The sequence below is a fragment of the Vibrio splendidus genome, assembly GCF_002873455.1.
Lineage (GTDB): Bacteria > Pseudomonadota > Gammaproteobacteria > Enterobacterales > Vibrionaceae > Vibrio > Vibrio splendidus_J.
Genome location: NZ_MCUN01000013.1, coordinates 115,344 through 173,014 on the forward strand (window position 1 = coordinate 115,344; position 57,671 = coordinate 173,014).

The 57,671-nt window shown below is 43.4% G+C and carries 45 protein-coding genes (2 of these 45 cut by a window edge); 22 read left to right on the forward strand and 23 right to left on the reverse strand.

Annotation, left to right across the window (positions count from 1 at the left end):
* Nucleotides 1-340: the end of an FdhF/YdeP family oxidoreductase gene (locus tag BCU75_RS13250; protein ID WP_102474138.1), read on the forward strand. The gene continues 1,985 nt to the left of window position 1, outside the view; the window shows 340 of its 2,325 coding nt (coding positions 1,986-2,325); its start codon lies off the left edge, out of view; the stop codon is at nt 338-340.
* Between the two features lie 327 nt (nt 341-667).
* Nucleotides 668-2,284 (forward strand): methyl-accepting chemotaxis protein, encoded by a 1,617-nt coding sequence (locus tag BCU75_RS13255; RefSeq protein ID WP_102474272.1) that lies wholly within the window; start codon nt 668-670, stop codon nt 2,282-2,284.
* Between the two features lie 187 nt (nt 2,285-2,471).
* On the opposite strand, the gene BCU75_RS13260 is transcribed toward BCU75_RS13255, so the two are convergent.
* The gene (locus tag BCU75_RS13260; protein WP_102474139.1) at nt 2,472-3,962 is read right to left on the reverse strand and encodes a SulP family inorganic anion transporter; all 1,491 of its coding nucleotides are present in this window, start codon (nt 3,960-3,962) and stop codon (nt 2,472-2,474) included.
* Nucleotides 3,963-4,695: 733 nt separating this feature from the next.
* Here BCU75_RS13260 and asnS point away from each other — a divergent pair.
* Nucleotides 4,696-6,096, forward strand: coding sequence for an asparagine--tRNA ligase (asnS, locus tag BCU75_RS13265; RefSeq protein ID WP_004734710.1), 1,401 nt, complete (start codon nt 4,696-4,698; stop codon nt 6,094-6,096).
* 130 nt (nt 6,097-6,226) lie between these two features.
* Here asnS and BCU75_RS13270 read toward each other — a convergent pair whose 3' ends face one another.
* The 4 genes from BCU75_RS13270 to BCU75_RS13285 form a co-directional block, all read right to left on the reverse strand.
* Nucleotides 6,227-7,387: a trypsin-like serine peptidase gene (locus BCU75_RS13270; protein WP_102474140.1), complete on the reverse strand. Its 1,161-nt coding sequence runs from the start codon at nt 7,385-7,387 to the stop codon at nt 6,227-6,229.
* Between the two features lies 1 nt (nt 7,388).
* Nucleotides 7,389-8,066 (reverse strand): hypothetical protein, encoded by a 678-nt coding sequence (locus tag BCU75_RS13275; RefSeq protein ID WP_102474141.1) that lies wholly within the window; start codon nt 8,064-8,066, stop codon nt 7,389-7,391.
* 408 nt (nt 8,067-8,474) lie between these two features.
* Nucleotides 8,475-8,681 carry a hypothetical protein gene (locus BCU75_RS13280; protein WP_016784568.1) on the reverse strand — a complete coding sequence of 69 codons (207 nt, stop codon included), beginning with the start codon at nt 8,679-8,681 and terminating at the stop codon, nt 8,475-8,477.
* Nucleotides 8,682-8,808: 127 nt separating this feature from the next.
* Nucleotides 8,809-10,212 carry a PLP-dependent aminotransferase family protein gene (locus BCU75_RS13285; protein ID WP_102474142.1) on the reverse strand — a complete coding sequence of 468 codons (1,404 nt, stop codon included), beginning with the start codon at nt 10,210-10,212 and terminating at the stop codon, nt 8,809-8,811.
* A gap of 220 nt (nt 10,213-10,432) precedes the next feature.
* Here BCU75_RS13285 and BCU75_RS13290 point away from each other — a divergent pair, with 220 nt between their 5' ends.
* The 3 genes from BCU75_RS13290 to BCU75_RS13300 all read left to right on the forward strand — a co-directional run bounded on the left by BCU75_RS13290 (nt 10,433) and on the right by BCU75_RS13300 (nt 13,947).
* Nucleotides 10,433-10,732 carry a hypothetical protein gene (locus BCU75_RS13290; RefSeq protein WP_076677651.1) on the forward strand — a complete coding sequence of 100 codons (300 nt, stop codon included), beginning with the start codon at nt 10,433-10,435 and terminating at the stop codon, nt 10,730-10,732.
* Between the two features lie 295 nt (nt 10,733-11,027).
* Complete coding sequence (locus tag BCU75_RS13295) at nt 11,028-12,554, forward strand: HD-GYP domain-containing protein (protein WP_102474143.1); 1,527 nt, start codon at nt 11,028-11,030, stop codon at nt 12,552-12,554.
* 202 nt (nt 12,555-12,756) lie between these two features.
* Nucleotides 12,757-13,947, forward strand: coding sequence for an amino acid aminotransferase (locus BCU75_RS13300; protein WP_102474144.1), 1,191 nt, complete (start codon nt 12,757-12,759; stop codon nt 13,945-13,947).
* A 123-nt stretch (nt 13,948-14,070) separates the two neighbouring features.
* Here BCU75_RS13300 and BCU75_RS13305 read toward each other — a convergent pair whose 3' ends face one another.
* On the reverse strand, nt 14,071-14,715 hold the full coding sequence (locus BCU75_RS13305) for an outer membrane beta-barrel protein (protein WP_102474145.1): 645 nt from the start codon (nt 14,713-14,715) through the stop codon (nt 14,071-14,073).
* Nucleotides 14,716-14,865: 150 nt separating this feature from the next.
* Between BCU75_RS13305 and BCU75_RS13310 the strand changes: the two genes are divergently transcribed.
* The gene (locus BCU75_RS13310; RefSeq protein ID WP_076677658.1) at nt 14,866-16,755 is read left to right on the forward strand and encodes a DUF294 nucleotidyltransferase-like domain-containing protein; all 1,890 of its coding nucleotides are present in this window, start codon (nt 14,866-14,868) and stop codon (nt 16,753-16,755) included.
* A gap of 5 nt (nt 16,756-16,760) precedes the next feature.
* Entirely contained in the window at nt 16,761-17,477 is a 717-nt protein-coding gene (locus tag BCU75_RS13315) for a 3'-5' exonuclease (RefSeq protein WP_102474146.1), read from the forward strand.
* Nucleotides 17,478-17,626: 149 nt separating this feature from the next.
* Here BCU75_RS13315 and BCU75_RS13320 read toward each other — a convergent pair whose 3' ends face one another.
* On the reverse strand, nt 17,627-18,319 hold the full coding sequence (locus tag BCU75_RS13320) for an MOSC domain-containing protein (RefSeq protein WP_102474147.1): 693 nt from the start codon (nt 18,317-18,319) through the stop codon (nt 17,627-17,629).
* A gap of 152 nt (nt 18,320-18,471) precedes the next feature.
* Here BCU75_RS13320 and BCU75_RS13325 point away from each other — a divergent pair, with 152 nt between their 5' ends.
* The gene (locus BCU75_RS13325) at nt 18,472-19,284 is read left to right on the forward strand and encodes an AraC family transcriptional regulator (RefSeq protein WP_198593424.1); all 813 of its coding nucleotides are present in this window, start codon (nt 18,472-18,474) and stop codon (nt 19,282-19,284) included.
* 28 nt (nt 19,285-19,312) lie between these two features.
* Here BCU75_RS13325 and BCU75_RS13330 read toward each other — a convergent pair whose 3' ends face one another.
* From BCU75_RS13330 to BCU75_RS13345, 4 genes are all read right to left on the reverse strand, one after another.
* Nucleotides 19,313-21,202, reverse strand: coding sequence for a GGDEF domain-containing protein (locus BCU75_RS13330; RefSeq protein ID WP_102474149.1), 1,890 nt, complete (start codon nt 21,200-21,202; stop codon nt 19,313-19,315).
* A 20-nt stretch (nt 21,203-21,222) separates the two neighbouring features.
* Entirely contained in the window at nt 21,223-22,371 is a 1,149-nt protein-coding gene (locus tag BCU75_RS13335; RefSeq protein WP_372201856.1) for a sugar ABC transporter substrate-binding protein, read from the reverse strand.
* 332 nt (nt 22,372-22,703) lie between these two features.
* Nucleotides 22,704-23,798 (reverse strand): 3-phosphoserine/phosphohydroxythreonine transaminase, encoded by a 1,095-nt coding sequence (gene serC, locus BCU75_RS13340; protein WP_102474151.1) that lies wholly within the window; start codon nt 23,796-23,798, stop codon nt 22,704-22,706.
* Between the two features lie 163 nt (nt 23,799-23,961).
* Nucleotides 23,962-25,224, reverse strand: a complete 1,263-nt coding sequence (locus tag BCU75_RS13345; RefSeq protein WP_102474152.1) for a DUF945 family protein — start codon at nt 25,222-25,224, stop codon at nt 23,962-23,964.
* A 183-nt stretch (nt 25,225-25,407) separates the two neighbouring features.
* Between BCU75_RS13345 and BCU75_RS13350 the strand changes: the two genes are divergently transcribed.
* The 3 genes from BCU75_RS13350 to BCU75_RS13360 all read left to right on the forward strand — a co-directional run bounded on the left by BCU75_RS13350 (nt 25,408) and on the right by BCU75_RS13360 (nt 28,644).
* Nucleotides 25,408-27,351 carry an ATP-binding protein gene (locus tag BCU75_RS13350; protein ID WP_102474153.1) on the forward strand — a complete coding sequence of 648 codons (1,944 nt, stop codon included), beginning with the start codon at nt 25,408-25,410 and terminating at the stop codon, nt 27,349-27,351.
* Nucleotides 27,344-27,841 (forward strand): response regulator, encoded by a 498-nt coding sequence (locus BCU75_RS13355; protein ID WP_076677672.1) that lies wholly within the window; start codon nt 27,344-27,346, stop codon nt 27,839-27,841. Before BCU75_RS13350 ends, BCU75_RS13355 begins: the two co-directional genes overlap by 8 nt.
* 260 nt (nt 27,842-28,101) lie before the next feature.
* Nucleotides 28,102-28,644, forward strand: coding sequence for a hypothetical protein (locus BCU75_RS13360; protein WP_004734692.1), 543 nt, complete (start codon nt 28,102-28,104; stop codon nt 28,642-28,644).
* A 160-nt stretch (nt 28,645-28,804) separates the two neighbouring features.
* On the opposite strand, the gene BCU75_RS13365 is transcribed toward BCU75_RS13360, so the two are convergent.
* The gene (locus BCU75_RS13365) at nt 28,805-29,386 is read right to left on the reverse strand and encodes a TfoX/Sxy family DNA transformation protein (protein ID WP_102474154.1); all 582 of its coding nucleotides are present in this window, start codon (nt 29,384-29,386) and stop codon (nt 28,805-28,807) included.
* Between the two features lie 357 nt (nt 29,387-29,743).
* On the opposite strand from BCU75_RS13365, the gene BCU75_RS13370 reads away from it, so the two are divergent.
* The 5 genes from BCU75_RS13370 to BCU75_RS13390 all read left to right on the forward strand — a co-directional run bounded on the left by BCU75_RS13370 (nt 29,744) and on the right by BCU75_RS13390 (nt 35,303).
* A complete protein-coding gene (locus BCU75_RS13370; protein WP_076677673.1) occupies nt 29,744-30,664 on the forward strand; it encodes an HDOD domain-containing protein in 921 nt (306 codons plus the stop codon).
* Nucleotides 30,665-30,718: 54 nt separating this feature from the next.
* On the forward strand, nt 30,719-31,624 hold the full coding sequence (locus tag BCU75_RS13375) for a lysine exporter LysO family protein (protein ID WP_076677675.1): 906 nt from the start codon (nt 30,719-30,721) through the stop codon (nt 31,622-31,624).
* Nucleotides 31,625-31,798: 174 nt separating this feature from the next.
* Nucleotides 31,799-32,326, forward strand: a complete 528-nt coding sequence (locus tag BCU75_RS13380) for a hypothetical protein (protein ID WP_004734688.1) — start codon at nt 31,799-31,801, stop codon at nt 32,324-32,326.
* A gap of 119 nt (nt 32,327-32,445) precedes the next feature.
* Nucleotides 32,446-34,089, forward strand: a complete 1,644-nt coding sequence (gene panP, locus BCU75_RS13385) for a pyridoxal-dependent aspartate 1-decarboxylase PanP (RefSeq protein ID WP_102474155.1) — start codon at nt 32,446-32,448, stop codon at nt 34,087-34,089.
* 359 nt (nt 34,090-34,448) lie between these two features.
* Nucleotides 34,449-35,303, forward strand: coding sequence for a MurR/RpiR family transcriptional regulator (locus BCU75_RS13390; protein WP_004734686.1), 855 nt, complete (start codon nt 34,449-34,451; stop codon nt 35,301-35,303).
* Between the two features lie 123 nt (nt 35,304-35,426).
* Here the strand turns inward: BCU75_RS13390 and BCU75_RS13395 are convergent, their stop codons facing one another.
* Nucleotides 35,427-36,734, reverse strand: coding sequence for an iron-containing alcohol dehydrogenase (locus BCU75_RS13395; RefSeq protein ID WP_102474156.1), 1,308 nt, complete (start codon nt 36,732-36,734; stop codon nt 35,427-35,429).
* A 510-nt stretch (nt 36,735-37,244) separates the two neighbouring features.
* Here BCU75_RS13395 and BCU75_RS13400 point away from each other — a divergent pair.
* Nucleotides 37,245-37,508 (forward strand): GrxA family glutaredoxin, encoded by a 264-nt coding sequence (locus tag BCU75_RS13400; RefSeq protein ID WP_009847069.1) that lies wholly within the window; start codon nt 37,245-37,247, stop codon nt 37,506-37,508.
* Between the two features lie 250 nt (nt 37,509-37,758).
* The gene (locus BCU75_RS13405; RefSeq protein WP_076677679.1) at nt 37,759-39,441 is read left to right on the forward strand and encodes an aspartate:alanine antiporter; all 1,683 of its coding nucleotides are present in this window, start codon (nt 37,759-37,761) and stop codon (nt 39,439-39,441) included.
* Between the two features lie 291 nt (nt 39,442-39,732).
* Here the strand turns inward: BCU75_RS13405 and fabV are convergent, their stop codons facing one another.
* From fabV to BCU75_RS13420, 3 genes are all read right to left on the reverse strand, one after another.
* Complete coding sequence (fabV, locus tag BCU75_RS13410) at nt 39,733-40,935, reverse strand: enoyl-ACP reductase FabV (RefSeq protein ID WP_102474157.1); 1,203 nt, start codon at nt 40,933-40,935, stop codon at nt 39,733-39,735.
* Between the two features lie 209 nt (nt 40,936-41,144).
* Nucleotides 41,145-43,427, reverse strand: coding sequence for an acyl-CoA dehydrogenase (locus tag BCU75_RS13415; protein ID WP_004734682.1), 2,283 nt, complete (start codon nt 43,425-43,427; stop codon nt 41,145-41,147).
* 55 nt (nt 43,428-43,482) lie between these two features.
* Nucleotides 43,483-44,112: a TetR/AcrR family transcriptional regulator gene (locus BCU75_RS13420; RefSeq protein WP_076677684.1), complete on the reverse strand. Its 630-nt coding sequence runs from the start codon at nt 44,110-44,112 to the stop codon at nt 43,483-43,485.
* Nucleotides 44,113-44,766: 654 nt separating this feature from the next.
* On the opposite strand from BCU75_RS13420, the gene BCU75_RS13425 reads away from it, so the two are divergent.
* Together BCU75_RS13425 and BCU75_RS13430 are read left to right on the forward strand one after the other, a co-directional pair.
* On the forward strand, nt 44,767-46,074 hold the full coding sequence (locus BCU75_RS13425; RefSeq protein WP_076677685.1) for a TolC family outer membrane protein: 1,308 nt from the start codon (nt 44,767-44,769) through the stop codon (nt 46,072-46,074).
* Nucleotides 46,074-46,685: an OmpA family protein gene (locus tag BCU75_RS13430; protein ID WP_076677687.1), complete on the forward strand. Its 612-nt coding sequence runs from the start codon at nt 46,074-46,076 to the stop codon at nt 46,683-46,685. The genes BCU75_RS13425 and BCU75_RS13430 overlap by 1 nt, the downstream gene beginning before the upstream one ends.
* A 301-nt stretch (nt 46,686-46,986) precedes the next feature.
* Here the strand turns inward: BCU75_RS13430 and nhaA are convergent, their stop codons facing one another.
* From nhaA to BCU75_RS13455, 5 genes are all read right to left on the reverse strand, one after another.
* On the reverse strand, nt 46,987-48,150 hold the full coding sequence (gene nhaA / locus BCU75_RS13435) for a Na+/H+ antiporter NhaA (protein ID WP_102474273.1): 1,164 nt from the start codon (nt 48,148-48,150) through the stop codon (nt 46,987-46,989).
* Nucleotides 48,151-48,434: 284 nt separating this feature from the next.
* On the reverse strand, nt 48,435-49,583 hold the full coding sequence (locus BCU75_RS13440; RefSeq protein WP_076677690.1) for a lipocalin-like domain-containing protein: 1,149 nt from the start codon (nt 49,581-49,583) through the stop codon (nt 48,435-48,437).
* Complete coding sequence (locus BCU75_RS13445) at nt 49,573-52,026, reverse strand: ABC transporter permease (protein WP_076677691.1); 2,454 nt, start codon at nt 52,024-52,026, stop codon at nt 49,573-49,575. The genes BCU75_RS13440 and BCU75_RS13445 overlap by 11 nt, the downstream gene beginning before the upstream one ends.
* A complete protein-coding gene (locus BCU75_RS13450) occupies nt 52,007-52,678 on the reverse strand; it encodes an ABC transporter ATP-binding protein (protein ID WP_102466164.1) in 672 nt (223 codons plus the stop codon). The genes BCU75_RS13445 and BCU75_RS13450 overlap by 20 nt, the downstream gene beginning before the upstream one ends.
* Before the next feature lie 122 nt (nt 52,679-52,800).
* Nucleotides 52,801-54,174 (reverse strand): MATE family efflux transporter, encoded by a 1,374-nt coding sequence (locus BCU75_RS13455; protein ID WP_076677694.1) that lies wholly within the window; start codon nt 54,172-54,174, stop codon nt 52,801-52,803.
* A gap of 96 nt (nt 54,175-54,270) precedes the next feature.
* Here BCU75_RS13455 and BCU75_RS13460 point away from each other — a divergent pair, with 96 nt between their 5' ends.
* Nucleotides 54,271-55,743, forward strand: a complete 1,473-nt coding sequence (locus BCU75_RS13460; protein WP_102474158.1) for a DUF2867 domain-containing protein — start codon at nt 54,271-54,273, stop codon at nt 55,741-55,743.
* Nucleotides 55,744-55,875: 132 nt separating this feature from the next.
* On the opposite strand, the gene BCU75_RS13465 is transcribed toward BCU75_RS13460, so the two are convergent.
* Both BCU75_RS13465 and BCU75_RS13470 read right to left on the reverse strand, forming a co-directional pair.
* Complete coding sequence (locus BCU75_RS13465; protein ID WP_102474159.1) at nt 55,876-56,535, reverse strand: DUF2913 family protein; 660 nt, start codon at nt 56,533-56,535, stop codon at nt 55,876-55,878.
* Nucleotides 56,535-57,671: the 3' portion of a Bcr/CflA family multidrug efflux MFS transporter gene (locus BCU75_RS13470; protein WP_102474160.1), read on the reverse strand. Its footprint extends 81 nt past the window's final position; only the last 1,137 of its 1,218 coding nucleotides appear in the window; the start codon falls outside the window, past its right edge — the gene reads right to left on this strand; it ends in the stop codon at nt 56,535-56,537. Before BCU75_RS13470 ends, BCU75_RS13465 begins: the two co-directional genes overlap by 1 nt.

The following is a 57,671-nucleotide window of genomic DNA, read 5'->3' on the forward strand; positions in this document are numbered from 1 at the left end:
GACGTTATATGGCTTGAATGATCGTTACCGCGGTGTCTTTGGTATGCGCGAAGTTTTGTTTATCAATGAAGCTGATATATTGAAGCTCGGTTTTAAACCAGGTGACAAGGTCGACATGGTGTCGCTTTGGGAAGATGGTGTAACGAGAAAAGTGAAAGGGTTTACCTTGGTGGCTTATGACGTTCCACAGGGTCAGGCGGCAGCTTACTATCCTGAAACCAACCCCTTAGTTCCTCTAGACAGTTATGGTGAACGAACCTTTACCCCTACCTCAAAATTTATCGCCGTCAGATTAGAAAAATCAATCTCTGACGCCATTCCACTTTCAACAGTCAGTTAACTCTCTAACGGCAATTGAAAGTAAACGTAAAAGTAAAAATCCACCTGTTTTGGCAGGTGGATTTTAATAATGACGCTTGGCCAGTATAAATACAGTCCGCTGAACATATTTATTTGAGCCATGTACGTTTATTGGGCTTTTCATACCCTTCAAATTTAACGACAAATTCCCATTCATCCCCCAAAGAGCACCATCACAAACTCGCTACATCACAGAAACATAACCACAACCGGAGTGTGGTCACACAATCAGTTATACCTCATAGGTGGTAGAGTCTCTTACACGTAAAGTATGCGCGTCATTATAACTAATAAAAACAAACACCTTATGCGCTCAACAATCACCTTTAAAATCCTAGTAGCCCTCGCCATTGTATTCACTTTCTTGCTAGCAATATCGACCTACTTTCAATATTCGCAGCAAAAGCAACTTGTAAACTCAGTGTTAAGTGAACAACTCCACGATAAGGCGAGCAACTATTTCGATAGCCTCAATATGATGATGCTCACTGGCACCATGACACAAAAAGAAACCCTTCGTCAGAAAGCGTTAGCTCAAGAAGGCATTGAAAATGTTCGTGTATTGCGTGCTGATGCTGTAAGTAAACTGTATGGCCCCGGCAACAAAAACCAAATACCCGTTGATGATATTGATAAACGAGCGCTAGCGGGTGAAACCGTGATCGAACCCTTTTCTGCCGATTGGGGTAAAGGGCTAGTTATTGCTCTGCCAATGAAGTCGAGCGAGAACTATCGTGGGACCAATTGTGTGGCATGTCATATGGCAAAAGAGGGCGAAGTATTAGGCGCGATTCGCCTTGAATATAACCTTAATCATGTCAACTCACTGATCAACACTCAAACCATGGCCGCTATAGGCATTATGGCGGTGATCTCTTTTGCAGGTTTCGTGCTAACCATGGCGCTGATTCGTAAAATAATCGTTCGCCCTCTTCAACACACTTCGCGCTTTATGACGCAAGTCAGCAACGATAAAAACCTATCAACTCGGCTCTCAGTGCAAAGTAAAGATGAAATTGGAACGCTTGCAAACTCTATCAACTCATTCATAGGCACGGTTTCTTACAGCTTAGAAAAAGTACAAGATACTTCGCACAAACTAAATGCGTCTGCCAACCAACTGACCAGTGTTGCACAAATTACCGAGCAAGCTGCCAGCGATCAACAAAACGAAACGGCTGAAGTACAAAACAATGTCGAAGGAATACAGGCGCAACAAGTCAATGTTGAACAAGCCACTTTAACTGCGTCAGAACTCATCAATCACACCGCCGATGTCGCATGTAAGAGTGCTAACCAAGCTCATGATGCCAGTAATGAGATAAAAAACTTGGTCACCAGTATTGAGGAAGTGAAACACAAGATACTGACCCTGAATGAACAAACTGGCGAAGTCTCTTCAATATTAAATGTAATTCGAGGCATTGCCGATCAAACCAATTTGTTAGCACTGAACGCTGCTATCGAAGCGGCTCGTGCTGGCGAACAAGGCCGAGGTTTTGCTGTCGTTGCGGATGAAGTCCGTCACCTTGCATCACGAACGGCTGAAGCAACAGGCAGTATAGAGACAATTATCCACCAGTTCCAAGAAGGCAGTGAAGAATCTCTCACTTCAGCCGACCGCGTTTGTGCGCAGGCACATCACAGCTCAACCGATATCAATGCTCTATCGAGCGAGATGAACAGCGTTGTAGAGGAGATGAAACAAGTGTTGGCGCACGCGCAAAACATCCAACAACAAACGCAATCCACCACACAAGCAACTCAAGATGTTCAACACAAAGTTGAAACCATCACTTCTCATGCGAATAACACGTCACAATCGGCTGGCGCTACTCTCGGGATCAGTAATGATCTAGAAGAGCTATCTGACCACCTCGAATCACTGATTAATCAGTTCACTTTGTCGAGATCAAATACCTAAAACAAGAACAAGAACAAGAACAAGAACAAGTCATAACATCGACTAGGCTACGTTTTTGTGGTTAGTTCTATCCTAGCCAATAAAAAAGCGCTCAACGGTGAGCGCTTTAAGTTTCCAGACTTATTAAGTCACAGCTTCTCTATCGTGACTTGATAAGTCACATCAGAGAACCAACTTATGAGTTTTTTTAGTGTGTAATTGAAACCGCGGTTAAATCTTTATGCTTGTGGTACATCGCATGTTTGTAGATGAGGTTCGCACTCACGGTATCCATTCCTGCTACTTCAACATAAGCGCCTTTTTTACGGAATTTGAACACCACCTTATCAAGCGCTTCAACCGAAGTATTATCAAGGAAAGACGCATCGGTAATATCAATCGTTACCAAAGACGTTGTTTTTTCATAATCAAACAGATCAACAAACGCCTCTGAAGAAGCAAAAAACACATGCCCTTTCACTTTATGAATCGTGTGCATTTCGTTAGTCATTACTTCGTCTGAAATAAACACCATTGATTTACTCGCATGAGCATAAAACAAAGCAGACAGAACCACGCCAACCGCAACACCTATCGCTAAGTTATGAGTAAAAACAACCACCGCCACGGTAGCTAACATCGTTATATTCGTAGGAAGCGTATGATCTTTAAGTTCAACCAAAGAACGCCATGAAAACGTGCCAATTGAAACCATGATCATCACAGATACTAGAGCCGCCATCGGTATCAACTTCAACCAATCGGAAACAAACACTACCATCAGCAGTAAAACAACGCCGGAGATCATGCTCGATAGCCTTGTTAAACCGCCGGATTTAATGTTGATTATCGATTGGCCGATCATCGCACATCCGGCCATACCACCAAACAACGATGCTACGATATTAGCGACACCCTGCCCTTTACATTCATTGTTCTTATTACTTTCGGTATCCGTCAGATCATCGACGATCGTTGCTGTCATTAACGACTCTAATAAGCCGACAAGGGACAAAGCAATGGAATAAGGGAGTATGGTTGCGAGCGTATCAAACGTGAATGGAATATTAGGAATCAAAAATACCGGGAGAGAATCGGGAAGCTTACCCATGTCACCAATTGTTCTGACATCTAAACCAAAGAGCAAACTTACTAGGGTGATCACCACAATAGCAACCAATGGCGAAGGTATTGATTGACCAAACTTTGGAAAATAAGGGAGTAGATAAATAATGGCCAAGCCCAACGCAACTAATAAATAAACACTTGAAGACACATTGATGAGTTCAGGCAGTTGAGCCATAAAGATGAGAATGGCAAGTGCGTTCACGAAACCCGTAATGACAGATTTTGAAACAAAGTTCATTAAATTACCTAGTTTTAGATAACCCGCGGCAATTTGAATCACGCCAGCAAGAAATGACGCTGCGAGCAGATATTCTAATCCGTGCTCTCTCACTAAGGTAACCATTAACAGCGCCATTGCACCCGTTGCGCCAGAGATCATACCTGGGCGACTACCAACTAATGCAGTAACCACACAAATACAGAAAGATGCGTATAAACCTACTTTTGGGTCAACGCCTGCGATAATCGAAAATGCGATGGCTTCAGGGATTAATGCAAGAGCTACCACAACTCCAGATAATGAGTCTCCTTTAACATTTGATAACCAGTGTTTTTTTAAATAATTAAGCATGTAATTCTCTTTTACTTGTACAGCCATTCCTGCCTAGTTAAGACATAATTTGATCGACTGTTTTTCTTGAATGAGCGAGCGCTCGAAAAGTGTGGGTGTAGAGAGAATGCAGGGGCTAAGGCGGCGTAATTAACACGAAAATATTAAACTCCTTTGGTTTGTGATTGATTTGCTATTTATTAGGCAAGCTCAAGCCGTTTAATAGTCACCATTATGATAAGCAGTAAACATTAAACTAAGCATAAAACTAAGTAATACGCATGAAGCTAGCTTGAACCGCGCCAATATAGAGTGAGTATTGATGCAATCACACATTCATTATTGCAAACAAAGATTCCAACCCCACACCACCTCGTCAACGGTTACTGCTGTTCATTAAATCGCTTACTGATATTCATTAAAACGCTTACTACTATTCATTAAAACGGTTACTAACCTAGTTTAATAACCGACCTTCAGGATAATGTTGATAAACGCCTAACGGTATTTACGCTCCATAAAATTGAACAAAAAAACAACCCTTAGTGGTTTTTCTTGTCTGTAGACACAATATTTCTTTCGTCGAGCAAGAATAAAGGTTGAAGCTGTCCGTATGACAGGTAATATGTTCAATCGATTTAAAAAGTTTATACAACTCAATGTTTCGGCTAATTATTGTTCAAATAACGGTTTATTTGCTGCAATGCTAGAGACTTTGAGTTGAATTTGTCCCTCAATGGAGAATGAAATCAACATGACTTACGCGCCTGTAACAGACGTACTTGGCGGCAAGCTAGCGGTAGACAGTGAAGTAACTGTTCGCGGCTGGATCCGTTCACGTCGTGATTCCAAAGCTGGAATCTCTTTCCTTGCCATTTATGACGGCTCTTGTTTCGACCCGATTCAGGCCGTGGTTCCTAATAATCTTAATAATTACGAAGACGAAGTATTAAAGCTAACAACTGGCTGCTCTGTTGAAGTAACAGGTAAGATTGTTGAGTCTCCTGCGAAAGGTCAAGACTTCGAACTAGCAGCAACTGACGTTAAAGTGGTTGGCTGGGTTGAAGATGCTGACACTTACCCAATGGCTAAGACACGTCACTCTATCGAATACCTTCGTGAAGTTGCTCACCTACGCCCACGTACAAACGTGATCGGCGCAGTAGCACGTGTACGTAACTGTCTATCTCAAGCGATTCACCGTTTCTACCACGAGCAAGGTTTTTTCTGGACTTCAGCTCCGCTTATCACTGCATCTGATGCAGAAGGCGCTGGTGAAATGTTCCGTGTATCTACGCTAGACATGGAAAATCTACCTCGCACTGACGAAGGTAAAGTTGACTTCAACGAAGATTTCTTCGGTAAAGAAACATTCCTAACAGTATCTGGTCAACTTAATGCTGAAGCTTACGCTTGTGCACTAAGCAAGGTTTACACGTTCGGTCCTACGTTCCGTGCTGAAAACTCAAACACAAGCCGCCACCTAGCTGAATTCTGGATGGTTGAGCCTGAAGTTGCGTTTGCAGACCTTGACGATGTAGCAAAACTGGCTGAAGACATGCTTAAGTACGTTTTCGCTGCTGTTCTTGAAGAGCGCCGTGATGACCTTGAGTTCTTCGCTTCTCGCATCGACAAAGAAGCAATCACTCGTCTAGAGCAATTCGTAGACGCTGATTTCGCACAAGTTGACTACACTGACGCAATCCAAATCCTACTAGACTCTGGTAAGAAATTTGAGTTTGACGTTGAGTGGGGCATCGACATGTCTTCTGAGCATGAACGTTACCTAGCTGAAGAGCACTTCAAAGCACCTGTAATCGTTAAGAACTACCCGAAAGACATCAAAGCTTTCTACATGCGCTTAAACGACGACGGCAAAACAGTTGCAGCAATGGACGTACTTGCACCAGGCATCGGTGAAATCATCGGTGGTGCACAACGTGAAGAGCGTCTAGACATTCTAGACGAGCGCATGATTGGTATGGGTATCGACCCTGAACACATGAGCTGGTACCGCGACCTGCGTAAATACGGCACAGTGCCTCACGCAGGCTTCGGTCTTGGCTTTGAGCGTCTAGTATCTTACGTAACAGGTATGGGCAACGTTCGTGACGTTATCCCGTTCCCACGTACACCACGCTCTGCAAACTTCTAATTCGAATACCTATTCGATATTAAAAGTTAAGAACAAATAAAAACCTCCGCAATTGCGGAGGTTTTTTTATACGCGCCTATGTATAAGGCATATTCATAAGCGCCTATTGATACACGCTTAACAGCTCAGTCTACTCGACAGTACGAACCAAAAAGTGATCTAAAAGTATCTTCTCACCCGTCTGTTCTAGCGGCTTAAATTCAATCACCATCTGATCACCCTTTTGCTCAAAAGCATTCACTTTAAAGAATAAACTATCCTTATCCGCCTTAATGTTATGAGCAACCTGATGACCATTTACAAACACATCAAAAGCGGGCGCTTTTGAGTTTGCAGGAATGACAGTTTCAAAAGTGTACGTTTCACCTTCTTGCGCATAAGCCGTATTGTAAATGCCGCCATCCTTCGTCCAATATGTTCCGTTGAAATCCATATTTTGAGCTTTCCAATAACTATAAAACGCATGTAAATTATCAACATCATGCTGAGTCGTTGGGTTCCATTTAACATCATCAAGTTTAACGGGTTCGCTGTAGCTAAAACCATGCGCCTTCATATCGCTATTCAATGAGTCCAAGCGTCCAAGAACATCATCGAAGGTGTCTTGCCACCCCAGCTCTCCATAATATTGAAGGCCGATTTCACCAATAATATAGAACTCACCTTCTCTCTCAATTGTGATACCAGACCCCGAATCCCCATGAATAATAAGCCATTGAAGATTGCTTTGGGGCATGATCACCGGGTCATACTTGTACTCAGCTAACCACTTCTTATCTGTGTCGTTGTACTTAACAAACTTTTGCCCACCATTACGGCCGTTATAGTTACCAAAGCCAACACTGTTTACTTCATAGATCTCCGAATGGTCGAACATCCCCTTTTCTGGCAACTTAGCAGGTTTTATTCCAGTAATTGGTGTATCCAAACGCACAAGTGCGAAATCATAAATGCCATCGGTAAATTCATATTCCCCCCACTCTCCATCAGGGTCGGTGGTCGCACGTGATGTATGAACAACCTTAAACTTACCGTCTTGATCTTTTTCATAAGAAGAACACGTTACCGCATTCTCATAACCTTCGCGTTTAGACCCAGATACATGGTTAGCAGTAATCACCCAATATGGGTCAATCAACGTTGCCGAGCCAGCATTCATGTGACATGCAAAATCGAATTGAGTTTGTAGAGCGAACGCTTTGTGTTGAGTGACCGAGCGATCCATCTTTCCTATACCTGCATGAGCAGAAAAAGTCGCCACGATTGCTGATGCTAGAATGATTCTTTTCATGTTACTCAACCTCTTTCAACTGTATGGCTTCGATAGCGTGATAACCTTGCTTCGTTTCAAAATCAAACTGCCTATGTTGGCGTGAATATGAAATTTCAACGATGTCATCTGGCGACTCGGTTTCAAAGGTGATGGTGTTTTTTATACTGGTCATGTGAAAGGAAATGTCATTTTTAATTGTGATGCATTGCTTGTTAATACATGCGGTCACATCAGCAGAAGACAGCCAATTATGTGTATAAAGCTCTACAGAAAACCGCCCTTCTTTACTCGGTTGAACGCCAAAAGAGAAACCACTAGAACCAACAAGCAAACCTGAAAATGCCAGCTCTTGGTTATAATCCGTAGAGTCGCCGTCTTGCCAGTAGTAACGATTACCCAAGGCGTTTTTGCTATCAGAATTAATGATCTGCTTTAATTCACCATTAACGGTTACAGCGCTTATCAGATCAGTTTTTTCTTTCTCTACTCTTTGATGGTCACTATACAAAAATGCCCAATCCAAACCGTTTAGATCTACCTCTCTTGCGTAACGATACCTCCCCTCATCAAGCTCATAGCCGATAAATTCACTGGCAATAGAAAATGTATTGGTACCAACTTCCGAAAAGTTACTTAGTCGATTCAAATCAACATGGAGTTCGCTTGCTGAAGCATTGGTGGCTAACAAAGCCAACATGCAAAGGTTAGTATTTGTATATTTCAATCTCATATCCCTATTTTTCAATTAGTCATAACCAATTGTAAGATAGAGAAAATCTAAACCTGTAAGGCACTGTAAGCCTTTAGGTGAACCACTTTTATCGCATAGCGACCAATAATTGATGTGAATGTATCACGGTAAAAGGTAGGCTCTGGTTATTTCCTAACACAACCAACTAGCCAAGCTTTTGACTAAAGGTGATGCATATTCCAAATATGCACTGCTTCGTGCTTACACGGACTTACAAAGCCTGTGGGATTAAAGTGCAAAATTGTCTTTGAAGATCAACGTTCGTACAGGCAATTCAAAAGTACAGATCATTAAGAACGAAAAAGCCCTGCCAAATCGTGGCAGGGCTTAAAATAATTTGAGTGAGTAATCGGCTTAATCTACATCTTGGTCTTTCGCGTATTTTATGGCAAAGCCACAGATTGCCATCATAACGAACGGGATCGCTGCAGTGGTGTATTCTGCCCAAGCCATATCTGCGAATGCTTTTGCTAGTAATACATGGCCGATAATAAGCAAAAGTGCGCACACAATAGCCACGATAATTAGCTTAACTTCATTTCCCATAGTCACTTTCAACATAACGGTGTCTCCAAAATTTGGTCTACCGTTATTGAAGCACAACTCTTTGGTCAATAAGGCGTACAGTTACAACGGAATCAACCCATACAGTTGAAATCATTTCCTTTTTTATGAGTCACTTAAGGTTTTACGAATGCGCAAGTTGATGTGCCAGTTTACCAAGCAATATTAGTGCTTGTTCTTTCTGTTCTGTGAGTTCATAAGAGAAATTCAATCTGATCGCGTTATCTACCCTGCCCTGTTCACTAAACAGGTCGCCTGAAGCGACGCTGATCCCCTGAGCAATCGCTAGTTGGTGAAATTGTTGGCTGTCAAATTTTTTCGAGAAGCGAATCCATATGAAGTAGCCACCAGCCGGTTCTTCAATTTCGATGGAACGTGGAAAGCTCTGCTTGATGACCTCGATAAATCGCTCTTTTCTCACTAGAAGATTTTTACGTAATTTACGAAGGTGATTGTCGTAACTTTCATGAGTTAAGAAGTGTGCCACGCCAAGTTGCACAGGTGCACTACTCGACAGTGTAGAAAGAAGCTGAAGCTTTTGAATAGCATCGTTAAAACGCGTGTTTACAACCCACCCGACCCGATAACCCGGACACAGGCTTTTTGAGTACGAACCACAAAGTAGAACAGAATCGGTCTTATCGAAGGCTTTTAGTGGCTTGGGTTTATGGCCATCGAAGTAGAGGTCGCCATACACGTCATCTTCGATAATGTAGGTTTCGTTTTGTTTTGCAATCTCCACCACACGGCGCTTCGCTTCGTCCGACAAACTTGTCCCTGTCGGGTTCTGAAAAGTCGTCATCAACCAACACGCTTTTACATCTTGGTCTTGTAGTGCGCTTTCAAACTGTTCAATATTCAATCCATTGATTGGACAAACATCCACTTCGATAGGGTTGAGCCCTAGCCTCTCTACGGCCTGCAAAGCACCATAGAAAGCGGGTGATTCAATCACAACATTATCGCCCGACTTGGTAACCGTTTGCAGGCTTAAGTTAAGCGCTTCCATTGCACCAGAGGTAATCACGATATCTTGATGGTTAACCGTAATGCCTTGCTGCAGGTAGCGCTGTGCTATTTGTCTTCTTAAGGACTCGCTGCCCGGTGGCAGATTGTTGATTACACTGGCACCTGTCATCTTTCTGCCAGCACTGGCGAGGTTTCGAGTTAAGGTAGGTAAAGGGAAAAGGTCAGGATCTGGGAATGCTGAGCCAAAAGGAATAACCCCCTCTGCTGAACTTGATTTCAAGAAATCGAATAAGCGGTCATTAATGGCTTTCTTTTCGTGTACTAATGGCTGTTCGTAATCAACACCGTCCACACGTGGCGCAACAAAGTAACCCGACTGGGGCTTAGCGATGACCCACCCTTCACTTTCTAACAATTGGTAGGCTTGTAGAACAGTACTATTACTGACGTTATAATTTCGACAACTCATGCGTACCGAAGGGATCTTCTCTCCTGAACGCCAAGTCTTACTAGCGATCTGAGTTCGAATATCCTTTGCAAGCTCTTCATAACGCGCCATCTAATTGTACTACCTAGATAAATTCTAATAAGCCGGAGATTTTATCACTAACGTTAACAACTATTGCTGCTATCCATATGATTGGACCTAATTTCTATAATAGTGTGAATTGGTTCACAGATAACTTTGTATGCTTTGCTAAGTTTGTAACCAAGGCGGGAGCCAAGTTCGTTCTCCGCCTCTATAATTTGATGTAACCCAAAAAACATGCGAGATAACAATGAAAAAAATAGAAGCAGACCAATTAAGTTATAAAGGAGAGTCAAACGGTGTTCATAGTTGGACAACACCGAGTGGCCAGCCATATTACTGGCACCCAGATTGGCTACATATCGCTGAAGATGCAACAGGCTCACATCCAAAGCAGAAAATCGACGTCGATCAAGACCAAGCACCAACTGAGAAACACGCGGTGTCTGCTATTCTGAAACACCTTAACCAATGGGCAGCAGACAAACTAGCGTCTCACCCTGAGATTGAAACAGGCTCTGTCGAGGCTGAAATCAACCTGAAAAAGTAATTGGTTTAAAGTAGATAGCGAGCTCGATCACTCGCGATTCTACTCAAGTATACCGACTGAATAGCCTCCAATTTTAACGAGGCTATTCAAGTGTCTTCATAGTAATGCTGCAATAATCCCCATCTAGATAACAAATCACTTACACAAACCAATTTCTTCTATCAATCCACGAAAGCTCTCGATAGAATTTCCGGTCTCATTCACGACAGCAATATTAGTTATATGCATTCCCAATATCGTGAATCAATATAAAAATTGCGTATTCGTAAACTTAGGATTAGTTACGAGACTTAAGATGAAAATCAACAAAGGCTTATCGATGGATACTTCAAATTTCAACCAATCGCTAACGACTAAGTTATACGTCGTCGCTGGCGTTTTACTTGGCACCTACGGCAGCCGCGTATGTCCTATGCTCGAAAGCTTAACCACGTTAGAGATTTTCACACAGGTAAGTATCGTCTTTGTCTTATTATGGCTCGCGCGTCGTTACTTATTAGCGCAACACACTCTAGTCAAACAAGGTCGATTCGCACAGATCGATACCCTGCTATTTTTTGCTGCAAGTGTCCCTTTCGCGCTCTACTACAACTTAAGCTATGAATTCACCATAGACAGTAATTTGAAAGTGCTGTTCGGCATGAGCCTATTTGGCTTCTTTACTGGGACCATTCTTCAACTGAATACCAAACTTAGCCAAATGGACAAAATGGAAGAGTCTGGACAATTTGATTTTCAACTTATTGGCGAGCGAAGCTCTTTAGTTAAACAGATGATTGGTTTGGTCATCGTACTCCTCATCACCCTTACCACAATGTTAACGATGGTTGCGGTCAAAGACATCTTCTGGCTGGAGAACAACCCAGAGCGATTATTGGATGGCTCAGGTAAGATCAGCGTGATTAAAGAGTTCATTTATTTGGCAGTCGTTCTGGGTGGATACGCGATAACCATTATGACTTTATGGAGCAGGTTGATTAAGCGGATTCTCCTAAGCCAAGAGCACGCATTGAGAAAGGTTACCAGTGGCGAGCAAGGCGTTCGCTTACCTATTTTCGGCTACAATGAGCTGGGTTCAATGGCATCAATGACCAACACCATGCTTGATAGCCTTGAAAACGCTCAAAACGAAGTCAAGACCACACGTGACGTAGCGATTGTGAGTTTATCTGCTTTGGCAGAATCTCGAGACAATGAAACGGGCGCACATATTCTGAGAACTCAAGAATACGTAAAGGTACTCGCACAAGAACTCAGTAAGTCGGAGATCCACGCAAATTTGTTAACGCCAAACTACATTGAGCTGCTTTACAAATCAGCCCCACTCCACGACGTAGGCAAAGTGGGCGTTCCTGATAACGTGCTATTGAAGCCGGGGAAATTAACTGACGAAGAGTTTGAGATAATGAAAGGTCACCCCGCAATTGGTGCTGAAGCATTATCTATTGCAGAAAAGCAGTTGGGAAGCAGCTCTTTCTTAAGAGTCGCGAAAGAGATATCTCTGACCCACCACGAAAAATGGAACGGCAGCGGTTATCCAAATCAGCTGTCTGGTGAGGACATTCCATTATCCGGTCGCTTGATGGCATTAGCCGATGTTTATGACGCGTTAATATCAAAACGAGTCTACAAGCCAGCCTTTACTCATGAACAAGCTAAGCAGATTATCTTGGAGGGCAATGGGACGCATTTTGATCCGCAAGTAGTCCAAGCTTTTCTGGCTGTCGAACAAGAGTTTGTTTCGATTGCCGCGACCTACAAAGATGGCAAAAATGTACCAAGTGAACTCGAGCGTGAAAGCTTTATTGCTCAACCAGCCTAATCTATATAAAAACCACTAACTTCTTGCACCCTATAGGTTAATCCGTAGGGTGTTTTGTTATCAAATACCCTCTTTAGTCAATAAATCTGATTGAAATGGATTTTTTTTGGCCTTTCTGTTCACTTCGTATTGTCTTAAAAATTCCATACAGGTATAACTACCCATAGATACTATCCCCTCTCAATTGACATGGATGAAGATTATGTTTGAAAAAGTGTTAGCTGCTCCCGCCGATCCTATCCTCGGCCTTACTGAAGAGTTTAAAAAAGACTCTCGTGCAGAGAAAATCAACCTTGGTGTTGGCATCTACAAAAATGAAGCTGGCCAAACGCCTGTACTTAAAACAGTAAAGAAAGCAGAAGCTGCACTTCTTGAAAGCGAAAAAACCAAATCTTACCTGACAATTGAAGGTACAGCTGAGTACGGCCTAGCGGTTCAGAAGCTTCTTTTCGGTTCAGACGCAGAGATCGTAACGTCTCAACGTGCTAAAACCGCACAAGCTCCTGGTGGTACTGGTGCACTTCGTGTTGCTGGTGAATTCATCAAGCGCCAATTAGGTGGTGCTAAAATCTGGATCAGCAACCCAACTTGGGCAAACCACAACGGCGTTTTCGCTGCTGCTGGTATCGAGACAGCTCAATACAGCTACTACAATGCTGAAACAAAAGACAAAGACTTCGCAGGCATGGTTGCTGACCTAGAGAAAGCTTCTGAAGGCGATATCGTTCTTCTTCACGGCTGCTGTCACAACCCGACGGGTATCGATCCAACAGCTGACGAGTGGGAAGTGTTGGCTAAACTGGTTGCTGAGAAGAAACTACTTCCTCTGTTCGACTTTGCTTACCAAGGTTTTGCAAAAGGTGTTGAAGAAGATGCGGCTGGTCTACGTATTTTTGCTCAATACAACAAAGAGATCCTTGTTGCTAGCTCATTCTCTAAGAACTTCGGCTTGTACAACGAGCGTGTGGGTGCATTCACTCTAGTTGCAGAATCTGCAGACGTAGCAACGACGGCGTTCTCTCAAGTTAAGAGCATCATCCGCTCTATCTACTCTAACCCACCAGCGCACGGCAGTGCGGTAGTAACTCACATCCTTGGCGATGCTGATCTACGTGCTGAATGGGAAGCAGAAGTGGCAGAAATGCGTGATCGTATCCAAGAGATGCGTGAGCTATTCGTAACAACACTGAAATCTGAAGGTGTTGATGCAGACTTCACATTCATCGAGCGCCAAAACGGCATGTTCTCGTTCTCTGGTCTAAGCAAAGAGCAAGTAACTCGTCTAAAAGATGAATTCGCTATCTACATTGTTGGTTCTGGCCGTATTAGTGTTGCTGGCATGACTAAATCAAACATGGGTCCTCTATGTAAAGGTCTAGCTGCGGTTCTTTAATCGTAAAGCGAAACTTGTATTTTTAGACCTATAGATATGCAAAAGCCAGCGACTAAGCTGGCTTTTTTGTGTCTGTCTTCTTTATTTATAAGCGGTTAATACACGCAGTCTCTGCGTTAGTCGTTAGTACTCTAGGAAAAACTCTACACCTAGCTCATTCGTCCTCTCGCTTCCACCTTTACTTCCCTCACCATCTCGGTGCTGATAAGAGCCGCCAATCGCAAACTTATTGGTCACGAGATAGCGCAAACCTAAATGGTAAATCTCTTCGTCAAACAAATCACTTCGGTTTACCTGCACGCTGCCATTCGCAATCCAACGCTTTGCAAAACCATAGTTAAGTTCGGCTTTTACACCTTGGACAAATTCAGTATCCGATTCGATGGTTTCGTTGCTGCCATTAAGCTCCACCTCACCTTTAGTGATACCCAACAAGTAAGAAGCGACGATATCCAAGTCTTTCTTAATGCTGTAACGATACCCAGCCCCTGCCATTAAGGTGTCAATTCGAGTGGTACTTTCATCTGGATGAATGAAGCGCGCGCTATAGTCTCCTAGCAACAACCAATCATCCGTCATGGTGTAACTCACCCCCAAACCAAACGACGAGGCGTTATTGTTACCACCCGCATCTGCATTTAAACTGCCCGAATGGGCGGTGGCATATATATGGTCATAATCAAGAATATCCACACTGTGAGTCTCGGCCCACGAACTTGGAGAAAACATAAAAACTGCAGATACCAAACTAAGCTTCCACTTCGACATTCTTATTATCCTTCAACTGTCACTCCATTAACTGAAAGGTTAGTCTATCCCTAAGACTTTAAAAAGGTTTTAACTCACAGATTGATTTGTGACGGCAAATTATTATCAAATGTTGTACCATGAAATCATACAAACCAATGGATGATCATTATGGATGCTGAGTTATTAGAAATTCAAAACTTTCTGGCACAATACCCACCTTTCACAGAGCTCCCTGAGGAGATGTTGGCGAAAGTGACCAGTAGCGTGGAAATTTCTTATTACCGCCAAGACACACCTATCATTCACTTTGGTGACCAAATTCATGATCTCTATATCGTTCGAAGTGGCGAAGTTGAGGTCTATCGTCGTAAGGGCGAACTCTATAATCGCCTTGATGAAGGGCATGTGTTTGGACAAATGGGACTGCTGACCAACAACAAAGTTCGCTTCCCTGTTAAAGCGACCGAAGATACCCTTCTCTACTGCATCCCTGAGCCGATTTTCCAAGAGCTCTACGACAACTATGATTCATTCGCTGACTTTGTAGAAGTAGAAGATAACGCGCGACTTCGCCAAGCAAACTCAGACAGCAACGACGCCAACGATTTATCAACATCGAAGGTCAAAACGCTATTGACCAGTGAAGCTCCGATGATCGAGAAGACTCGCACCATCCAACAAGCTGCAACCATGATGGCAGAAGACAATGTATCTTCTCTATTGATCATCGACCCTGATATCGTTGAAGATGATGAAGACGATTCAACGCCAGTTATTGGCATCATTACCGACAGAGACTTATGTACTCGCGTTTTAGCAGAAGGCCTTGACCCGTCTGATGAAGTGTCTAGTGTGATGACACCAGAGGTTATCTCACTCGACCACAATGCCTATGTATATGAAGCCATGATGACCATGCTTCGCTACAACGTGCACCATTTGCCAGTGCTTAAAGATAAGAAACCTATCGGTATTATCGAAGCGACCGATATTGTTCGCTACGAGTCTCAAAACTCACTGTTATTGGTCAGCAGCATCTTCCAGCAACAAAGTATTGAAGATCTAAAAGTACTTTCTGAGCAAGTAAAAGACAGCTTTGTACGCTTGGTTAACGAAGATGCCAATGCACACATGGTGGGTACCGCAATGTCGGTAATTGGCCGTAGCTTTAAACAACGCATTATCGAACTAGGCGAAGAGAAATTGGGTAAAGCGCCCATTCCTTATTGTTTCCTCGCGCTCGGATCCATGGGACGTGATGAACAGTTGCTTGTTACTGACCAAGATAACGCAATTATTCTTGATGACACCTACGACGAGAAAAAACACGGTAAATACTTTGAAGAACTATCAACCTTCATTTGCGATGGCTTAGATCAGTGTGGCTATGTGTATTGTACCGGTGACATCATGGCGACCAATCCAACGTGGCGTATGACTCGTCGCCAATGGGAAGAATGCTTTGCCGATTGGATTGATGATCCAAACCCGAAAGCACTATTGAACGCTTCTATCTTCTTTGATTTAGACGGTGTGTACGGCCGCTTGAAATGGGCCGAGCAATTGAACAGCTTTATCGTAAGGCGTGCTCGTAAGAACAACCGCTTCTTAGCGTGCCTTGCTCGTAATGCGCTTAACCGCACACCGCCACTCGGGTTCTTTAAAGACTTCGTGATGGAGAAAGATGGTCGCCACAACAATTCGATCAACCTTAAACGTCGTGGTACCGCACCACTTGCCGATCTAATTCGTGTCCACTCTTTGGCAGTAGCTTCTCGTTCGAAGAATTCATTCGAACGTTTAGATGACATTATCGACGCAGGTATTCTGCCAAAAGGCCGAGCACAAGACTTGAAAGATGCGATGGAGTTTATCTCTCTAGTTCGTATTCGCCACCAAGCGCACGATGTCGACAACAAAATTGAGCCGGATAACAACATTGAGCCAGAGAACCTATCTGACTTTGAGCGACGTAACCTGAAGGACGCATTCCAAATCTTAAGCAATGCGCAGAACTTCCTTAAGTTCCGTTATCAAGCCAGCAATAAGTTTAAGTAGGGCCTATGAACAAACTATTCAGATCACCTGCGGTCGATTGGCCATTTAAGTTTGCTCAAAAGCTGGAACGCGCGAGAGACGAGCGATTAAAGCAATTTTACAGCCAGCCTCTCCCTTCACCTGATACCCCGGTATCAGAAGTGACGTTTTTAGCTGTCGACTTTGAGACTACAGGTTTGAACCCAACAAAAGATGGCATTATTACTATTGGGTTAGTGCCATTCACGCTCAATCGTATTTATCTACGACAAGCAAGGCATTGGACGCTAAGGCCTAAGCAAAAGCTGGAAGAAGAATCAGTGGTCATCCACGGTATCACGCACAATGACATCATTGATGCACCAGACTTAAATGAAGTGCTCGAAGAGATCTTAGGTGCAATGGCTGGCCATATTCCGGTCGTTCACTACCGCCGTATTGAACGTGATTTCTTAGACAACGCGTTAAAAGTAAGGCTAGGCGAAGGCATTGAATTTCCAGTATTAGATACACTAGAAATCGAATCTCAGATTCAGCATAAATTGGCTGGTGGCTTGTGGAACAAACTAAAAGGCAAGAAACCCGCGTCAGTAAGACTTGGACAAAGTCGCCGTCGATACCACTTACCAGACTACACGCCACATCACGCATTAACTGATGCAATTGCGACCGCAGAGTTACTACAAGCGCAGATTGCGCATCATTTTGGCCCTGATATGCCTGTTAAAGATTTCTGGTTATAGCTAGATTTGATACTGTTTCATTTGCACATCAATGCGCTTAGTTTGCATATTTCAGAACTAAAACGCTCACATTATTAAATAGTGAGCGTTTTACTTTTACGTATGATTAACTTTTACGCATGATTTTATTTTGCACATAAAGAAAAAGTCTACTCAGCAGTCGGGCCAACTAATCGCATTTCCCAATCTTCGACTTTGCCAGTTTCAATGCGACGATCTATAAGTGCTCCCCAAGATTCAACTAAAGGCAGCTCAGCCAACTCTTTGAGCTCTTGTTGATCCAAACAACCTGTGAACACCGCCCCCATAATGCGAGCAAGCGACCAATCTGGGTAAGGTCTTTCACAAAGGACAATTTCGTCACCTTCACCGATATCACCCTCTTCCAAAACACGAAAGTACCAACCAGTGCGTAGAGTATCTTGTAGCCTTCTTGCCATGTCATTTTGGTCGAATCGAACGTTCAGTTTCCAACAAGGCATACGCCCTTGCGAGACTTCCAACAATGTTGACCCGATACGAACCTTATCTTTCAAACAAATGGCGTGTTCCGTGATACCGCTTGAGCTCAGGTTCTCGCCAAATGCGCCGACAGATTGAAAGATGACTTTGTCACCCAACTCTTTCTGCCAAACTGGGTAGTGCTCGCTTGGGTAGATATGAAGGGCTTTTTGAATGCCGCCATGAAAGCGAGGATCACCTTGTTCGTCATTGGCAAAACCAAGCTCTGTCGCGTATTGGCGTTCTGACAAAACCTGCTTATCAATGGCACTTTTTGCTCCGTGTGCGAAAGCAACGGTTTTTCCTACCAATACACTGTTTACTACGCCTAACTTCTTCATATCCCTTCCTTCTTACTGGAAACTTTCTTACTGGAATTATACTTGTTGAACTTCATGAGATAAAACGACACTACTGCTCGGCTTCATTCACTATGCCAAGCATGATAGCCTAACAAACCAATGTCAGAGTAGAGATGTAAGGACAGTTAATAATGCCAACCCGCCAAATAGATTCTCACTCCGGCTTTATGACTTCAAATGAGATGATGGTTGCCAATCCTAATTCACCAGCGTTAGTAAAGACCATCGACATGCCTAAAGGTTTCATCGATGCAATGCACCAACATACTTGGCATCAAGTGATCTTTCCAATCAAAGGATTACTGCAAACCAAAACGGATCACTACCAGCATCTTGTCCCGCACACTTCTGCGCTGTTCGTACCTGCCGGAATTCAACACGAGTCTATCGCACTTAACCATACGATGTTTGTCGGCATTTACCTTAATCCGGCCTTTGGCATTAAGTATGAACCTCAAGTGCGAACCATTACCCTCACTCCATTTTTAAACGAGTTATTGCAAGAGATCCGAAGGCTGTGTGAAGGATTGGTGAATGATGAAGAGGTATTGCGTTTGCTTGCGGTACTGCACGACCAGATCATGAAAGACAATGTACAGACCTTTCAATTACTGTTACCCGAAGACAGGCGTTTAAAGCTAATATTCGAAGCTCTGACAAACACGCCAAAATTAGATTGCTCGTTAAAGGCGTGGGGAGAAAAAGTCGGAGCCTCGGAACGAACGTTGTCGCGGTTGTTCTCAAAAGAATTCAACACGTCATTTCAGTTGTGGCGGCAACAAATCCGACTGATTTGTTCATTGTCTTTACTTGATGAAGAACTCTCGATCCAGAGTATTGCTGACCAAGTCGGGTATCAAAACGACTCATCATACATCAAAGCATTCAGAGCAAACTTCAATATCACTCCACAGCAGTTTCGCACCAATGGTCGTCGAAAATAGTGAAAGCTATTTGACGAGGTGATTGGCGCTATATTGCTCCCGTAGACAAGTTTTGGTAGTAACAACGTTTATGCTGATACATATTCTCATCAGCGACCGAGAACAATTGGTCAACGTCTGTTGAATCACTCGAGGCCACACCAATCGAGAACCTGACAGGAATAAAGATACCCGCTTTAGTCTCGATTTTTTGCTCCTCTTGAGCAACATACAACTGTTCAACTATCTCTTCGGCATTGTGAGAACCCGATTCACCACAAGTTAAGGTAAGCACTGCAAATTCATCTCCACCTAGACGGTACAGGTTACTAGCAGGGGTCAATTCATGGCTGATGACATCTACACAGCGTTGTATCAATTCATCCCCAACTTCATGTCCATATACATCATTAGCCGCTTTTAGAGCGTTAATATCAATAATGAGCAAAGAAAGCTGATTTCCATTTTGACTAACGTTTCGTTTGCTAAATTCGAGATCTTCATTAAAAGCTTTACGATTTAAACACCCCGTCGGCAAGTTAATACGCGTAATATTTTCGAGTTCTATCCAACCTGCTAACTGTTTTTGGTACAAATCAAAAATCAAAAGATCTTCTTCACTTAATGAATCAAATGAACAAGAAGAAAAATAACCAATCCCTCCTCCTTTTGAGTCGCTAAGAATCAAGTCTGACTCGCTAGCTTGCACAAAATGAAACTGAATGGAATGTTGAGCAAGTAATGTCTTCAACTCTTCATCCACCATTTGAGGAATCACCCTATATTCGGCCGTCTGTCTCGATGATGCAAACTGGACGATCTTCAGAATACGATGCTTCTGGGATTCTTCACGTGCCAACGAGTAAGTTAGTTTGCTGGTTTTCTCTTCAACCAAGTCCTCTAACTGAACATTGAATCTTTCTAGCTTATCGTTGCTCTCGGTGAGCTCGCTGACCTGGTGCTGTATACGACGCCACATTTTTGCCAATAAACGACTCAGTATCACGAACTCTGTAAAACGATGTTCATCCACACTATGGACTGGTGATTGGTTATGCGAATACGACTCTACAGATTCAGCTAACAGATTTAGCTGCCCTGAGAACCAGCGATTTAGGACCAAAGCAAATACAATGGCGATGGCAAGCGTTGCCATCAGTATTCTGACAAAGACAACCTGAGCTTGTTGCATCTCTGATAGGCGCGCACTGTCGGAAATATGATGTTTGGCGCTCAGCACCAATTGATCGGTAAAGAGTTTGCTATCAATCGCTATAATATTAGCGCCTTGTTCTGAAGATCGTTCATCAGTTGAATCAACATAGTTAAATTCAACCGATTCATTTTGATACAAGAAAGGGGCAACTTTAGTGTTAAGCCTGTCATACCCCATAAGAACGACAAGATACCCCTGCGGCGTATATGTGGAACCTTCAATCAAACGATAAGGCAAAACCGGCGCAACAAATGCGATACCATCGCTGGCATTATCCGCCAACTCAGTTTCGGTAAATTCGGTGTGAAACAATTTCCCTTGCTCATAAACCGATTGAGGAAGCTTCAAGCGCTCTAACAACTGGCTATTTTCAAAATGGTACAAGCTGCCCTTACTGTCATAAATAGGCTTCCAGTTTTGGTCCAGAATGTAAGTCGCAGACACGCTCCCCGCCAACGCATTGAAGCTATCCATCTTGTCCCAAACAACACTCGAGAAAAAGATATTGCCACCAGCTTTAATCAGTGATCGGTCTTGCGAATACCATTGGGTTAAGCTTGCAGTCAGTTTGATTTGCTCTTGTACTGTTTGACGAATACCTAGCGTAGAGTTATCTAACTTAGTTTCTTTTTGCTCTAAAGAACTTTGATTTTGCTTATTGAGTATCAGTTGCCCCGCCAGATAAACAGGGAGCATTGAGCAAGCTAGCAACACCAAACCCATGGAGTATTTTAATGATAACTTCAATCACGAACCCTCATGTGCGCTGAGTAATATTGAACAAAATCATTGTAAAACTGATTCAATTCACTCTTTGGCATCCCTGACTTGTAACGTTGGTACGCCCTTGCCGACGCCTCCCAAACTATCGCCATCTTGTAGTCACTCGACATCATTTGCGATGCTTGAAACTCGTCATACATATTTGAAAAGGTTTGGTTACCTTCCTCTACACGGCGCTGGTTAACCTCATAAAATGGCGAAACCATGGCATTTGAGTGGGCTAAATAGGTGAAACTACTTGATTGCAGATATAGAACGACCTCTTTCAAAGCGGCCTTTTTGTCCAAGTTTTGCATGCCTTTATCCGTGACAGCAAAAATTTTGGCACCACTAAATGAAGACATACTTTCACCACGATAGGTTGGCAACGGGTTTACGTATAGATTTCGACCAAAAGCTTCATCTAGTTCGTTGAACGCCCAATCACCATCAATCAAAAACTCAACTTCACCATGAATAAATCTCTGTCTCGCGCAAGTGTCACTGCACGATGATTCAATGACTTTCTTCTGTTGCAGCATATCAATGAAGTCAAAAATGGCGACTAACCCTTCACCGTTAATGTTCTTCGATGACAATAGGTCTTCAGAAAAAAGCTGATAGAAAGCCAAATAGAAGTACATATTTGGGTTGGGGAAAATAACACTCACTTGATTGGACAGAGCAGAGCGCTCAATTAGGCTCTCCCATGTAACGACATGCTCTTGAGGCTTGCTCGAATACAGAACAACCTGGTTTCCAATACCAACAGGTAAGGCCTTAAGCTCACCATCGATGACAACCGCATCGAGCGCTTTTTTTTCATACCGCTCAGTATCGACCCAAGCCTCAGGAAGAGTCGCTAATTCGATATACTCAGTAAGACCTAAGAAGTCAGAAGGAACCCAAATGGCGTCGGGAAAGGTATTATCTCTAGGATCAGCGACAAGCAGTTCAGATCGAATACTGTTGACGTCAAATGAACGAATTTCCACATGATGGTCAGTCATCGCTTCAATATGTTCTTTTACGTAATCGGCCGTTTCATAATTAATACCAGCCCATATCTCAAGTGTGGACGAATAAGCAATAGCTGGAAATAGCATCGCAATTAGACTCAATAACCTCACACTTGATTCCTTATAGCAAAAATTAGACGTTGGACTTTAACCGCTCATCAATAAGCCGCCCCCTTGCAACTAGCGATTCTGCCCTTGGCGACACGTTATACAGTAAAAGGAATCTGAAAAACAGTTGGTACTCTCGCTTTAAGGGAAAAGCCTGCTCATTCCGATACATCCGTCATATCTCTAAACGGCTGCTCTTACAACAAATCAACATATCATACCCTTTATTCTTAACGACAAAAAAAATGCCGCAAAAGCGGCATTTATCTCGTTCGGTGCATTCGACACAATAAAAAATCAAATAAGCAATTTATCGTTCAAAGCCCTGTCATTGATTAAGCGTATTTCTCTTCAAAATCTTTCATGAAGCTAACTAGTGCTTGAACGCCTTCTAAAGACATGGCGTTGTATAGCGATGCTCGCATTCCGCCTACCGCTCTGTGGCCTTTTAATGATTTGAGGCCTGCTGCGTCAGCCAGCTCTAAGAACTTACCGTCTAGCTCAGGTTTCGCCAATTGGAATGGCACGTTCATTCTTGAACGGTTTGCGGTGTGAACATCGTTTTTGTAGAAAGCAGAGCTATCAATCTCATTATAAAGCAACGCCGCTTTCTCTTTGTTCACCAACTCCATCGCTTCAACGCCACCTTGAGCTTTCAGCCACTTGAATACAAGGCCTGATAGGTACCAAGCATACGTTGGTGGTGTGTTGAACATTGAGTCTTTTTCAGCAAGTACTTTGTAGTTAAGAATGCTCGGCAACACATCGTTTGCTAGTTCGAGTAGATCATCACGCACGATGGCAATACAAATACCAGCCGGACCGATATTCTTTTGAGCGCCAGCGTAGATAACACCATATTGAGACACATCGATCTTACGAGACAGAATGTTAGATGACATATCCGCTACGATTGGCTTATCCGTTTGAGGAAGCTCACTGATTTCAATGCCATCGATGGTTTCGTTTGGACAGAAATGTACGTACGCAGCTTCTGGGTCGATTTTCCAATCTTTAGCCGGAACAACCGCCGCTTTACCATCAATAGATGTCTTCGCGTTAAATACATCGATTTCGCAATATTTGCTCGCTTCAGTCACTGCGCTTTCTGCCCAGTAGCCCGCATCAATGTAAGTTGCTTTCGTCGCGTTACCTAGAAGGTTTAGAGGAACAGCAGCGAATTGAGCACGAGCGCCCCCCTGACAGAAAAGAACTTTATAGTTATCTGGGATGTTCAGAAGATCACGTAGGTCTTGCTCAGACTCATCGGCAACTTGAATAAATTCTTTGCTGCGATGGCTGATTTCCATAACGGAAGTGCCTAAACCATTCCAATCAATGAAGTCTGCTTGCGCTTGTTTCATTACAGGCTTAGGCAGTGCAGCTGGGCCAGCACTGAAGTTGAATACGTTATCTAATGTAAGTTCCATGGGGATGATTGCTCCTGCTAAATAATAACTATGCAAGTAATACCATGTTTTACCCAACATAAAAACAACAAAAGAGGTCTTAAGACCTCTTTTGTTTCGTACCGTATAAAATGTTTAAGCTTAACCTGCTAAATCACCCTATCAGTATTAAGCCTTACTCTGTTCATTGAACAAAAGCCGGCATAAGTAGAGCAATTAATGGAATTTCTTGTCCATTTTCAAACACTAGGTTTCCATTTTCTAGGTCAGCCGTGATTTCATAACCACTTTCTGTTTCCTTGATCATTTCCATTACGATCAATTCGTCGATACCTTCACGGATAAAAGGGTATTCTTCAACAAGCTCATTTGAGAAGCTAGATTGAACATTACCTGTTAATGCAGGAACAATCATTGAAGGGTTACTGCTGATGTTTTCTGTGCCTTCCGGTACGCTCACCAACCATTTAGATTCAAACTGCCCCTTGCCTAGCTCTAACGACATATTGTTCATTGAAAGGTCGAAGCCTTTAGCAAATAGTACATCGATAAACGGAATGATCTCTGCGACGTCTTCTTGCGTCAGAACAGGGTTCGATTGGTAAATTTCAAAGATTTTCTCGAACGACTCACTATCCAGTTTTGCCATTTCAAAATCGACATTTAGATTATGCAATTGGCCTTCGTTGGTCTCAATGTTTGCGATATCCAGCTTAAGACTGCTACTCAATCGCTTAGTCGTTTCATCTAGATGAGATTCAAAATCGTACTTAGAATTTTCAATGGTCATGAATGGCTGCATTGCAGAATCTGAAATCAAGAAGCTATCAATAGTAAAATTCTGCGTGCCTAACCAGTAACCTTTCGCTTGCTGGCCTGAACCAATACCTTTTAGGTTAGATAGTGTCACCTCTTCACCCGTATCAAAATCAATTTGAACCGATGGGATAGAAAGCTGGTAATCGACCTGCCCTAATACAGTGGCATGGCCAGACAGATTCGACTTCGTGATAGATACCGAGGTACCATTTTCTTCTGAACCTTGGTGATTGAACTGGCTTAACTCGAAGTTGAAATCCGTGTTGCCGTTTAGTTCAGTGCTAGTAGTCAGACTAAGAGGCAGAATGTCGGTATTCTCAAACGTCGACAGCGCGTTTAAGCTCACTAAGCCATGGCTAACCGCACTATTAATGACAAACTCACTCGGTAAGCCATCGAGCGCAAGTTGCTCTTTCAAGTTCTCATCCTTCACGGTTACGCGAGTGGTTACATTAGAAGAAAGGTAACCTCTATCGTATTCCACGATTTCAGCTTGAATGCTTGAATTGTTAAGCTTTGCAACGCCATCAGTAATCGCATTTTGTCCAATTTGCCCAACCGCGAGTGGCCAACAAAGTGCCAATGAGATTGCTCCGCCAATTGCACCAATTTTTCTTAACTGTTCCATGAGTTCTCTTTCTACATTAGTCTGTTTTTTTTAGTCTAACCCATCAGTAGCAAACAAGAAACATTGAGTTAAATCAGTCTATTGCTCGATACTTCGATTGCCTCAATAAATTAACGGCTAGCTCTCATCCTTATTCAGCGGTTCTTGCTAGGCTAGAGACGTCGCTACTATTAAGGTTGAGCTGTGAATCAATACGCTGTTATCTGTTTGGACAATAATCCGGTTAGCATTGAAAGAATACGTTCGGAGCTGGCTCCGTTAGCTTCTGTCTTCGATATTTATACTGCCGAGAACATAGAAGACGCGCATCACGCATTAGAAGACATCCATGATCACCATCAAACCGTTGCCTTAGTGATCACTCATCATCATGCTGAATTTAATGGCGTGCAATTTCTTATTGAACTGGAACAGCTTCCCCATAGTAATACCGCAAGAACGATATTAGTCAGCGCTTCGTCAGACATTCAATCCATTCTGACCGCGGTAAATGAAGGCAGACTCAATCACTGCCTAACCAAACCCGTTCAAGATCAGGTTTTATTCAAATCGGCGCAAAAAGAGCTGACCTCTTTTGTTATCCAATACGACTCAGAAAACCTGTTATCTTACAGCGACGCGTTGGATCAACAGCGCTTATTCAGAGCGCACATCGAGCAAAAGATTCATTCTTTTCAATCAGGTTTCATTCACGACTACCACCAGCTTTCTGATAATGCCCTTGCAGAGCGAGTCGTCAGTGCATTACAAGATGTGTTTTCAAAAGACGATAAAACCAAAGCCATTCGTGACTACTCCCCCGAACATCTACTCACAGTGGAAGGTGAAGACAATCGCTTTCTGTGGTTAATCATTGAAGGTGAAGCCGCTCTCTATAAAAAAGATGAGCTGGGGCAGCAGCGGGAAGTGGTACGACACTCTAAGGGCAACATTGTCGGCGGGATGTCATTTGTAACGGGTGAACCTTCGTTCTCTACTGCGATAACCCTAACGCAAACACGCGTTATTAAACTGGATAAAGATAGCTTTGCTCAGGTGATGCATTCAAACAATACCCTGCTGCCGCTATTTACTAATTTGCTACTACGTCACTTCAATCGACGCCTACAAAGAAGCATCACCAATAAGATCAAGCTGCAACAAACGCTAGAATCGTTGGAATCTGCACATCAACAATTGATAGAGAAAGAGAAAATGGCGATGCTCGGGCAGCTTGTCGCAGGCGTTGCTCATGAGTTGAACAACCCTATTGCCGCGATCTTACGAAGTATTGAAACCTTATCTGAACATCTCGACCAGATACTCGAGAATTCGTCACTCTCAGAATCGAATAAAGGGACTGATGTGCTAGCGCATTCAAAACTAGCCAAACCACTATCAACAGCTCAAGAAAGACAGCTCGTTAAGCACCTCGCCTCTACTATCGATGACCGTGCGCTAGCTAAAAAAGCCGTGAGACTAAACCTAAGCCAAGACTCGGCGGTTCTAGATACCTTAAAACACTCCCCTGTCGCAGGCCGAGAGCTGCTCAGTGACTTAGAGCATTACCATTATGTTGGAAACTCTATCCGCTCTATTCAAGTTTGCAGCAAACGTATTGCCGATATGGTTAAAAGCCTAAAAAGCTATGCCCGAGAAGATGAAGAGGTTCGCCACTACGCTGACATTCACGAAGGGCTTGAAGATACCTTAGTGATCTTTGAAAACAGGCTTAAACATCACCAACTCGAAAAGCATTACGACACCGAATTGCCACCTTTATTGTGCCAGTCGCTCTCGCTACAACAAGTATGGACGAACCTGATCTCTAACGCACTCGATGCCCTTTCTGAACGAGGAAAAGTGTCAATCACTACCTCTCAACAGACGCAAGGTGACGACACGTTTCTTGTAGTGGAAATCTCCGACACCGGCCATGGCATAGCGAAAAAAGACATCAGCACCATTTTCAACCCAAATTTCACGACCAAAAAAGAAGGTAACTTTGGTTTAGGAATTGGGTTATCCATTTCTCAACAAATCGTTTCGGCTCATCAAGGCTTTATTTTGGTGGAGTCTGAGGTAGGCAGCCATACCAACATGCAAGTGTGGCTTCCATTCAAACAGGAAGGAGTACCTCATGAATAAGTACCTAATTTTATGTGTCGATGATGAACCTGAAGTCCTCAACAGTGTCCTTCAAGACTTAGCACCATTTGAAGAAAACTTTATTGTTGAAGGGGCCGAATCGGTCGATGAAGCCAAGCAAGTAATTAAAGAGATGGGACAGGATGGTATTAAGCTCGCCTTAATATTGTGTGACCACATCATGCCAGACAAAACGGGCATCGATTTCCTGATCGAACTTAATCAACGCAACTCAACGCAGCCAACACGCAAACTGCTACTCACAGGACAAGCTGGTCTTGAAGATACCGTCACGGCGATTAACAACGCTGCGCTTGATTTCTATATTTCAAAACCTTGGCAAGGTGATCAACTTAGAGACACCATAACTCAGCAGTTGACAGACTATGTCATTGCAAACGACAAACAGTTGCTAAACTGGACTTCTATTTTAGATACCGAGCGCATCCTGACGTCAATGGCGAACAAGCGAACAAGCTTTGGTGAATAGCTCTAGCATAGCTTTAACGTACGGTGAATCGACCTAACGCGTGGTGAATCAACCTTAAATTTGGGTGAATAGTCCCATAAACATGAGATCTCAGTTGCAGAGCAACACCTAAATTGTATATTTTTTAGCTAAATGGCAAAGGATTAGTATTTTTATAGATTACTTTTTCGTGAGTTAGATTAAACTGTCCCAATGTTTATGGTTTGCCTGATTTTTCTCAAGCCAAAGGAATTAACACTAAATAAAGGTTTACGGTCGTTATGCGCAAAATTCTACTTACTACCGCTATGTTATTGGCTTCTAGCCAAGCACTAGCTGTTGATGAACAACCACAAGTAATGAGCAACTTTAACTACGATTACTTTGAAGCACGTATCGGTGCAAGCCCAGTAACATTTGGTGGCGCGTTCAGTAAGTCAATTCACCCGAATGCTCACGCTATAGCACGTATCGATTCAGAATTTGAAGGCGATTACGATTCAGCTGTAGGTCTTGGTTTCCACGCTCCATTAAACAACTGGGCAGACCTAACAGGTGAAATGTTAGCTCGTATCGTTCAACCTGAAAACTCAAGCTCTACTGATATCGGTATGGAAATCAACGTTGGTGTTCGCCAATGGCTTGGTCCACAACTAGAAGTTGGTGGTAAAGGTGGTTACGTTTCTATCGATGATAACGATGATTGGACTGGTTCTGTGTACGCGCGTTTCCACTCTACAGAGCTTTTCTCTTTAGGTGCTGAAGCTCGCATTAACGACTTCTACGGTGATCAGCTAATGTTCACGGCTCGTTTCAAGTACTAATACTTAACGCTCAAGCCCTAACAGGTAAGCTCTCCACGAGCACTTAGCCTTTTGATACTTAGTCTTTTAAGAAATCCGGCTAAGACAGAAACAAAAAAACCGAGGACATTCCTCGGTTTTTATTTATTAACAGTAATCTTAAGCATATGGGCAAACTTCTTTAGTGGCAGCTCTTTAGTAATTGCTGCTTGCGTGGCTCTTGTAATAGTTTCCAATGAATACCATCAATTGCACCCGCAAATTTCCAAAGTAGTTTTAGGTCAACATCATTGCCGTACGCTTCACGAACCTTATTAAACACTTCAGGCGCGCCCAACTGCATAAACATTGAAACATCATCCACACCGGCCTTTTTAACCATGCGCTCTAATGTAAGCTGCATGTTTGGTAGATCTCTTAATCTACGGCTAGCTGATGACTTTTTGAAGCTACGCTGCTGAATCGAATTATCGATTGAAGTACGAATAATACTATCCAATTCAGGATGTTCACATGTAAACAGGTCAGTAATATCGTAGTAATTTACGGTAGCTGTTGTCTGTTTTTTTACATGGCGATATTTTTCACAATCAAGATCGGTCAGTTTTCTATCTAATGACTTTCCACCTCTAATGAATAAACAACCTTCACTCAATAAAGCGAACATAGCGTCATTTTGAAAGAGGCCAATACCTCCAAACATAGAACGTTTTTGATGCTCACCAAATTGATTCACGTAATTAATAAATGCTGTCTCGGTCATATCCGTTGATCCTTAATCAAATAACCCCGATTAGGTTGATCACCAGACAAGCAGCTTGTTATGCGAAAAATTTTTAATCTATTTTTTATTCTTTAGGTGAATATTATGTTTTCGTTTTTCACCTTTAAATAAATGATACTTCGAAAAGAAAAATAAGTCTGGACTTAGTTCACATCAATCAATTGAGTATTATGATTTTTCATGATTGGCGTCACAGTAAACTATCAAACCATGCTTAAATTTGGACACCTAGTGATACACCGGTTCAAATTATTAAAGGTTATGTCCTCGGATGAGTATTGCTTCACAGCATCGCGGCTTGTAAAATAGCGGTTCATACATGTTTTTACTTTTTTTATGAATCATTTATCGTTTTTCTGGCTACCACAAAATAAGGCTCTTCTCTTAAAGGGTCTAGAATCAGAGTTCGCCCAACTTGTTGGCCATTCTATCTCAGCGGGAAAAATAACACTTCCTCCTATCCCTAACGTTGTACTGAAAATTCAGAAACTTTGCACTCTCGAATCAACCGGGATTGCCGAAGTTGCCGAGTGCTTACTTGAAGACCCAGGCCTCACAGCTGTCGTCATTCGAGTGGCTAACTCTGTTGTCTTCAACAGACGCAACATTACTTGTATCGATATGATGACGGCTGTGTCGCGCCTTGGCATATTGAGAGTGCGTGACATCGTTACGGCTCAGGCTATTGAACAACTCAAGCATTCAGTCAACTTGAGCAAAGAGTGTAATGAGTTATTGATTCAGAGCGCTTCTATCTCCAAAGAACTCGGCGCCACTATGGTACTGGTTACCAACGGCTTCAAAGAATTATCCCCTATTGAATACCGCTACCTTGAACATGAGAAATCACTGCTTGTTGGGTTACTGGCTGACATTGGTTTGTTCTGTTTGGTTAGCGAATACCACCTCTACCTCGAAAATGGCAACTACCTAGATCACGACATTGCTCTACAAATCTTCCAAGGCCAATGTTCTGCGACCAGTAAACTGGTGCTTAATCGTTGGGGCTTCGACAGCGACTTTATTGATGTTTGTAGCAATACCATCAATAACCACGAACAACGTGAAGTGTCTTACTTAGATATCGCTCGAATCGCTAACCACCTGCTGATGTTCAGAAACAAGGATGAGAACATCGATGATCACGAAGTTGAACTTAATGTCACAGGTGCAGAGGTGCTCTATAAATTAAGCAACTTGAGCAAACATGATTTTAATGCAAAGCTAAGCGACGTGATCAATACTAGCGGCTTCTAAGTCACTGTTAAGTGACAGGTAAATGTAATATGAAGTAAATGCAATGGGGAAAGCATGTTTACAGGGATGATCTTTATATTTGCGCCACTCGTCGTGGGGTATCTTTTTTCAATTTCGAACACTCAGACGCTAGAATTCATCAACCGTTCGACATCGCGGTTGATATACGTGATTCTGGCGTTAATGGGACTAAGCTTAGCGTCTCTCGATAACCTAAGCAGTAATCTGCAGACAATCCTTCTTTACACCGCCACTTTCTTTGTCTGCTTAAGCGTTTGTAATCTCATGGCACTGCCCGCAATTGATAAGTTGTTGCCACTCAAAACAGATAGCAGCAACAAGAAACTTCCCCTCTCCTCTATGGCGATGGAGTCTGCCAAACTGATCCTAGTAGTGGGTTCTGGCCTTATCGCTGGTTTAGTGTTGCCTATCAGTCTGGGTTGGGTTGATACCGCCAGTGAGTGGATTCTGTTTGTTCTTCTGTTCTTTATTGGCATTCAACTGCGTAATAGCGGACTAACACTTCGTCAGATCTTGCTCAACAAGCACGGCATGGTTATCGCAATCACGATTATCATCACCTCAATGTTAGGTGGCGTTATCGCGTCTTACATTCTGGATATCCCTCTGTTCAAGGCCTTAGCAATGTCTTCTGGGTTTGGTTGGTATTCTCTGGCTGGTATTTTAATGGGTGACGCCTTTGGTCCTGTTTATGGGGGCGCTTCTTTCATGCTTGAGCTGTTAAGAGAGTTAGTTGCCTTAGTACTGATTCCAGTGCTGATTCGCAGCTATCCGTGCACCTCTATTGGCTATGCTGGTGCTACTGCGATGGACTTCACCTTACCGGTCATTCAAACAACAGGCGGCGTTCGATGTGTGCCTATCGCTATTGTCAGTGGCTTTATCCTAAGCTTGCTTGTCCCGGTTTTGATGTTGTTCTTTGTATCTCTTGCTAACTAGATCGCAGGAATAGCGTTTGTTTTAGATTAGAATGCAACTCGAATACCAATGCCCAAGACTCCGATACAGTTACCGAAATAAAAAGACACTAAGTGTCATTGCTCAACAAATAACGATCACGGTAACCTGTAACGACAAAGTTATAAAAAGAATAAACTTACAAAAGGAACCACTATGAAACGCCTTTGCGTCGCATTACTGCTAGCTTCAACTTCTACTTTCTCTTTTGCAGCAGATTCAATGTCTGAAACAAACCAGTGCCAAGCAAAAAAATATGATGCGTATATCGACGCGTCTTTGAATTGGTATGCAGACCTTGCTGCATTAACGTCTGAGCAATACCCAGAACTAACAGAAGTAAGTGAGTGGTTCCTAGAAGGTCGTAAACACCACTTTGAGCTTAATCGTGCAGCAGTAAACTACTACCTCGTGAACGACTCAAGCAAAGTGGCTACGGAACAACCTGTAGAAGGTTGGCTACAACTTGAGCAACATGACATTAAAACGCTATCAACACGTGATGATGAGCTAGGTAAAATCGCGAAAACAACGTTCGACGACCGCCAATCAACGCCTCATGCTCAAAACTACGAGCTACGTTCAGCCTTTGCAGAATTGCTGAGCCACCCTAAGCAAATCGATACGGCACTGCAACGCTACAACCAGTCGATTACTAAACTTGAAGCGATTAAGTGTAAATAACCCCTCATTTAATATGCTTTTTTGAGAAGTTGGATTTCATAATTAAGACGGGACATTGTTCCCGTTTTCGTTTAGATTGTCCCGCTCGCGTCAATATAAAAAAAAATAACTCGCTTGCTATGGTTACGGAACAAAAAACAGCAGATGTTAGCTTCGACAGTCTTTTACGTATCTTCACGGTACCTGAAGGCCCAGATTCAACACTCACTCAAATTGAAGACAAACTTTCACGAAACCTGAATCAATTCTTACGTGAACACATTGTGGCTGAAGAAAAGCCGCTGCGTGAAATTGAGAAAGATTTTTCAAATGCTCATATCCCTGAGCAGCCTGAGTTTGTTTCTGAACATACTGAGCATCTCCTCGATTCTCTCGTGTCTCACTCGGTTCATACGTCTTCGCCAAGTTTTATTGGCCATATGACGTCTGCTCTGCCGTACTTTCTGATGCCGCTTTCTAAGATCATGATTGCGTTGAATCAGAATCTAGTAAAAATCGAGACCTCCAAAGCTTTTACTCCCCTAGAACGTCAAGTTCTGGGTATGTTACATCGCTTGATCTACCAAGATGATGATGAGTTTTATTCACGTTGGATGCACAGTGCGAACCACTCTTTAGGTGCGTTTTGTTCTGGTGGTACCATCGCGAACATTACTGCGCTTTGGGTTGCACGCAACAATGCGCTGAAGGCACAAGGTTCGTTCAAAGGTGTTGAAAAAGAAGGCTTGTTTAAAGCCATGAAGCACTACGACTACGAAGGCCTAGCCATCTTAGTATCTGAACGTGGCCACTACTCTCTAAAAAAAGCCGCAGATGTCCTTGGTATTGGTCAAGAAGGTTTAGTGTCTGTTAAGACAGATAACGACAACCGCATTTGCACTGACGATCTAAGACTCAAGATCGAGCAGCTAAAGCAGAACAAAATTAAACCTTTCGCCGTCATTGGTGTAGCTGGTACAACCGAAACTGGTAATATCGACCCGCTAAGAGACATTGCAGAGGTGTGCGCCGAAACAGATTGTCACTTCCACGTCGATGCAGCTTGGGGCGGTGCGACTCTGATGTCGAACAATCATCGTCACTTGCTTGATGGCATCGAGCTAGCAGATTCAGTCACGATTGATGCACATAAACAGCTTTATATCCCTATGGGTGCTGGTATGGTGCTGTTTAAGAAGCCAGATGCGATGACAGCGATCGAACATCACGCTCAATACATATTGCGTAAGGGTTCGAAAGATCTTGGTAGCCATACGTTAGAAGGCTCTCGTTCAGGTATGGCAATGCTTGTTTATGCGTCAATGCACATCATAAGTCGTCCTGGTTATGAACTGCTGATCGACCAAAGCATCAACAAAGCACGCTACTTTGCCGACCTGATTAAAGATCAAAGCGATTTCGAGCTGGTTTCAGAGCCTGAGCTTTGCCTACTGACTTATCGCTATGTGCCTGAACCAGTTAAATCGGCGCTGCTTAAAGCTGACGCAACAAAGCGTGTTGAACTGAATGAGCTACTGAATGAACTGACCAAGTTTATTCAAAAGAAGCAGCGTGAAACAGGCAAGTCTTTCGTATCACGAACGCGCTTAAACCCCGAAGCATGGGCGCATCAACCCATCATCGTTTTCCGAGTAGTGTTAGCCAATCCACTGACAGGTAATGATATTCTTTCTTCAGTGCTTGAAGAACAGCGTGAAATCTCTAAACTAGCACCTAACTTGATGGGCAAAATCACCAAACTGGTTACGCACATCAACGCATAGTCATTCAATTTTAGTTGCATCAAATTGAAAATTTCTTTCTTTTTGATGTAACTAAGCTGTCAGTTCATACTCAATTTGCATTCTTTTTGCTCAAAATCTCTTCCAATTCTGTAGTTTTCTAAAATTTTGTTGAGGTTTGTCATATTCTTAAGCATTCATGCCCTGTTTTTGTATTAGTAAATAGTATGTTGGGTTTATACTGACTCTATGGTGCTAGTTAGCTTGATATCTATTTGATGCAGCAGTATTTACAATACCGAATATAGCTTTGGTTTTGTGTTTACTGATATTTGCTTCAGCCATACCCCCTGGTAAAAGATATTAACTAGCAAGTTGTTCTCTATACCCTTGTGAACACTATGAATACATTAGAAAAAATACAAAAAAACCTGGAAAATTTCAGCAAGTCTGAGCGTAAGGTAGCCGAAGTAATCATGGCTTCCCCTCAAACTGCAATTCATTCTAGCATTGCTACCTTAGCTAAAATGGCTGACGTGAGTGAGCCTACAGTTAACCGCTTCTGTCGTCGTTTAGACACAAAGGGCTTTCCTGACTTCAAACTTCACCTAGCTCAAAGCTTGGCGAATGGTACACCTTACGTGAACCGTAACGTTGAAGAAGATGATGGCCCAGATGCTTACACACATAAGATTTTCGAATCAACCATGGCTTGTCTAGACGTTGCTAAAAATAGTCTAGACGCGATGCAAGTAAACCGTGCAGTTGACTTGCTGACTCAAGCAAAACGCATTTCATTCTTCGGACTGGGTGCCTCTTCTGCTGTAGCAAAAGATGCTCAAAACAAGTTCATTCGTTTCAACATCCCAATCACTTGTTTCGAAGACATCGTGATGCAACGCATGAGCTGCATTAACTGCAGTGACAACGACGTTATTGTTCTGATCTCTCACACTGGCCGCACAAAAAGCCAAGTTGAGATTGCGAACTTAGCTCGCGAGAACGGCGCGACAGTTATCGCTATCACAGCGAAAGACTCTCCATTAGATAAAGCGAGCTCGCTATCCATCTCATTGGATGTACCGGAAGACACTGACGTTTACATGCCAATGGCAAGTCGCGTTGTTCAGATGACGGTTATCGATGTGCTAGCAACAGGGTTTACGCTTCGTCGTGGTTCTGGTTTCAGAGAGAATCTAAAGCGAGTAAAAGAGTCGCTTCGTGATTCACGTTACGAGAAGTACTCTCAGTTCTAATCTGCTAAAACCTGAACTGAAAACACAGGACCAGAGAACAAGTGAAATTAAAAAACGGAGCCTAGAGCTCCGTTTTTATTTGTCTGTTTAAAATGACGTATACAGATAACAAGTTTAAGACCGTTAAATTGTCCAGCTATTGCCCTTCTCTACCACACTATTCTCAGAGGCATAAGAATTGATAATGGTGAAACTCGACTCGGCGGCAGGTTCTTGCTCAATTTGATTCATTGAAGCAGCCTCATGAATCCCCTCTCCACAATTGCACTCCTCACAAACCTGATTTTTGCAAACCTGAGTCAAAATATGCACAAGCCTCTCTTGATTCAACGGTAAAGGGTTTCCTTTTATCGCAACAGACTTTAGCGCATCAGCAGACACCTCCTCAAACTGAGCTTCACAGACACCAAATTCAAGCAAGTTTGGTAACTTGAGTGTATCCAACACTTTAGATAACCAAAAAACCGCAGTGTCTTCTTTTGCTTCTGCGTTACCTGTGACTATTTGAGAGATTCGCTGATAACGCGCTAATATGTCGTTTCTTTGCTGATCTTTCGCGACCTCTATGTTCTCCAACATAACAAACGGCGCTAAGCGCGCGGTAATCACACTGTGAGGCGCTGAAATCTTGCCACCTAATGCAGAAGCTAAACCATGTGCCGCACCCAATTTAGCGTTAGTTATCGCCATTCCCCCGAGCATGGAGGCAAACGCGAGGTCAGAGCGCGCTTGAGGCTCATCATAGATACATGCCTGAATTACAGAATTACTGAGTTTACGTAACCCTTCTTCACATATCATATCGGTTAGCGGGTTAGGATCGCCGCACACATACGCTTCCATCAAATGTGTAAACGCATCCATGGCACCGCGTCCAGACAAATACAAATTAGTACCATGGGTTAAAGTAGGGTCGACAATCGCAACATCGGCCAACATGTCAGGGCTTCTCAGACTAATTTTAACTTGGTCTTGACCTGATTTTAGCACCGCATTCTTGGTTACTTCTGCCCCAGTACTTGCGGTAGTAGGAATCGCGATGAATGGAATAGGCTTGGTCTTCAAAGGAACATTGCGGCCAACGACTTCCACATAATCGTATAAGTTACCTTGGTTAGGCAGAACCGCAGCCAAAGCTTTACCCATATCAATCGCACTGCCTCCTCCTATCGCAACCACCATATCAGGTTTAAAACGACGTGCAGAAATGGCGGCTTCTTCTACCATTTTGATATTGGGTTCACCTGAAACGGCAATGTGTTGATATCGCATGCTCTGCGCATCTAAATAATCAGTGACGATCGAGGTACGTTCTAACGTGTTGCCAGTAACCAATAGTACGCTGTACCCATACTGGTTAAAGAGAAACAATGAAGCCTTTAATGCTCCATCACCAAAGATGATCTTTGTAGATGTCATAAATTGAAACATGGTGCCTCCCGCGCCTATGACTAAACAAAACTACGAACTCTTGGTTTTTGGAAATTGTTTTTTGGAATTTAACCTTTGAAATGTAACTTTTGTGCTTGCAACACAATGTGCACACCTTAAGTACAAGCCTATAAAAATGGGGTTACATCAGGTAGCTTACCGAATATGATTCTATACCCACTGATAAGATGCCTCGTTCTGTGTCTAGTTTTTTTGACGAGGTGCAACTTGTCGCATTAAAGATGAATTAAAGTCGTATTATCAGGGGTAATTCACATTCTTAAAGTAAGGGTATTTATTGTCGGCATACATCCGAAAACAACGATGTTCTTTTTTATGACTAATATTTGTGCTGATAGGCAAAACCTATCGTATTAAGAGGCAATTCCATCTTTATTTCCCCATGGCATTGAGGCATAGTTGGTTTTAAGAAATTTAGAGTGGCATTCATTAAAGAATAGTTAACATAATTGAGTTAACGAGCCTCATCCCGTATTTAGGAGAAATTAAATGTTTGTAGTTATTTTTGGTCGCCCTGCTTGCCCATTCTGTGTTCGTGCAAAAGAGCATGCTGAAACTCTTAAAGCTAAACGCGATGACTTCAACTACCGTTACGTTGACATTCACGCTGAAGGCATCAGCAAAGCTGATCTAGAGAAGACTGTTGGTAAACCTGTAGATACAGTGCCACAAATCTTCATCGACCAAGACCACATCGGCGGCTGCACAGAATTTGAAGCATACGCAAAAGAAAACCTAGGTCTTTTCGACTAAGCTAAGGTTTCTCCCAAGAGATCAAGGCCTTTGCTTTTAAAGCATTACGCATTTTAGCGTGAAACTTTACAATATTTTGAAGCCCGCTCACTTGAGCGGGCTTTTGTTTACCCAACACTTTGTACGCTAAGAACAAATAAAGTCAAAACCAAGTAAAAAAGTAAAATACCGCTTATAATTTATTTATATTTAGATACAATTCACCTCTCAAACTTACCCTGTGTTTCACGCCAATTATTGAGCGACCACTGTGAATATCGACGTTGTTTATTTGCTAGAACAAAACCCCATCCTCCTCATATTTGTTGTTTTATCGATTGGTTTAGCCATTGGTAAAATCCGTTTTGGTAGCCTCCAACTTGGTAACTCAATCGGTGTTCTGATTACTTCCCTGATCATGGGACACCTCGGTTTTTCCTTTAACGCAGACGCTCTCACCATTGGCTTTATGCTGTTTATTTATTGTGTTGGTATTGAAGCTGGGCCAAACTTCTTCGGTATTTTCTTCAGAGATGGCAAGCACTATCTTATTCTGAGCCTCGTTGTACTTTCTACCGCAATTGCTTTGACGTATTTCAGCAGTCATTACCTTGGACTTGGATTTGGCTTATCCGCAGGCATGATGGCAGGCGCCTTAACAGCAACGCCAATTTTAGTAGGTGCGCAAGATGCCCTGAACTCAGGGTTAGCCGAATTGCCAAGAAACATGGATTTGGGCCTAGTCATCGAAAACCTATCTGTAGGTTATGCAATGGCTTACTTAGTTGGCTTAATCAGCATGATTCTGTTTGCCCGCCTTATTCCAAAACTTCAGAAAGTAAACCTGCACGATTCAGCAGAGCAAATCGCCCAAGAGCGTGGTTTAGGTGCTTCAGGTCAACGTAAGGTTTATCTTCCAATTATTCGAGCTTACCGTGTGGGACCAGAGCTTATCTCCTGGACCGATGGCAAAAACCTGCGGGAATTAGGTATTTATCGTCAAACGGGTTGCTACATCGAACGCATTCGTCGTAATGGTATTCTCGCCCACCCTGATGGTGACGCAATTTTGCAAGAAGGTGACGAGATTGCATTGGTTGGCTTCCCTGATAGCCACGCACGTCTCGACCCAAGCTTCCGTAATGGTAAAGAGGTTTTTGACCGAAACCTTCTCGACCTAAGAATCGTGGAAGAAGAGATCGTCGTTAAAAGTGACAACATCGCAGGTAAACGTCTTTCAGATCTCAACTTATCTGAGTATGGCTGTTTCCTTAACCGTGTAGTGCGTGCTCAGATTGAGATGCCGATGGACTTAAACATTGTGCTTTCAAAAGGTGATGTACTTCAGGTCAGTGGTGAAAAGAGTCGTGTTCACGGCTTGGCTGAGAAAATAGGTTTTATCTCAATCCACAGCCAAATGGCAGATTTGATGGCCTTCTGTAGCTTCTTCATTCTGGGTATTTTATTCGGTTTGATCACCATGACATTCGGTCAGGTGTCTTTTGGCTTAGGCAATGCGGTTGGCCTACTTCTTTCAGGCATCATGCTTGGTTTCTTAAGAGCTAACCATCCTACCTTTGGTTATGTTCCTCAAGGGGCATTGAACATGGTCAAAGACCTTGGTTTGATGTTCTTTATGGTCGGTATCGGCTTAAGCGCCGGCGGTAAGATATTTGAGCACTTAACCCAAGTGGGACCACAGGTCATCGGTATTGCTCTGGTAGTAAGTGTGCTGCCTGTATTTTTCGCTTATTTAGTCGGTGCTTATGTATTGAAGATGAACCGAGCTCTGTTGTTTGGTGCAATCATTGGCGCGAGAACTTGTGCTCCGGCAATGGACATCGTAAACGACCACGCTCGCTCAACTATCCCTGCATTGGGTTACGCAGGTACGTACGCGATAGCCAATATATTGATGACCTTAGCAGGTACTTTCATCATCATAATTAGCTAGCGCCTGCTGCTTTAAACTCAGCCCAGCTTAGATATTTCGAATGCATTAATTCATCTTTGGATTAGTGCATTTTTTATGACTTGTTCTCAGCTTTCACCGCATCCCAAGCCTGCTCTTGAGCTTTTGCATCCCGCTATTCGTATCTGCTCTTAAATCCCTCCGCACCTCTCGACTCGAATCCCGTACCTGCTTTTACTTTTCCATATCTGCTTTTAATCTCTTACCTCAAACGACAGACAAAAAAATAGGCGCTCAGTGAGCGCCTATTCGTTTTTAATTCGATTGTTTGAACTAGATGTCAGATACATCAAATTCAACAGCTGGGTTAACGTCAGCTTCGTAATCAACGCCTTCAACACCGAAACCGAACAGCTTCAAGAACTCTTCTTTGTACTCTACGTAGTCAGTCAGTTCTTTTAGGTTCTCAGTTGTGATTTGAGGCCATAGGTTACGGCAGTGATCTTGGATATCTTCGCGAAGCTCTAAGTCATCTAGACGTAGACGGTTCACTTCATCTACCTCTGCTGCGCTGCCATCTTCTTTGTATAAACGTTGGCTGAACATACGGAAGATCTGTTCCATACAACCTTCGTGAATACCTTCTTCACGCATCTTCTTGAACACCATCGCGATGTAAAGAGGCATAACAGGGATTGCAGAACTAGCTTGAGTAACAACAGACTTAAGAACAGCAACGTTTGCAGTACCGCCAGTTTGGCCTAGTTTTTCGTTTAGCGCTGACGCTGCACGATCTAGATCCATCTTAGCTTTACCTAGTGCGCCATCCCAGTAGATTGGCCACGTTAGTTCTGTACCGATGTAGCTGTAAGCAACTGTCTTACAACCGTCAGCTAGAACGCCCGCTTCAGAAAGTGCGTTGATCCAAAGTTCCCAATCTTCACCGCCCATTACAGTAACAGTGTCTTTGATCTCTTCTTCAGTAGCAGGTTCAACGCTTGCTTCGATGATCGCATCTTTGTTTGTATCTACAGCTGTAGATGTGTACGTTTCGCCGATAGGCTTAAGAGCTGAACGAATTACTTCGCCAGTCTCTGGCATTTTACGCACTGGAGATGCCAGCGAGTACACAACCATATCGATCTGACCTAGATCTTCTTTGATCAGGTCAATTGTTTTCTGTTTTGCTTCGTTAGAGAAAGCATCGCCGTTAAGGCTTTTTGAATACAGGCCTTCTTCTTTAGCTAGCTTGTCGAACGCTGCTGAGTTGTAGAAACCAGCTGTGCCAGTTTTTTTCTCAGTACCGGCTTTCTCGAAGAAAACACCGATAGTAGAAGCGCCGCCACCAAATGCTGCCGCAATACGTGAAGACAAGCCGTAGCCACTTGAAGAGCCAACAACTAGTACACGTTTAGGTGCGTTTGCGATTGGGCCTTGAGCTTTTGTGTTAGCAATTTGTTCTTTTACATTAGCTTCACAACCGACTGGATGTGTTGTAGTACAGATGAATCCGCGAATTCGAGGTTTGATGATCATATTCAACTTCCTTAAAAAATCAGGTTAAGGATAAGAGTTTCGTGTGCAAATGGCATCTAATTTCTGTAAAAATGTGGTGAAAATGCAAGTGGTTGGAGCACTCAACTGATATTTGCTGACTAAGTCGCCATTTGTTAACGCTTCTATCGCGACTTCTACGACAAAAACAAAAAAGGCACCTTATTAGGTGCCTTTTATCATTTCGTTATCTAAGCAACGCTGTTTAGCTTAGGTTTTAACTCTTTTCGCGTCAAAGTTTCACTAAAGTCATGACTGAAGTGGTCAACTTGAATCGCTGTGTAACGAAGTTTATCAGCAGCAACAATTTGGTCGACTTCTTCTTGCGTTAGAACATCTGCAGCAAGCGCTTGCGCCAATTTATCTGCCAGCAGGCCTTTACGAGCCACTTTGCCCTCTTTCACTGCTTTGAAGATCTTACGCTCCAGAGGCTTGATGCTGTACATCGCATTGAAAGCGTTCTCCATAAGGCCAACACTATCATCTTCCTCTTTACCGATGTAACAAAGGTGAGTCAGACGTTCACGGTGTGCACCTGGAGTCATCAAGCTTTCTGCTAGTTGAACTGTTAGGTTATCACTCGGCTTCTCGAAGTGGTTACCTACAGGGAAAACTAGACCTTTAAGTACTTTACCAACCATCTTGTTCGGGAAGTTTCTGTACGCTTCCTGCAGCGACTTAGCCGCATTATGGAAACAGTGTTGAACCGCGTAATGTACGTAGTCTAGGTCAGCTTGTTGACGACCTTCGTCTTCGTACTTCTTAAGTGCAGCAGATGCCATGTATAAGTAACTTAGACCATCACCCAAACGTGCAGAGATGAGCTCTTTACGTTTCAGTTCGCCACCTAGCGTCAGCATTGCGAAATCCGCACTCACTGCAAGCGCACGGCTCAAACGAGTCAAATCTTGATAGTAAGGCTTAGTTGGACCGCTCATGTCGGCTTTAATAAACTTAGAGCCAGTCAGTGCTGCACCAAATGCGCCGAACGTGTTTTTAGTTGCGTGTGAAATGTGCTTGAACAACAAGCTATCAAAGTCTTTTGCACCTTGCTTCTCATCTGGGTTCGCTGCCGCTTCCATTTCGCTCAATACGTATGGGTGACAACGTGTCGCACCTTGACCGAAGATCATCAGGTTACGAGTTAGGATGTTCGCACCTTCTACTGTGATAGCAACTGGAATACCTAGGTAAGGCGCAGCCAAGTAGTTCATTGGGCCATCTTGAATTGCACGACCTGAATGGATATCCATTGAGTCATTCAGAATAGTACGTGCCATCTCTGTCATATGATATTTCGCGATAGCCGTTACGATACCTGGCTTCTCTTTCATATCAAGTGAAGTGGTTGTCAGTGTACGAGTCGCTTCTAATAGATACGTTAAGCCACCAATACGGCCTAAACTCTCTGCAACACCTTCAAACTTACCAATAGACATACCAAACTGCTTACGAACATAAGCGTATGCGCCGGTTGTTTTCGCCGTTAGGTGACCCATCGCGGTACCAAGTGCTGGTAATGAGATACCACGACCTGCTGACAGACATTCCACCAGCATGCGCCAGCCTTTACCTGCGTAATCTGCGCCACCGATTAGCCATTCCATTGGAATAAATACATCGTGACCGCGTGTTGGACCATTCATAAACGCAAGACCAAGTGGGTCATGACGCTCACCAATCACAACACCTTCGTGATCAGCAGGGATGAGCGCACACGTGATACCAATGTCTTCTTTGTCACCCAGTAACTTTTCTGGATCGTGCAGTTTGAAAGCCAGACCAAGTACCGTTGCCACTGGTGCTAGCGTAATGTATCGCTTGTTCCAGTTAAGTTTGATACCCAGCGTCTCTTTGCCTTCATGCATGCCCATACATACTGTACCGACATCCGGGATACCACCCGCATCAGAACCCGCTTCTGGGCCTGTTAATGCAAAACATGGGATATCTGTACCGTCAGCAAGACGAGGTAACCAGTAATCTTTTTGGTCTTGAGTACCGTAATGAGACAGCAGCTCACCTGGACCAAGAGAGTTTGGAACCATTACCGAAACCGCAGTACTAATACTACGCGTCGCAATCTTGGTTACGATGGTAGAGTTGGCGTGCGCCGAAAATTCACGACCGCCGTACCCTTTCGCGATAATTAGCGAAAAGAAACGCTCTTTGCGTAAGAAGTTCCAAACTTCCTCTGGAAGGTCTCGGTCTTCCTTCACAATTTTGTGGTCATCAAGCATAGCGAGCAAAGTTTCAAGTTCATTATCCATGAACGATTGCTCTTCTGCTGTCAGCTGAGGTTTTGGGTACTGGTGAAGCTTAGTGAAATCTGGTTTACCAGAAAACAGCTCTCCGTCCCACCACACGCTACCCGCTTCCATCGCTTCTTTCTCGGTGCTAGATAGTGGTGGTAGTACTTTTTTAAAGAGTTTAAAAGCTGGGTCACTTACCCATTTTTGTCTTAGAGAGCTCATAGTTCAGATCCTTTTGTTCACTATATTGTTTGTGAATACTTTACTTTTTATTGTTTTATTCTTTTGCTGACATGCCAGCGGCCAAATATGGAATGAGAATATCGACCACTGCCTTCGCATCTATCTTTCTGTCGTAGTCATTCTCTGCAATTTCTATTAGAGCCTGGCTAGATGCCATGGTGAAAACACAAGTTCCAAGGGTAAAGTGTAAACGCCAAAATAACTGTTCTTGAGTGAGGTTCGGGTTGGCTTTCATTACTGAAGTCGTAAACAGAGTCAGTACTTCGCTGTAACGAGTTGTAATGAACCAACGCAAGTGGCCTTGCACATCCGTATAACCTCGACCAATGAGTAACATAAATCGGCTCGTACCGTTTGGCCTTACATCATTCAGCGCTCTTAGCGGCTGTCTTAAAGACTCAAACACATCACTCATAGAATACGTTTCGTTCAAGTTTAAGTTCACTAAAGCGTCTTGCAGTGCAGGCATAAATGCCTCTAAATATCGATTGAGTACCGCACGAACCAGAGTCTTCTTATCGCCAAAGTGATAGTTCACTGAAGCTAAGTTGACATTCGCTTTACTCGTAATAGTGCGTAAAGAGGTGTCATTAAAACCGTGCTCAGCAAATAAGCCTTCAGCCACATCTAAGATTTTGTCTTTGGTTGTACTTCTTGGTGCCATTTCAATCACTCGTATTAAACAACTGTTTGAAATATACGCTTAGTACATTTATTTAACAAGCAAGCAACATCACATTTTCACAAATTGGTCGTACCAGTTGATCGCTTTGTTCACTAACCGATTGAATCGATGCATGTTTACAAAAAAAAGGAAAAATTAATGAATTTTCTGGGAACTGAAATAGAAATGGCGGGTCATAAATTAAGTAGAAAACAGAGTATTTAGAAGTTTAACAGGCCGTCAAACTTGTTGTTCTCCCTGCTTTCTCAATTACTGCATTTTCCTTATTAACTCCTATACTTGTATCCGCCCAAACCGCATTGGTTTGGGCTTTTTTTTGCCTATATTTCGACATTTCCTACCAACTTAAGCCGTTAGAGCACCAAACTTGCCTCTCTTTCTTTGCGCGTCAAAAATCACAAATCAAACTACTGACTTAAATAACAATAGGAATATTGACAAATTTATGACCATTTGAAGATTTACCGTCAGGTATACAGGTTAAGCATTGCTAATACTAACTTAAGTAATTTTCTTCTTTAAACTTCTCATTTTTCACACAAATGTCCTAAGCTTCGTTAAACAAGGTTATCAATTTGTCACTAATTGCTCTTATCCTTTGAGAAGACAATTATAAGTAGAAGGAGAACTACTTTGAGATTGTTTAAGTTGTCGATTTTAAGCTGCTGCTTAGCAGTTGCACCAGTCTCTGCTCAAACTTTGGAGCAGGCTGTTGCCATCACCTTGGCCACAAACCCTGAGATTAAAAGCATCTTTAATGAGTATGTGAGTGTTAAGAAACGAAATGATGCCTCTGGCGGTGCTTACAGGCCAAGCATTGACCTTGATGCTGGTATTGGTTACGAAGGCATAAACCCTGCACCGAACAACGGTCCTGACACCGACCTAACAAGAAAGGAAGCGACGATCTCCCTAACCCAATTGCTTTGGGATGGTTCTTCAACCCTAAACGATATTGACCGTACTGCTGCAGAAGCAGAGTCGGTTCGTTTGCAACTAATAGCTGATGCCGAAGACAAGGCACTTGAGGTCACTCAGATTTACTTAGACGCAGTCAAAGCAACTGAGGTGTTGGCTCTATCGGAAAGTAACCTTGCCATACACAAGAAAATCTATAAAGACATCAAGAAACGTGCGATTTCAGGTATTGGTTCAACTGCAGATGTATCACAAGTAGAAGCGAGGATAGCCAAAGCCCACGGTAATTTATTGGCCGCGCAAAATAACCTAATCGATACCCACACACAATTTCGAAGAATTGTAGGTCAACAACCACTCGGCTTAATTTACCCGAGAGCTGATATATCTATGATTCCGCTGTCATTGCAAGACGCTATTGTTGATGCATTAGACAAGCACCCAGTGATCAAAGTCGCCGCAGCAGATGTTGATGCAGCCCATTTCCAATATAAACAATCAAAAGGTGTTAACTACCCGACTTTCTCTATTGAGGCTTCTCAATCATGGCGAGATGATGCAGGGGGCGATGAAGGTTCAAGTCAAGAAACATTAGCAATGTTAAGAATGCGCTACAACCTTTACAACGGTGGTACAGACAGCGCTAACTCTGAAGCTGCCGCATACCAATTGAACAAAGCAAAAGATTTGAGAGATCGTGCTTATCGCCAAGTAGAAGAAGGACTTCGCCTTTCTTGGAGTGCATTGGATCTAACACTACAACAAAAGAACTTTTTATCCGATCACGTAGATTCAGCCTCAGAAACCGTTATTGCCTATGAGAAACAATATCGCATAGGCAAGCGTACGCTACTTGACTTGCTCAACACTGAAAACGAATTGTTTGAAGCCCGTAAAGACTACTTAGACGCGCATTACTCAGAACAATACGCCAAATACCGAGTGATGAATGCAACAGGTTCTCTATTGAATGCTCTACTGGTCGACATTCCAGAAGAGTGGACAACGGCCGTGGAGTATTAATGATGAAAAAAACATACCTATTACTTTCCACATTAGCGATAACTTTATGTGCATGCTCTAGCCAACAAGAAGAAAGCTACATTGAAACACCTGAAGCAGAGCAGATTTCCGACCTCCAAGATAACGACAAAGATGGTGTGGTGAATGCCCGTGACACCTGCCCTAGTACACCAGAATCTTCACTTGTTGATAATGAAGGTTGCGGAGAGACTATTCGCTCAGAAGAAGTCAGACAGTTGAACATTCTCTTTGCCAATAACTCTTATGAAGTGAACCCTATCTTCTCGGATCAGATCAGCACTATGGCTGAATTCTTAGAAACTTACGAAAGTGCGTCAATTGAGATTCAAGGTTACGCCAGTAAAGTCGGTTCTAATGAATACAACTTAGAACTGTCAAAGAAAAGAGCCCATAAAGTAGAAGAGGAATTATTATCAAATGGTATCGACTCTAGCAGAGTAAGAGTCGTAGGCTATGGTGAGGATCGACTGGATAGTGATGGCAACGATGCTACATCTCATGCACTCAATAGGAAAGTAACAGCAACCGTAGTCGGGTTAAGTGAACAAATTGTTGAAGAATGGACCATCTTCACCACGTTAGAAAAATAGCGTGACATTGTCACTATAACTATTGCACGCAGACGCTTAGTTACCAGTTATTACCTAAGTATCAATTATTACTTGGTTATCAACATTACGACCAAAGCATCCAAGCAAGACTGATTGTAAGAGCACAAAAACAATAAAGCCGTAATAGGATTCCCTATCACGGCTTTATTGTTTTGGCTGTCACTGAAGTATTACGTTTGCACTGGCATTTTGTGTTGTCACAGAAGCCTTGGAAACGATTCAATAACTAAATTCTTGTTACTCAGTGAACAGGCTCCCAGTTAAGTGAGCCTATTACCGATTAAAGTTTTACTTCTTGTTGCTTTGTTTTCGGCAAAGACATACGTAGCATGAAGTAACCTAGAATTGCAGCTGTGGTCGATCCCATCAAGATACCTAGTCGAGCGAACGTATCAAATTCCGTGTTCGTTGGACCAAATGCCAATGAAGAGATAAAGATAGACATTGTAAAACCAATACCACACAACACAGATACTGCGAAGATGTTCATGAAGTTCACACCTTCAGGTAGCTTAGCGATACCCAATTTCACCGCACCCCAACTGAATGCAAAGATACCCAAGGGCTTACCAATCAATAGACCCATGGCGATACCCAGTGGAAGCATACCTGTTAGGCTTGAGATTGAAATGCCCTCCAGTGAAATACCTGCGTTTGCAAATGCAAAGACTGGCAAGATTGCGAATGCCACGTATGGATGCAGAGCATGCTCTAGGTGTTTCAATGGCGAATATTCACCTTTATTACCTTTCAGCGGGATAGCAAAACCGATTACCACACCTGCCAATGTTGCATGAACACCAGACTTCAATACTGCGAACCACAGAATTGCACCGACAATGAGATACACACTCAGCTTAGTCACATGCTTGTTATTTAGCATGAACAGTACACCTGTCGCGATGAAACCAACCGTTAGAGCAAGCGTTGATAGATCGCCTGAATAGAACAATGCAATGATAACAACAACACCAAGGTCATCGATAATGGCTAGAGCCAACAAGAACACTTTCAAGCTTACCGGTACACGGTTACCAAGAAGAGCCATGATACCCAATGCGAATGCGATATCCGTTGCAGCTGGGATAGCCCAACCTTGAAGCGCTTCTGGGTTACCTGAGTTGAATAGCACGTAAATAAGTGCAGGAGCCAACATACCGCCCACTGCCGCGATAGCAGGGAAGATAGCTGTCTCTTTAGATTTTAATGCGCCTTCTAAAAGTTCACGCTTAACTTCTAAGCCAATTAGAAGGAAGAAGACAGCCATTAAGCCATCATTAATCCAGTGAGATACTGACATACCAAGAACGTAGCTGTGCAGTACGCCTTGATAAATTTCGTTCAATGGTGAGTTTGCTACAAACATTGCGATCGCCGCAGCGATGACTAGTATGATGCCGCCAGCAGATTCCATTTTAAAGAAGTCACGGATGACGTCGGTCATGATTTCGCCCTTATATTTATTATTTAAATAAACGAATAACAAAGAATAACAAAGAATAACCATGAGTTTATATCCAAGCGTAATCGATAGATAATCACTTCTTCGGATGTTTAACTTCGGTTTTTCCTACAAATACTAAACATTACGTCGTATATTCCATAATGTTGTTATGCACCATAAAATAAGTATAGATGAGATCATCAAGGCTGTATGCACAAATAACTCGTGCTTGGTAGGAATCGTAAACATAAAAAAGGCTATCAAATGATAGCCTTAGGTGTTTTTTAGTAGCCGGTCAACTGCATAAAACCGGTAGCTTCATGGCTTCCGCTCGCCATAATTGGCCCTTCCCAATATGGTATGACAAAAGGCAACCACATATCCCTGCGTTTGATACGCGTCGTGAGATTGATATTATGTTGTGGCACGTTAATAATCCATTGGAGCGGCATTCTTCTACCATTCAATAGCGTCGTATTCTGTAAAGGCTTAATAGAAATATCAGAGTCCGTTAACTGGTACACCTTGCCTGAACGAGTTGCCAATGTTCCAAAAACATAAGGCAATTGTTGATTATGGCGGTAGCGGTTAATGCTCAGCGCTGAACCATCATCAAGATTAAATACGAACCAATCCCAGCCTTGCTGACCCACTCCGAGTAAGCCACTACCCCACTCTTTATGCACCCAAGCAGTACCTTCCACTTCCTTGGTAACGCCGTCCAGATCCAATACGCCACTTAGGGATAAAAATGGAGCGCTGAAGTTATAAGACGCGACAGGTAACAAATCGTGCTTTTTCTGATAGCCATTATCGCCGTTGAGCACGTATGGCCCTTTCGCAATCGTGTCGAGTTCAAGGCCAAACGTATCAGTCTTCACTTGAAGGCGACCAGGAAATGGAGTGTTACCAAGGGCGCGCCAGTTCCAGTTATCAATCCAAATTCTAAACGGACGACTGGTCATTCCCGCTTGGCCAATACCGCCACGCGCTAAGCGTTGCTCTTTCCAAACCTTAGAATCAGAAGAGATAACAACATTTGAAATATAGACCTGTGGGCTTTGCCACCCCGGAGTTTCCCGCTCGTCGGTTGCTATTCGGAAGAAGCTCCATTGAACCGAGTACTTTTTGCCATCATCTCCTTTTAGAGACGCAAAGTAATGCCACCACTCGTGTTGAAATTCTGGGTGGAATTGAAAATCTTTTGGCAGGGAAACGGTTCTATCAGGCAATACAGGCTCGAACACATTGAAATGTTCACTCACCAGCACCGAATTGACTTCATTAACACCCTTTTCACCGACATCAACGAAATAGGAAAAGTAAGCCCAGATGCCTAACAGAGCGCCAAAGAAGCTCACTAATAAAACGGAAGATATCAGTCGGTGACTGAATTTGGTTGAACCGTTACGTCGAAACATATTAAAGCGCATCCCTCAGTGATTTCATCGGCGTGTTCCGAATCATTCTCATTACAGGTAGAGCACCAGCGAGCATTAATGCTGCCATTGCCCACGCAAATGTCATCAAATAATCCCACGGAATCACTTGTAACTCGAGTGACCAGCCAAATGATTGCTTAATAACGATATCGACGATCAAGCTAGCCAATGCCAAGCCGAGTGGAATCGCAATTAAGGAGGAAATAAGCCCGAACACAAACAGTTGTAAGCTACCTGTCAGAATCAATTCTTTCGCAGAAACACCTAAACAGCGCTGCAGCGAAATATGCCTTTGTCTGGACACTTCACCAGCAACCGTTGCGAAGAAGATGCCAAAGACGGCGATGACCAATGTGATGTTGCCTAACGTATCGGCAATAGCGAACGTTCTATCGAACACACGCATCGCTTGGCTGTGGATATTGTTGTTATCGAAAACACGCTCAGAGCCTAACCTAAATACGCTTTCCAAGCGACTGCGAAGCCCTACTGAACTAACATCATCTTTGAGTATCACGCCAAGGCCCACGTTACCCCGCCCTGCGAATCCATATAGCCAGTTTCGATGTGACATCATGACTTGATGGTAAGGATTCCCATAATCGTAATAAACACCGACAACCTGCCAACCAGAGCCAAGATTGTCATGAAGGTCAATGTAGTCACCTGGGCGAATACCCAACTTAAGAGACATCGACTCGCTGATCAAGACACCTTTCGAATGATGTAAGTGATACCAGTAATTCGGAATACCTAACTTGATCGTCAGCGCTTCTAGCTCACCTTCAGAAGGCCCAGTACTGACCACTTGTATACTGCCAGCCGGAGATGCAACATCTTTCTCCCAACGCCACCAAACAGAATCCACTTCAGGTTGTTCTGACAGCCAATTACTCATACGAGCAGCAGCATTATTGGTTGGATAGATGTAAAGGTCTGCCGCCAAGCGCTGTGTTAACCATTTATCAGTGGTATCTCTGAAGCTACCAACCATGGTTTCTACACCAATATTTGCGGTTAGCGCCAACATAAACGCCATTGTCGCCACACCACGGTAACTCATGCTTGAAGCGGCATCGGCGAAGAACCAACGAGCACGAACCCAACGTAATGAATAAGACAGGCTGTTAAATAACTTCCACATCAAGAATGGTGTAAACAGAGCCACACTAACGAGCATCAGCGCGATAATCGCAAAACCCGTTTCTTGAGTCTGAGGCGCTTGATACACAGCCACAGCTGCAACCAAGAAACCACAACCAATCAAAGCCTGCCAAGTGAACTCAGTGCCAGCAAAGCGCATCAAAGATAAGCGAGAGGTCAAACGAATCGGTTGTGAACGAAGCAAACGAACCAGTGGCCAAGCGCACGCTAAGAATGCACCAAGCAACGCCATTAATAAGCTGTAACCGCTCCAGCGCCAATTCCAGTTGATAGTTAAACCAACGTTGGCGTCATATAAGTCACCTAAACTTGAAGATACCGCTGGTAACAGTTGGTTTGCCAACATGACACCGAATACATTACCGCAGATCCAGCTCAATACCACCAATAACAGTAACTCTAAACAAAGCGCTTTAGCCAGCTGCCAACCCGACACACCCGTCTGTCTTAAAATTCCAACTAACGGTTGGCGCTGAATAAACGACAGCGACATCGCTTGATAGAAAATAAACAAACCAACCACAAACGACAACATACCCATCGCTTTTAGATTTAAGTGGAACGCACTGGTCAGCGACTCAAGCTCGGCTTTAGAGCTGCGAGAGATCGTCAAACCATTAGGCAGCATGTTTTTAAGACGCTCAAACTTCTCAGGCGACATATCTGAACACGCAATCACAGACAGCCCAGCACTGCGTTTGAGCATTCTGAGCAAAGAGATATCTGCAATCAGCCTTGTGCCATCAATCAGGTTTTTCTGATCAACAGCGATAGGACCAAGCTCGGAGCCATCCATGAGAGGAATATAGTCCCCATTATTCCATTCCATGTGTTCTGCGAGATCATCGCTCACAAGAATTGGATATGGCGGTTTCATGAGGTTTAACGTAGTAAGATCTTTTAACGCAACACCCGGCTGAAGCTGAAGCATAGATACTGGGTCTATGCCGATAAGCATAAAGTTCGCGCCATTTTCATCAGTGATACGATGGTGGTCAAAAGGAGAACACTGTTGAAAGCCTTCACGGCGAAGCTGGATATAAAAACCTTGCGGGATTTTATTGGCGTTGTGTTTTGGTCGAATACGGTAAGGAAGAGGATTCGAAAAGAGTTTTTCGCCATGCGCATAGCTTTGCTTAGCGTGTTGGTTGATGGCAGTAACACCAACCAAAAGTGATACGCCAAGGGTTAAACCAAGCCATACCAAAATAATCTGAAGTGGGTAGCGTCGATAGTGACCGAGTAGCGCCTTAACTACGGGCCATAACATGCAGTTGCCCTCCTTGTAGGCGGATTCTGCCGTCCATATGCTGTGCTACTTTTTCGCTGTGAGTCACCAATAACAAAGTGCATTCTAATTGGCGAGTCAAAGAGGTCAGCAAACGCATTACCGCTTCTGCATTACGCTCATCTAAACTTCCCGTCGGTTCATCGGCTAACAGGATTTTAGGTTCCATATACAGAGCACGAGCAATCGCTGCGCGTTGTTGTTGACCACCAGACGCTTCTTCAGGGTAACGCCCAAGTAAGGGCATAAGGTCTAAAGCAGAAAGAATCTGCCTCCAGAGGCCTTTATCTTCAGGCAAGCCTTTTAACTGGCGACAAAAGCGAATGTTGTCGGCAATATTAAGCGTTGGAAGTAGGTTGAATTGCTGGAAAATGTGACCAATGTTATTTCGGCGATATGCGGTGCGATTACGTTCTGTCGAATCGTGCATATCGAAATTTGGGAAAGCTATTTCGCCAGAGTCTACTAAGTCTAAACCCGCGATAAGATTAAGTAATGTACTTTTACCTGAACCACTTTCGCCCATTAGCGCAAGCTGGTCACCTTGGTTTAATGTTAGTTCAGCACCTTGCAAAACAGGGTGAAATTCCCCCCCGTCGACATAGCCTTTACATAGGTCTGACAGCTTTAACATTAAACAGCTCACATTAGTTAGAATTTGGAAGGAGAATCTACACTAATTCCCTGTTAGGAGGAAGTATTTTGAAAGATAGATCACACACCAACGATAAAGTGATGTGATCGATGCGTCCTACTTCAACTTCCTATCAAGTTTTTGATCCATTTTCTTGTTTTCATGCGATAGAGCGACCCACCCCACTTAATCACTTCTTCGGTAAGGAAAAGCAGATAAACCCACTCAGGTGGAAACTTTAAATAGATAGCCGCAATCGCAGCCAATGGAATACCAATCACCCACTGAGCAATCAAATCTTGATAGAGACAGAACTTCACGTCACCGCCAGCTCTCAATACACCAACGATCACAGTCAACGGTACTGAACGAATAATAATACCCACACTGAGAATTAGAATGAATTTCTCAGAGAGAGCTCTGGTTTCTTCCGTCAACGCACTGAACGCATTCAATATTGGCATTTGGACGAAATAGAGAAAAATCGCCACAACAATACTGGTTAAGAAACACAGAATCGTTAAGCCTAATGCTTGATAATAAACCGCTTCATTGTTCTTCGCGCCAAGTTGGTTACCCACCAAAACAGCCGCTGCATTGGACAGACCAATCAATAAACTCAATGAGATAGATTCGACGGGTGTCATGACTGAAAGCGCAGCCAAACCTTGAACACCCGATTGTCCCATGATCGCGTGGTAAGCAAACAAGCCACCCGCCCACGCTAAGAAGTTAAACGTAGTTGGCAAAGACAACTTCAAGAAACGAACGACTTTCTCAACTGTCGCAGCCGCTTTGATATCACAAAATTTAAAAGCTAATAGGTGTTTAGAGAAATAGAGGTAGCCATATAAGGTTGCTACTTCAATGGCGCCGCTCAGTACCGTCGCAATCGCTGCGCCTTTGATTCCAAGCGATGGAAAGCCCAAATTACCAAAGATCAAGACCCAGTTTAAGAACACATTAGAAAGGATGCCAATACCACTAAAGAAAGTGCTTAACCCAGGTTTGTGCATCGCTCTCAAACCTACCGCCATACTACTGACGCACGACACGGCCAGCATGCTAAATGAGGTGATGACGATGTATTCAACGCCGAGACTGATGACCTCTTGAGAGTCGGTCGTCACACCCATGATTTGCGCAGGAAAAGACACGAAGAAAACAATGGTCAGCAACGCAAACAGTGTCGAAACCAGCCACGTCAGCGCGGTACTTTCTCTGACGCCTTGTTTGTTCCCCGCACCCCAATATTGAGCCGTTAGCAAAGCGCCACCCGTGGTGACGCCCACCAGCATAATGGTCGTCACAAACATAGCTCGGCTCGCAACCCCCACAGCCGCAATGTCTGCTTCCCCAAGCTGACCTAACATCAATACATCGACTAAGCCTCGGCTTGAGAACATAATGCTCTGTAAAGCAATAGGCAAAGCAATCGCAATAAGCCTACGAACAAAATCACCTCGAGTGTGATGAATAATTGAAGAGAGCAACATAGAGAGACCTAAACGGAACGTATTGATGAATAAAGATAAATATCGCGCTATTATATCAATGTTCGGTTTTTAACCACAGATATAAATGGAGTAACAATGAAGAAAGTACTGGTTTTAGGCGCTTCTGGATATGTTGGTTCGCAACTCCTCCCTCTCCTGCTTGAGCAAGGCCATCAAGTCACAGCAGCAGCAAGGCATATCGACTATTTAAAGGCACGGACCGAGCCTCACGAAAACTTATCACTTGAATATCTTGATCTGGCTGATCAAGCCGCGACACAAGCATTAGTCCCCGACTTTGATCTTATCTTCTTCCTCGTCCATGGAATGGCAGAAGGCCACGACTTTATTGATTATGAGCTGAACTTAGCACGTAACTTTGTTTCGGCGCTTGGACCAAAGAATCAACACATCATCTACCTGAGTTCTCTACAACCTCAGACTGGTGACTCTGAGCACCTTCAAGCGAGAAAGAAAACCGGGGAACTGCTTCGCAAAGGGCCAGTCCCCGTCACCGAACTGCAAGCCGGTGTGATCATTGGCCCAGGCTCTGCTGCGTTCGAGATCATGCGAGACTTCGTGTATAACTTGCCTATCATGATTGCACCAAAGTGGGTCGACTCTAAAGCCAACCCTATTGCCCTGCAGAACCTGAACCATTACCTACTAAAACTTTTACAAGACACGCCTAGCGAAAGCCAAACCTTTGAAGTTGGCGGCCCCGATATTGTCTCTTATCGAAATCAATTTGCTCACATTGCCAAAACGGCCGATCGTCCACTCAGGCTGTGGGCTACGTCACTCCTCTCGCCCTCAATGGCATCATATTGGCTAGGCGTAGTCACTTCTGTACCGTCCAACATAGGCAGAGCGCTTCTCGCGGGCCTAAAGCATGACTTTATTGCCAGTTCGACCAACATTAGAGAAAAATACCCTCAGGAACTTATCTCGTTCGAGAGCATGGTTGAGCAGGCCATTCACGCAGAAGGAAACTTCGTCAAAAGTAATGTTTGGGGGTTTGATAAGACCGCTTTCAAACGCTGGCAAGTTGGCTACGGCTATTACCCGAAGAAAACAGGCGCAAGTATCACCTCAAGTGCATCATTAGAATCGCTTTGGCATGTTGCTCAGCAAATAGGAAGCCCGAAGCAAGGCTACTTCTTTGCTAATGCTTTATGGCGCACACGCGAATGGTTAGATCTTCTCTTTGGCGGCGGTGTACCGGTTCGAAACATGCCGGAAGGACCGACCCTAAAAGTCGGTGACAAGATTGACTCTTGGAAGGTTATTCGCTGTGAAGAGAATCAGTTTTTATCCCTACTTTTCGGAATGAAAGGCCCAGGTTTAGGCCGACTGGAAATTACCGTATCTGACCACGGAGATGCTCGTGAACTGAATATTTCAGCTTGGTGGCATCCGAAGGGCTTTCTAGGGTTACTGTATTGGTTTGCGATGATGCCAGCCCACCTGTTTATCTTTAAAGGCATGGTAAAGGCAATTGAGAAACAGGCCAAAGAAGCAGATAGAAGAATGGAATCAAATTCGAGTAACGAGATGCGAAAAGAATAAAATCAGGCGCATAATTCGAGTGTCGGGATGCGAAGGGATTAAAAGTAGATACGAGATTGAATTGCGGGTACGAAAACAAAAAGAGCAGGCTCAATGACCTGCTCTTTGAATCTCTAATCTCGCATATGTCCCTTAGCCAATAACACTAATTGGGATCTCAGCCAGTTGGTTGCCTTGGTTAGCAGGATACACGATGTATTCACCGTGGTACTTCACCGCAGACTTATAGTCCGTTACTTTGTGAAGCATGAAACCCGCTTCCATCGCAGCTTGAATGAACTCTGCGTGGTTACCACGAACAAACCAGTTCATTGGCTTAACCATCAACTCACCGTCGAACGAGTCGTCACACTGTTTACCACACAAGGCAAAAGAGTGCTCACCATCGGTGAAGAATTGAATCTTACCGCCAGTCGTTAGCTCATCTTCACTTGATACGCTCCAACCCATCTCGTACATTTTGTCCATGAACGCTTCAACATCACTGTCTTTTAGTACTTTAGGCTCTTCGTTTTCAGGGAAAAAACGTCCATAAAACGCAGAAATACGTTTAAAGGTAAAAGTTAAATCAGAGTTATTGCCTTTTGAGCGACCCTGTTTCTGCCAGCGAACCAAGTCAGGCACAATCACGCGATCATAAGACTGGGATTTAATCGCCTTTGTTACCCAACGAACAAGGTAAAGGTTGTTCGCAATAGGTGCGTCAATGGCTTTGCCTGCTTTGTGCAGAGCATATAGCTCGCCTAACGCATCGTTCACTAACTTCTGAATTTCAATATAGTATTTTGACATTATGCCTTCTTTCCTAATGTCCAATATAGTAATGCTGACATAACTGCACACGCAGCCATTACCATAGCCATAGACCCAGCACTGTCACTTGGCAGCATCGCAACGATAGCCCCAACGACAGAACCAGTACCAAATCTTAATGTTCCCGCAAGCGACGAAGCCGTGCCTGCCATGTTTGGATAACCACTTAACAATAAACCCATAGAGTTACTGCCGATAGTAGAAATGGTGCCAATAAATAGCATCACAAACGGCACAATTCCCCAAAGCCCGAGATCCAACGCCCAACCGACAAGTAACCCTACGCCAGCCAACAATTGAATGACCAGCGCTGCCCTCAACATGGTATGAGAGCCGACCTTCTTAACAATTCGGCCATTGATTGTCGTCATCAGAATCATCGCAACAATGTTCAGACCAAATAGATAACCAAACAGATCAGGACGTACGCCATAGACATCAATGTAGACAAAAGAGCCTGCGGTTAAGAATGCAAACATTCCAGAGAACGAAAACGCACCCGAGAAAATAAGGCCCATAGCGGTCGAGTTTTTACATAAACGCGCGTAATTACGAATCGTGGTTTTAAAGCGCAATGGTTGACGATTTTCGACAGGCAGTGTCTCAGGAATTTTGATTATCACCGCGAGAATTACAATCACCGCAAAAATAGCCAATACCCAAAAAATTGAACGCCAACCGAACCACAATGCTAAGTAACCACCAATCATCGGCGCGACAAGTGGTGCAACCGTCATCACCAAAGTAACGAACGACATGGTTCTTGCGAAATCTTCACGATCGAACATATCACGTACAACGGCTTGGATTATTACCGCTGCCGCTGCACCTGCGAAACCTTGCGCGGTACGCACTAACGTTAGCGCTTCAATACCATGAGTAGTCGCACTCACAACAGACGCGACCGCAAAGAAGAATACACCAATCAGTAGAACGGGCTTGCGACCATAACTGTCGGCTAACGGACCATGTAACAACTGACCTAATGCAAAACCTGCGGTGTAGGCTGTAAGTGTGATTTGTACTTCACCTGCGGTGACACCGAGATCTTTGGCGATCGTTGGCATAGCGGGCAGGTACATATCGATGGCGAGTGGTGTCAGTGCACCAATCGC

Excerpts from the sequence above, each read along its gene's own strand:
- BCU75_RS13325 (WP_198593424.1), top strand. The coding sequence starts at position 18,472 with ATGCCAACCCGCCAAATAGATTCTCACTCCGGCTTTATGACTTCAAAT.
- BCU75_RS13310 (WP_076677658.1), top strand. The coding sequence starts at position 14,866 with ATGGATGCTGAGTTATTAGAAATTCAAAACTTTCTGGCACAATACCCA.
- BCU75_RS13465 (WP_102474159.1), bottom strand. The coding sequence starts at position 56,535 with ATGTCAAAATACTATATTGAAATTCAGAAGTTAGTGAACGATGCGTTA.
- BCU75_RS13355 (WP_076677672.1), top strand. The coding sequence starts at position 27,344 with ATGAATAAGTACCTAATTTTATGTGTCGATGATGAACCTGAAGTCCTC.
- BCU75_RS13330 (WP_102474149.1), bottom strand. The coding sequence starts at position 21,202 with ATGGGTTTGGTGTTGCTAGCTTGCTCAATGCTCCCTGTTTATCTGGCG.
- BCU75_RS13440 (WP_076677690.1), bottom strand. The coding sequence starts at position 49,583 with ATGCGCTTTAATATGTTTCGACGTAACGGTTCAACCAAATTCAGTCAC.
- BCU75_RS13460 (WP_102474158.1), top strand. The coding sequence starts at position 54,271 with ATGAAGAAAGTACTGGTTTTAGGCGCTTCTGGATATGTTGGTTCGCAA.
- BCU75_RS13450 (WP_102466164.1), bottom strand. The coding sequence starts at position 52,678 with ATGTTAAAGCTGTCAGACCTATGTAAAGGCTATGTCGACGGGGGGGAA.
- BCU75_RS13290 (WP_076677651.1), top strand. The coding sequence starts at position 10,433 with ATGAAAAAAATAGAAGCAGACCAATTAAGTTATAAAGGAGAGTCAAAC.
- fabV (WP_102474157.1), bottom strand. The coding sequence starts at position 40,935 with ATGATCATCAAACCTCGAATTCGCGGATTCATCTGTACTACAACACAT.
- nhaA (WP_102474273.1), bottom strand. The coding sequence starts at position 48,150 with ATGACCGACGTCATCCGTGACTTCTTTAAAATGGAATCTGCTGGCGGC.
- BCU75_RS13380 (WP_004734688.1), top strand. The coding sequence starts at position 31,799 with ATGAAACGCCTTTGCGTCGCATTACTGCTAGCTTCAACTTCTACTTTC.
- panP (WP_102474155.1), top strand. The coding sequence starts at position 32,446 with ATGGTTACGGAACAAAAAACAGCAGATGTTAGCTTCGACAGTCTTTTA.
- BCU75_RS13275 (WP_102474141.1), bottom strand. The coding sequence starts at position 8,066 with ATGTTGGCTTTGTTAGCCACCAATGCTTCAGCAAGCGAACTCCATGTT.
- BCU75_RS13375 (WP_076677675.1), top strand. The coding sequence starts at position 30,719 with ATGTTTACAGGGATGATCTTTATATTTGCGCCACTCGTCGTGGGGTAT.
- BCU75_RS13445 (WP_076677691.1), bottom strand. The coding sequence starts at position 52,026 with ATGTTATGGCCCGTAGTTAAGGCGCTACTCGGTCACTATCGACGCTAC.
- BCU75_RS13345 (WP_102474152.1), bottom strand. The coding sequence starts at position 25,224 with ATGGAACAGTTAAGAAAAATTGGTGCAATTGGCGGAGCAATCTCATTG.
- BCU75_RS13305 (WP_102474145.1), bottom strand. The coding sequence starts at position 14,715 with ATGTCGAAGTGGAAGCTTAGTTTGGTATCTGCAGTTTTTATGTTTTCT.
- BCU75_RS13360 (WP_004734692.1), top strand. The coding sequence starts at position 28,102 with ATGCGCAAAATTCTACTTACTACCGCTATGTTATTGGCTTCTAGCCAA.
- BCU75_RS13260 (WP_102474139.1), bottom strand. The coding sequence starts at position 3,962 with ATGCTTAATTATTTAAAAAAACACTGGTTATCAAATGTTAAAGGAGAC.
- BCU75_RS13270 (WP_102474140.1), bottom strand. The coding sequence starts at position 7,387 with ATGAAAAGAATCATTCTAGCATCAGCAATCGTGGCGACTTTTTCTGCT.
- BCU75_RS13285 (WP_102474142.1), bottom strand. The coding sequence starts at position 10,212 with ATGGCGCGTTATGAAGAGCTTGCAAAGGATATTCGAACTCAGATCGCT.
- BCU75_RS13390 (WP_004734686.1), top strand. The coding sequence starts at position 34,449 with ATGAATACATTAGAAAAAATACAAAAAAACCTGGAAAATTTCAGCAAG.
- BCU75_RS13420 (WP_076677684.1), bottom strand. The coding sequence starts at position 44,112 with ATGGCACCAAGAAGTACAACCAAAGACAAAATCTTAGATGTGGCTGAA.
- serC (WP_102474151.1), bottom strand. The coding sequence starts at position 23,798 with ATGGAACTTACATTAGATAACGTATTCAACTTCAGTGCTGGCCCAGCT.
- BCU75_RS13300 (WP_102474144.1), top strand. The coding sequence starts at position 12,757 with ATGTTTGAAAAAGTGTTAGCTGCTCCCGCCGATCCTATCCTCGGCCTT.
- BCU75_RS13400 (WP_009847069.1), top strand. The coding sequence starts at position 37,245 with ATGTTTGTAGTTATTTTTGGTCGCCCTGCTTGCCCATTCTGTGTTCGT.
- BCU75_RS13295 (WP_102474143.1), top strand. The coding sequence starts at position 11,028 with ATGAAAATCAACAAAGGCTTATCGATGGATACTTCAAATTTCAACCAA.
- BCU75_RS13280 (WP_016784568.1), bottom strand. The coding sequence starts at position 8,681 with ATGTTGAAAGTGACTATGGGAAATGAAGTTAAGCTAATTATCGTGGCT.
- BCU75_RS13415 (WP_004734682.1), bottom strand. The coding sequence starts at position 43,427 with ATGAGCTCTCTAAGACAAAAATGGGTAAGTGACCCAGCTTTTAAACTC.
- BCU75_RS13370 (WP_076677673.1), top strand. The coding sequence starts at position 29,744 with ATGAATCATTTATCGTTTTTCTGGCTACCACAAAATAAGGCTCTTCTC.
- BCU75_RS13365 (WP_102474154.1), bottom strand. The coding sequence starts at position 29,386 with ATGACCGAGACAGCATTTATTAATTACGTGAATCAATTTGGTGAGCAT.
- BCU75_RS13455 (WP_076677694.1), bottom strand. The coding sequence starts at position 54,174 with ATGTTGCTCTCTTCAATTATTCATCACACTCGAGGTGATTTTGTTCGT.
- BCU75_RS13430 (WP_076677687.1), top strand. The coding sequence starts at position 46,074 with ATGATGAAAAAAACATACCTATTACTTTCCACATTAGCGATAACTTTA.
- BCU75_RS13255 (WP_102474272.1), top strand. The coding sequence starts at position 668 with ATGCGCTCAACAATCACCTTTAAAATCCTAGTAGCCCTCGCCATTGTA.
- BCU75_RS13320 (WP_102474147.1), bottom strand. The coding sequence starts at position 18,319 with ATGAAGAAGTTAGGCGTAGTAAACAGTGTATTGGTAGGAAAAACCGTT.
- BCU75_RS13395 (WP_102474156.1), bottom strand. The coding sequence starts at position 36,734 with ATGTTTCAATTTATGACATCTACAAAGATCATCTTTGGTGATGGAGCA.
- asnS (WP_004734710.1), top strand. The coding sequence starts at position 4,696 with ATGACTTACGCGCCTGTAACAGACGTACTTGGCGGCAAGCTAGCGGTA.
- BCU75_RS13315 (WP_102474146.1), top strand. The coding sequence starts at position 16,761 with ATGAACAAACTATTCAGATCACCTGCGGTCGATTGGCCATTTAAGTTT.